Source organism: Armatimonadota bacterium (genome assembly GCA_013359125.1).
In the GTDB taxonomy this organism is placed as follows: Bacteria; Armatimonadota; Fimbriimonadia; order Fimbriimonadales; family GBS-DC; genus JABWCR01.
The window spans coordinates 113,816-170,484 of record JABWCR010000001.1; the positions used below are offsets into that span (position 1 = coordinate 113,816).

Genomic DNA, 56,669 nt, shown 5'->3' on the forward strand with positions numbered 1-56,669 from the left:
GTGAGGCTTGTTCCATAGGCATAGAACCCGTGCGCCCCGTTGCGAGAGGCTTCTTCTCGCTTAACGTCCAGGCGTTCGGAACCCATGCTCCTCTTGACTCGGTCTATCGCGCCATCCATGGCTTTGGAAGCGTTCAATCGGCTGCCCGCCCGATACTTGGCGTAGGAGCAGAAGACCACAAGGCCGTCCATCGTACTGGAGAAGCTGACCGACTTGTCCAGCGCTTCTTGGGTCGATTCCTTAAGGTTCAGCTTCGCGTCTTTTGGCGGCGAGGGCAGGTTGACAGACATTTTTGCGTCGTCAACGACATATTGCTTCAACGGGATGGCGTTTTGGATCGCAGAGTGCAGATCGCAAGAGAACGAGATTGCGACCAAGAGCGAAATTGTGAGCCAGCGCATGACAGCCTCTCCTTTTGCCGTACTTGCTTTTATGGTCGGAGGCTTTTGAAATCGTAATAACTGATGGAATTGCAGGAATTAGGCGGGGGACAATCCCTTGGCGCGCTGCACGAATGTGCGAATCGCGCTTTCCAGCGCGTCGGCGCTTGTGCTGGGGGTAAATGCCTGGTCGTCGATGACCAGCGGCGCGCCAATGACGACCAAGGGCGCGCCAAGGCTAGGCAGCAGCGCGGCTTGGTCCAGCGTTAAACCGCCCACCGCCTGGACTGGGATCGAGACGGCGCCGACCACGGATGCCAGTTCGTCCAGAGGCGATTTGCCGACTTTGGCGTGTCGCTCGTCATATCCGATGTGATGGATGATGTAATCGGCGCCCAGCGCCTCCATTCTCTTGGCGGCAGCCGGCAGGTCCGGCTCTAGCATGATGTCGGCCATCACTTGCGTGCCATAGTCCCTCGCCGCGCGCACCGCGCCTCGCACGGTTTCATCGTGGGCCCGGGACATCACAACGGTCAGATCGGCGCCCGCCTTCGCCATCATTTCCGTTTCCAGGTAGCCGGCATCCATCGTTTTCAAATCGGCGACCACCTTGCGATCCGGAAAGGTCGCCTTGAGTTCTCTGACGCATCTTAATCCCTCCGCCAATATCAAAGGCGTTCCGGCCTCCAGCCAGTCAACCCCTGCCATGACGGCGATTTCTGCGGTTTTGATCGCTTCGTATAGGTCGGTCAGGTCGAGCGAGATTTGAACGATTACGCTCATTGTCCGATCGATTTGAGGAAGGCGTCGATCGGTTGGCCTTCGCGCGCTTGACCGATGCCGAATCGCTTGACCTTCTCGGCGACGATCTTGGCGTATTTCTCTTTGTCGTCCGAGAGCCTTAGTTGCGCGTAGTCGATCGACAGGCGGAGCTTCTGAACTCTACTCAGCACGGCGGGCTTATCCTTGACGGCTTCTTCGGCTTGATCGAATAGCCTTTCGGCCTTGGCCAGCGAATCTTCGTTCAGATAGCCTAGCGTCTTGGGGTCGTCGAAAATTTTGAAGTGAATGTTATTCTGCTTCACGGTTTCGTGCATCGATTTGTAGTAAGCGAGAATGGGGGGCGCGGCATCTTCGTACACGGCGTTGACGAACTCCTCGACCAATGGCCAAACATCCAGTTTGGCGTTCCACAGAATCTTGGCTTGAAACCAGGCTTTCAACTCGGACGATTCGCCGCCTCCGCCCGGTCCGTAGGCGCCCTGATAGAAGAGTCCCTTCACCCCGTTCGCTTTGTAAGCGCGGTTGGAGCCTTGGAGCTCGTCGAAGTCGGGGAACGGGATGAAGTAGTGGGCGAAGTTGGTGTTATAGTGCCAGATGTAGAGGTTGTCGGTAATTTTGGCCCATGCTTGAAGATTGGCAAACGGCTCTTTGTTGACGGGGCACTGGTCGATTGGGTGGCCGAAGCAGTTGCCGATGGGCGCCATGCGCACACGGACGTTCGGGTGCGGCCGAGCGAGTTTGGGCGTCTTCTCCGTCCATTGATAGGCCAACGTTTCGATGAGCTTGTCGGGGTGGTCTTGCGCTATGGCCGCGGCCACCTCGTTCACAAATCGCAAGACGAGCCCGCTCGGGGCGCCTTCTTCTTCGTAGACTAGGCGGCACTGTTCGCACTGGCATTGGCCGTACCAGTCGTTTTGAGAGACGCTGAAGATGCGCGCTTCGGGCTTTTCGGCGATCCATTGTCGCACCTTGTCGACCGTCAGCTTCATCACGTCGGTGTTGGTGAGACAAAGTTGGGCGCCTTCGTGCTTTCGCTTGCCGTCGATTTCGGAATAGTATTCGGGATGCTCCTCGAAGTATTGCGCCGGCGGAAGGATCTCGTAGAAGCTATGGACAAAGGGCTGGAATCCGATCTTGCCGCCCTCGCGCTCGCCCAATCGCATAAAGTTGCCGTTGCATCGGTTGCGCGCCGCCCAGTCGGTGTCCCAGGCTTCGGTCCAAAACGGCTCGCGGTATTCGAACGAGGGAATGACGGTTTCGTTGAGCTCGCCGATCTCGATGCGGTCGCGCTTGGGGATTTTGCCGACTTCGGACGTGTACCAGCGGCAGCCTAGGTGGTCTTCCAACAGGCCGTAAACGCCGTAGAGCACGCCTCGCGGACGGCCGCCATAGACGATGAGCGACTGGCCATGAGTGAAGAGCGCGTAGCCTTCCATGCCTAGAGCGGCCTCGGGCCGGAGGGGAGATTGGGCGATGACCGGGTTGGTTTGCGCGTTGCCCAGTAGGATGGCTTTGCTCGGTGTTTGGCCGGGCGGCGCGATGGGGAGTTCGGCTCCGGAGATTTCTTTGACGTAACGCTGCAGTTCTTCGGCGGCTCGCCGTTCTGCGGGCGTTGGGTCTGTAGGCAGGACGATCGAGTAGTCGCTCTTGCCGTTATCGGCCAGCACGAGGCGTTGCTGGTCGGCCAAGGTTGACAGCGTCAAAATCGATAGGAGCATTGCCGCGATCACAGTTTTTGCGATTCGGCGGACGGGGTTAGATTCCTGTCAATCGTACGCCGCAAGGGCCAGGCGGGAGCCTGGCGTTCCAAGCGGTTCTCTCTTAAGACGCTTCGTCCAGGTCTTGGTCGGTCTGCATGGTCGGCGCGGAGCGGCCTTTGACCACGTCCTCGTCGATCAACACCCGCTTGATCTCTGGATTGCTCGGCGCCTCGTACATCACGTTCATCATCGTCTCTTCCAAGATCGCTCGCAATGCCCGAGCGCCGGTGCCTCGCTTCAGCGCCTCTTGAGCGACCGCGCGCAGGGCCTCGTCGGTTACGACCAGCTCCACATTGTCCAGTTCGAAGAACTTCTGATACTGCTTGACCAGCGCGTTCTTCGGCTCGACCAGAATGCGAGAGAGCGCCTCTTCGTCGAGGGCGCTGAGGGTCGCCAACACGGGCAGACGGCCGATAAACTCGGGGATCAGGCCGAATTTGAGCAGATCCTCGGGCATGAGGCCGGTCAGCGCGCCCTGTTCGCCCTTCTTCTGCCGGTCGCTCTGTTTGGCGCGAAAGCCCATTGCCTGATCGGTCTGCCGCCGCTCGATGATGCGGTCCAAGCCTTCGAACGCTCCGCCGCAGATAAACAGGATGTTGCCGGTGTCGATCTGGATGAATTCTTGATGGGGATGCTTTCGCCCGCCTTGCGGGGGCACATTAGCCAGTGTGCCTTCCAGAATCTTCAGCAAGGCTTGCTGCACGCCCTCGCCCGACACGTCTCGGGTGATGGACGGGTTTTCCGACTTGCGCGAGATTTTGTCGATCTCGTCGATGTAGATGATGCCTCGTTCGGCAGTTTTCACGTCCATATCGGCCGCTTGCATCAGCTTCAGCAAGATATTCTCCACATCCTCGCCCACATATCCAGCTTCGGTCAGCGCGGTCGCGTCGGCGATGGCGAACGGCACGTTCAGAATCTTCGCCAAAGTTTGCGCCAAGAGCGTCTTGCCGCTGCCGGTCGGGCCGATCAGCATGATGTTGCTCTTTTGAAGCTCGACCTCGGCGCCTTTGCCGGCGCGAAGCCGCTTAAAGTGGTTATAGACGGCGACGGAAAGCACCCGCTTGGCATACTCCTGGCCGACGACATACTGACTAAGAATGCGATAAATCTCTTTCGGCTTCGGCACGGTCTCGACAAAGTTCGATCCGCCGTTGCCGTTCTTGGGGTCGGCGCGCAAGTAGTCGTTGCAAAAGTCGACGCAATCGACGCAGACGCCCCCGTAGAGGCCTACGATCAGCTTCTTGACTTGGTCGCGGGGTTTCCCGCACAATACGCATCGGTCGCCGTTCTTTTCCATCTTGGCCACTGGATGTTCCTCCTTTGTGGTCGCCGGGTATGTTTCGGCATCGGCGCGTTGCGAAGGGCAAGGAGCGCGGCTCCGACGCTGACGGCTTGCAAAGGTCCTATTTTATATTACGGGCGTTTGGGCGAAAAGATCACCGTTCGCCCGGAATCAGCACCTTGTCGATTATTCCATACTCCAGCGACTCGTTCGAGGACATGAAGTAGTCGCGCGCCGTATCCTGTTCGATCTTGCTCAAGGTGGCGCCGGTATGGTGGACGAGGATTCCGTTGAGCACGTCCTTGTAGCGCAAAACTTCCTTGGCCTGAATCTCGATATCGAGCGCGGTGCCTTGGAATCCGGCGTGCACTTGGTGGATCATGATTCGAGCGTTGGGCAGGGCGTAGCGCTTGCCTTTTGCGCCGCCCGTTAGCAGGATCGCGCCCATGCTGGCGGCCTGGCCGACGCAAATAGTCGCCACGTCCGGGGCGATCATCTGCATGGTGTCATAAATCGCCAGCCCGGCCGAGACGACGCCGCCCGGCGAGTTGATGTACATGTCGATGTCTTTGTCCTTGTCCTCTTTCTCTAAAAAGAGCAGCATGGCGATGACCAGATTGGCGATATGGTCGTCGATCGGTTCGCCAATGAAGATGATACGGTCCTTAAGAAGGCGGGAATAGATGTCGTAAGAGCGCTCGCCCCTCGACGTTTGCTCGACCACGATCGGAACGAGCGTGTTGCGTTCGTTAAGCCCCATCGCTTTGCGTACCTCCCTCAGTTTCGGCGATCTCGGCAGAATCGAGCAGGAATCGAGCGACCTTGCGCATCAAGATGTCGGACCGCACTCGCTTTCTGACCTCTGGTTCTCGCTTCAACTTCTTGATTTCGGCGTCTGCCAGCCCTTCGCGCTGTGCCAATATTTGAATTTCGGCATCTAATTCGGCCTCCGTTACCCCGATTTTCTCCTGACGGGCGATTTCGACCATCACGAAGGTGTTCTCCAATCGCCTTTGGGCATCGGTGCGGATTTCGGCTTCTAGTTGCGCCTGCTCCAGTCCGTTGGCGGCCAGATAGTCGGCGATCGTAAAACCGCGCTCTTGGAGGTCGCGCTCGAAGTTCTCCAACTGGGCTTTGGCTTCGTCGGCGATCAGCGTGCTGGGCAAGCTGACGGAAGCGTTGTTCCGCGCTTGCTGAATCAGTTCGTTTTCAACTCTTCGGGCTTCCATCCGCTCCTTCTCTCCCACGATGGCGGCGGCGACCTTGTCCTTAAGGGCCTCGACGCTTTCGGCGTTCAGCTTCTTGGCCATTTCTTCGTCGATCTCGGGCACGACGGGGGCGTAAAGTTCCTGGATTTCGATCTCGACCTCGGCCATCTTGCCGGCCAGCCCTTCGTGCTGAAACTCCTCGGGAAAATTGAGGGTGGCGGTCTTGGGCTCATTGGGCTTCAATCCAGAGATCGCCTGATCCATCTCGCCAAACGTGCTGCCGACGACGATCATGAAGCGCGCGGGTTTGGCATCTTCGCCTTCCTTGGGCGTTATCTGCACAACGGCCTGGTCGCCCGCCTGTGCGCCCCGATCGGAGACCGGATCGTGGGTGGTGAACTGGCGTTGAATGTCCTGAAGGCCGTGCTCAACCTCTTCGGCGCTGGCCGCTACCAGATTGCGCTGGGCTTTGAGCCCTTTGTACTCGCCCAATTCGACCCGCGGAGGCAAGGGTATGGTGGCGGTGAACTTGAAAGGCTCGTTCGCCTCGATCTTCTCGCCCACATCGAATCGGGGCATCTCGTACTCATCGATCCCGTGCTCTTTGATGGCTTGAGTGGTGGCGTCGATGATCAGCATTTGGGCGGCTTCTTGCTTCACCTCGGAGTCGCTGACGAACGGCTTGACCAAGTGGTCGGGCGCGGCGCCGGGCCGAAAACCGGGAATGCGGATGCGCTTGGCGACCTTTCGGAAGGAACGCTTGAAGGCTTCCGAGACGGTTTCCGGCTCGACTTCGATGTCGAATTTTATGGTGCAGGGATCGAGTTCTTCTTTGGTAACTTGCATCGATGCCTCTTGGGTTGGGATGTTTGCCGCGCTCTTGTCGGGCGGGCAGGGATTATACCTTCTGGTCGTTTGCCGGGCATCGATTCGTACTCAAAATTGTGCTACATTTCGAAAAAATCCCGTTCGGCAAACGAGCCGGTCAAAGTCCCAGGACAAAAAAACGCCCTTAGGGCTTTTGGGCTAGGAACTCGGGGCGGAGCTTTGGCGGCCTCTTTCAACATCTCGGCGACCGCCTCCACATTGATACAGCCGGATGCGGAGGTATAGGAAAAACGGCGGGTGTGGCGGCTTTGCCGTCGCGCGCCTCGCGGGGACGCTCGGCCTCCCGGAGTTCGGCGGCATTGCGACGCTCGCCGTCATAGTACCGCCGGCGTCCCCGCCGGCCCCTTCGAGCGCCAAGGATGCCAATAGCCCAAAGCCCCCCCAACAATCCCAGGAAGATTAACAGCATTCGTGGTATAACCCTCTATGATGAACTCGCTGACCGAGCGCGAGCGAGGAAACGTCTTCTTGGCCGCCCTCCAGGCGCTTCGCCCCCATCAATGGATCAAGAACGGCCTGCTCTTTGCAGGCGTGCTCTTTGCCGGCAAGTTCCGCGATCCCGAGGCGCTGCTGCAGGCGTCGCTCGCTTTTCTCGCCTTTTGCGCGGTCTCGGGCGGCGTCTATGTGTTCAACGACATCCTCGATTGGAAGCGCGACCGCGAGCATCCCGTCAAGCGCAATCGCCCAATCGCCTCGGGCCGTTTGCCTCTGCCCGGCGCCTGGGTCTTGCTATTGGTCGCATGGATCGGCGGCTTTCTTGGCCTGACCGCGCTCGATCCGTCGCTCCGACTTCTGGGCATTGGGGCGGCCTATGCGACCCTCACCGTCTCCTATTCGCTGGGGCTTAAGAACATTGCCGCTTTGGACGTTATCTTGATCGCGTTAGGGTTTGTGCTAAGGGCGGCGGCGGGCGCGGTCGCGGTCGATACGGCCATTTCGCCCTGGTTGATCGTCTGCACCTTCCTGCTCGCTCTCTTCTTGGGTTTTGGCAAGCGGCGGCACGAGCTGCTTCTGTTAGGCGAGGACGGCGCCAAGCATCGTCAATCGCTGGACGAGTACAACAAAGAGATGTTGGACCATCTGCTGACCATCACGGTGGCGGCAACTATCCAGTCGTATGCCATCTACACCATCCTATCGGATACGGCCAAGCATCACGACGGCCTCTGGTATACTTTGCCGTTCGTGGTGTATGGGCTTTTCCGCTATTTGCAGCTCATCCACCGGCAGGACGAAGGGGGCAGTCCCGAGCGGATCATCTTGGGGGATCGCAGGCTCGTTGTCTGTATCCTGCTGTGGACTCTGTCGGTCGTTGTGGTGATGTTCCGACAATAGAAATCGAATGGAAACGGAGCGATTGGCGGATCGAGCCCCCGGGCGAAGGCCGATGAATCTGTTGCGCAACCGGGCCGAGAGTCTCCCTCTTTCTGCGCGGCAGTTTGTCAAGTTCTGCATCGTCGGCGGTATGAACACGGCGCTGGACTGGACGCTGACCTACCTGCTCTTTTATCATTCCGGCTTCCCCCAGCTGGTCGTTCAACAGGTCGCGCATCTGCTGGGCAGCGTCAACCCGTCCGATGCGGCCCTCTTTGTCAGCAAGTGCATCGCCACCTCTGTCGCTGTCTGTAATTCGTTCTTCTGGAACCGTCGTTGGACTTTTCGCGTAACGGGAAGGGACGGCAGGCGCCGACAATTTATTAGGTTCGCCGCTGTCAACCTCACGGGTCTGGCGCTCAACTCGATTATCGCGACCACCGTCGTAGCCGTGCTGCGAGGCGCCTTAGGCTTTGAAGGGGATCCGCCGAAACTGGTCTTTATGTATGGGCTGGCCACGGCGACCGGCATCGTGCTGTTTTGGAACTTTTTGGCGAACCGCTACTGGACTTTTCGTGTTAAAGATAACGGAGGATAGCCCTTGGTCGCTCCCTTTATAGACGAAGTTAAAAGACTGCCCAAGCCGCAAATATGGATGGTCGGCGCCATCGCGCTCGCCATCGGCATGCTCATCTACTCGTACTACGTCATCATCGATCTCTACTACATCCCACGATGGGGGCATGAGGACGGTTACTACTCTCACGCCTATCTGGTGCCAATCTTGGCTGTCGCCATTCTGTGGATGCGTAGAGACCGGCTGAAAGAACTCGGCGCCGATATGACGATTTACAGCCTTTTTGCGGGCATCGTTGCGTTTGTGATCGCCTTTGCGCTGATCCACGCAAGGGAATACCAGTCTCTCGGCTCGCCCAACTACAAGCCGGAATTCTACGAGACCTATGGCGTGCCTTTGTTGCTGGCGGTCTGTACGGCGATGCTGACGCTGCTCTACGTGGAGAAGCCCAAACCGAACTACTGGGGTCTGGGCATACTGGCGCTGGCTGTGGCGGCCCGAGCGGTCGGGCATTGGGGCAACTCCTTCTGGACGCCCAGCATGGCTTTGCCTCTCTTCATCATTGGAGCCATGATGCTGCTTTATGGGTGGCAGATCACCAAGGTGCTGATGTTTCCGATCCTGTTCCTCTACTTCATGGTTCCGTTGCCGTCTTGGATTTTTGACGAGGTAACGCATCCGATCCAAGTCTGGTCGACAGACGCCTCGGTTACCATTCTCAAGTTCTTCTATTCGGTAACTCGCACGGGCGAGATCAAATTTCTAATGCCCAGCATGTACGAACTGGGCGTCGGGGTGGAGTGCAGCGGCTTTAAGATGACTATCTCGCTGCTCACCTTCATCTTCTTCTTTATGGTCTTTGTCGATCTGCCCGCATGGAAGAAGGCGATCATGGTAGCAGTCGTTTTGCCCATCGCGGTGCTGACCAATGCGCTTCGTATTTGTAGCGTGGCGGTCGCCGGGCATCACTTTGGCGCCGATGTCGGCAATACCGTGCACGACTGGAGCGGCTATCCGTTGCTGTTCGTCGCGTTCATGTTCATTTTTGCTTTGGCAAGGTGGTTAGGATGGAAAAGATAGAACGACCGGACGAGATCGAGGCCGAAGCCCCTGTAAACGGCGCTTTGGGCGAAGCAAAGGCCGAATGGGAGCAGGAGGGCGGCGCTCCTGAGGCTGAACCTATCGCAGAGCCAGTAACCTTGACAGGATCGACCGCGATGCAGAATCGCATGAAGCTGCCTATGGCGGTTCTCTTGGTTTTTGCCATCGGTATGGCGGTGGCAGTCAACGTGATCAAGCAGCCCGAGGGCGCCAAGGGCGAGCCGACCTTGCACAAACTCTCGCTCAACTTGGGCGACTGGGGCGGTCAGAAGTACGAGATGGACAAGGCTTCTTTGGACGAGTTGAAGCCGGACGAGTACGCGGCGATTCAGTATCGCGACAACGACGGCAACTCGGGCGATCTGACCATCATCGCCGGGTCGCACACGGGCGCCTTTCACAATCCCGAGGTCTGCTTTAGGGCGCAGCAGTGGGAGTTTACGGAGAACGCCGCCTCGTCTCTGGCCGTGCCGGGCATGGATCGCGAGATACCGATCAAGCGGGTCGGTCTCAATCACAGGATTACTGGACAGAAGGCGGTCGGCCTTTACTTCTACAAGACGCCTTATGGTCTTTTTGCCGATACGACGCCGGCCAGAATCTGGCTTTTCTTTGCGAGGGTATTAGGGGTTCAGCAAAAGTCCTACTTTGTCCGAGTGTTGGTGCTCTCCTCAGGCGGAAACAAGGAGAAGGACTTTGAAACGCTGGAGCAGTTTGCGATCGAGGTATTGGAATCAACCCGAGAAACCAATCCAGAACTGCTGAACTAAGCCGAGGCGCGTCGATCCAGCCGATTCCAGGCAAGGCGCTGGGCCTTTTCGGCCCTTCTGGGTCTGGCAAGACGGCCCTGCTTGCCCAAATGTACGCCAAGCACAAAGATGCCGGGGCGAGTCCGTCGTTGCTCTCACGGCAACCCAGAGCGTCCACCGTTCGCGCCTATCTTAAGCCCAAGGCCGATCCGCCTGCCAGGGCAATCTATTTGCTCGAACTGTTCGGGCTCTACAGCAAGGCCGACCGATCGATCGGCGAACTGAGCGAGGGCGAACTAGCTGCCCTGAAAGCCGCGTTTGCCTTGGCGCCCCGCTCCAAGCTCTATCTGCTCGATTGCTCGTTTGAACCGCTGGATTTTGAGCGTCGAAAGCGGCTCTGGTCGGAGATCGACGACTTGGCGCGCAAGGGCGCCGCGATCGTGGTTTCGTCTCGCGATCCATCGATAGCGGGACGCTGCGACGAGGTCGCGATCATTGCCGGCGGACGCTCCATCGCACAAAACGATCCGCGTCGGCTGTGCGAAGATGTCTCACCGACCGAGATCTTGATAGAAGCAGAGGATCCCGACGGCCTTGGCGACCTGCTGCCCAATTCCGAGATCGAGCTCGTCTGGGACGAGTCGGGCTATCGCGCGCGCGTTCGCCAGGGCGATGCGGAGGCCATGAGTCTGCTCAGGGACGGTTACGGAAACGTCCGAACCGTTGTCGTTCGCCAGCCGAACCTCGCCGAGGCGTGGCAAACCCTTGCGATTAAGGCAGGGGTCTATGGCGAGGAGCGGCGTCCTCGCCCGAAAAAGTAAGCGGGCTACTCGCCAGCGTCTAGATCGCCGCGAGTGAGGCGCCGAGCAAGCGTCTCCTGCGATATGGCCGAAAGGATGACGTGGCCGCTGTCTGCAAAGATCACGCACTTTGTTCGCCGCCCTTGCGTGGCGTCGATCAAGTTGCTGCCTTCCTTGCGAAACTGACGAATCAGCCGGCGCATAGGAGCCGATTCGCTACTGATCATAGCTACGATTTTTGATGTCTGAACGTAATTATAGAACCCGACGTTCAGGACGGGCGGCGGTTGACTTTGCATAGATCCAATCCCTCCTGTACGCCCTGATTATGGCAGATATCGGCCAGATTTGGCAACTTTTCTTGAGCAATGAGAGCGCCGTTATCTCGCGTATTCGAATCTGGGCTGCCACTCGCCTGCGCCATCCTTCAGCAGGTCGAACATGTGCCAGACGGAACAGTAAAAGTCTCCCGGGCCAAAGTAGTCTCTCGCGATGCGCCTTATCTGGCCTTCCTCCAGCCTGAAGGTCGAGAAGCCCGGCCAGTAATCGCCGTTTACTTCGAAGCCCATGTCCTTAGTGAAGCTTGATCCGGCGGCAGAGACCATCTTGAATCGCCATCCTCGGCTAAGGGCAAACTCCTTCTGTGCGTGCGGTTCGTCGGGCGAGACGACGACAAATCCGGCGCGGTTTTGAAAGTGGTCGGTGAGACCGTTTAACCCATCGGCCCAGAGCGTGCAGTAGGGGCAGTTGCGGCCCATATTGTGGACCACGATCAGGTCTTGCTTGTCTCCAAAGAGTTGGGAGAGTTTGACGCTGTTGCCGTCTTGGTCTTTCAAGTCGTAATCGAACGCCTCTTCAGGCCCTTGGCTTTTGAGGAGATCGACCATTTGCTTGCGGAGTTCGCGGATCTGCTCTTCGATTCTTTGGTACTCTTCCATGCTCTAAGTTTAGCGCATGGGGCGGGTTTTGAACTCAAAATTGTGCTACATTTGCAAAAAATCCCGTTCGGGCGGCGCGGCGCGTTTGCGGATTGGTTTCCACCATTGGTCGTCGGCAATCCGGCTGGGATCGTCGTATTAGTTTCCTTCGCGCCCGGCGCTTTAAGCCTCCATACCGAAGGGCGGGTGCGGAAGGTTAAGGGCGCTTCGGCTCGCGGGGACGCTCGCCCTCCCGGGCGGCACCGTTGTCTTCTGCCAGGCGGGAGCCTGGCGTTCCACGGGGTCAGGGCATGCTGCGCCGTTGGAAGGCCGCCCTCCCGGGCGGCACCGTTGTCTTCTGCCAGGCGGGAGCCTGGCGTTCCGGGGCGTCTCGCGCAAAGGGCGGGAAGATCGCCAAGAAGCGTTGCGTTCCGTTCGGCGCAGAATTCGTATTCTGAATTCGGGAATCTGTGTTATACTATCTGTCAGAAGCATACCGACCCAAAGGAGGGAAGCGCATCATGAAGCAGATTTTGATTCTCGCAGCGGCCGCTATGGTGGTTGCTGCCGGCGCGCAGCCGTCCAACGACGGCGTAGCCATCACGTCCAAGTATCCCGGCGCCCTGATTGCGGCGCAGTCCAACTACACCGGTTTTGGCGATAACTTTTCCGAACTCAACACGCTCTGGGGCTTCCGCACTCTCAGCACGCTCTACCTGGGCGTTGCGGGCAATTTGGAGGGCAACTTCAACAATCTCCATATCTATATCGACTCGATCCCCGGCGGCGGAAACCCGTTCTTTCTGAACCAGGGCTGTCTGAACTGTAGCGTGGTGGGCATGAGCGGCGTGGTGTGGGACAGCGGCTTTACGCCCGACTACGTGCTCTCGATCAGCCACGGCGGCGGCGTCTACTATGTGGACCTGATCGACATTACGACCGATACCTCTTGCTATCAGGGCGAAGGGTATACCGATAGTTTCAGCGGTCTGTTGTTCGGCGGCTCCGACTGCGCGACCAGCGGTCTGTTGGTGGCCTTTAACAACACCAACAGTATGGGTATTACCAGCGATTCGAACAATTTGGGCGATCCGTTCACGTGCAGCACAGGTTTCGACATCCAGATCCCCATCAGCGCGATTGCGGCGACCGGTCCGATCAAGGCGGCCGCGCTCATTACGGGCGGCGCCAATTTGGGCGATCTGTGCGGCAGCAACAGTCTGCCCCTTGGCACCTATGTGTCGAACCAGATGCTGCCAGCCATGAACTCGGGCAATCCGGGCTCGCATTACAACAATCTGGCGTGGTCGCACTGTCCCGACGCTTTGGGCGGCGCGAACGGCATCGAGTTCACTCAGGCTACGGGCGATCAGTGCGCCGACGTGGTTTGGCTGGGCGATGTGAACGGCGACTGGTGCGTGGACGATGCGGATCTGGCGATTGTTTTGGAGAACTTTGGCACGGACGATGAACAAGCAGACGTGAACGGCGACGGGATTGTGGACGATACCGATCTGGCGATCGTTCTCTCTTCGTTCGGCGTCGGTTGCTAATCGCGACTCGTAAACGCCGGGCGGATCGATCTCCATCCGCCCGGCCTAAGTTCACTATTAATCTCCGCAGGTTTCGCCGTACATCCACAGCACGAGGGCGAGATCGGCATCGTCCACAAAGCCGTCCTTGACCGCGTCGCCGTTGCTGCCCGGCGGCACGATCGCTCCGAAGTTCTCTAAGACGGTCTCTAAGTCCGTTCCGTCTACCCTGCCGTCGTTGTTCGCGTCGCCCCATCGCTGGCAGAGTTTGATGGTGATGGCGTCTGCGCCTGAAGTCCAATCCCAGACGGTCGTGCCGACGATGTAGACCCCGCCCCAGTCGTCTAAGAACAGATCTTCCAACGTGTCGACGTTGTCGGCCGGAGCATGCCAGCGATACTGCCATGTCAGCTGGTCCCCGGCGTTGAACTTGGCGACATAAACATCCTGGTTAAGCGACGAGCTGCGCTGGCTCCCGCCGTAGCCCACGTAGAGCGAGCCAAAGGCATCGACGCGCCCTCTTTGCGCGTTGCCCTCAAAATCGGGCATCGGGCGGTAGAAGAGAGGCTCGAGGGGCGCGCCGTCCAGCCGATAGCGCAACACATAGCAATCGTATAGATCGATGTCTGTCCAATGATCGGCGCCGCTAAAAGAGTAGACGATGCCGTTTGCGATCGTCAGCCCGATCGCCGAACCAAAGAATTGGGACTGGGGATAGAGTTCGTAGACGCGAACCCAGGCTAGTTCGCCATTTGGACGAATGCGCCCGGTCGCGGCCGCGAAGGAGACCTGGCCCCGGTCGTTGGCCCATGTGATGGTGCCGCCGGTGAAGATGAGGTCGCCGTCGATTGCGACGATTCCTAGCGCGTGATAATGTCGGCTGTACTCCGTCTGGGACGCCAATCGATTGAAGCCGACCAATGCGCCGTCTTCCGCGCGATAGGCCGCTACCCACATGTCGGACCAATAGCGCGTCCAATCGTTGGGGCGCGGCGCGTCGACGGCCACTGTACCCGTGGCATAGATCAGGTCGTTCTGCGGACTATAGGCGACGCGGCTGGCTCTGCTTCTCGTCCGATCGTGCGGCGGAGGCGGGCGGCGCATCCATTGCAGTTGGCCGTCTGAGTTCAACTTGTAGACCACGTAGTGGATGGCGGCGTCCCACGCCTCGGACATTCCGGCAACATAGGCGTTGCCGCTGTCATCGACCGCCAAGTCGTACGACTCGTCCAAATTGAAGCCGGGCGTCTCGAAACGATGCCTCCAGAGAAGGCGGCCGTCCCGATCCATCTTCACCGTGTCGATCGCTTGTCGCTCTGGCTGAGGATGAGCGGCGCCCGTAACAAAGACATTGCCCGACGAGTCGACGGCGAGGGCGCTTGGGCCGCCCAACGCTTCCCCCGAATTGCGAGCGATCGATCGAAGCCAGACCCGCCGACCGTCTGGCGCGTATTTGATAATGGTCCACCGCAGGCGATTCTCAGAGTCCGGGTCGCCGCCCATGACGATCAGATGGCCCGACGGGTCCCATTTCGATTCTTTGACCGTATTATTCCGCACGCCCTGGTACACGTCCATCCACTGGACCCAGGGTTGGGCGACAGCCAAGGTTGCGGTACAGATAAAGGCGCTCAGAACGAATTTCGCTCTCATGTTCATTGTAATAACTCCCGCACTTGCGGGTCGGGCTTTTAAGCCCGACCCGTGTCTGCCATTAAGGACATTGGTGCCCAAACGCTGCCAAAACGATCGCTAAGTCGGTATCGTCGACCGTTCCATCGTTGTTCAAGTCGGTCTCGGGGCATCCGCCTTGCTGGCCGAAGCAGCCCAAGACATAGGCCAGATCCGCGTCGTCCACAATGCCGTCGTGGTTGATGTCGGCCCGTGGCCAGCACCAACGCATCGCCAGAAAGTGGTTTTGCGAGCCAATCTGCAATCTTCCCGCCGTCCAGACGTAGGAAGGGTCGGAAGAGTCGTAGACCATGGCAAATGGCCTTTCAGCATCGCCAGGCGCGTCTCGTTCGAAGTTCCTTTCGAATCGGACGTCGAGGCAGGGACTGAACTTAGCCAGTTTGAAGTCCGAGTCAGAGCCGCTCGGCCTTTTGGCGGGCGCGACCACAAAGACATTGCCGTGCACGTCCAAGATCGCTCGCGCGACCGTCTCATTGACCACGTTTATCGAAAGCAGGTCCACATCTGCGTTGTCGGCAATGGGCGAGACGGTGCGGTCGTCGCACGCCGAATAGGTCGCGGTATACTTTGCCGCCACCATTCGCTGGGTCTCTCCGGTGGAGCCGACCATGCCGATGCCGGCGGCATAAACGACCGAATGTTGGGCGTCAAGCAGGATAGCCGTCGGATAGGCCGCGGTGGTCTCACTTGGGTGGAAAATCGACTTCCAGCACCGATTGCCCTCGGGGTCGTACTTGATCACCCCAAAGTCGCCGGGAAGCGATTGTGTTTCGCTCGCGGCGCCGGCCACATAGGCGTTGCCCGCTTGATCCATGACGATGGCGTTCGCCACGTCGTCGGACGAGGTCACATGGCTCCAAACAGCCTGGTAGGCTACGGCACCGTCGAGTTTGTCTATTCTAACGGTCAAGAAGTCCTTGTGATTCGGGGAACCGCCGCCTGATTGAAGGACATAGCCTGCGGCGCCGACGTGATCGGCGCCATCCAGGGCGATCGCGTGGAGCTGGTCTTCGCCATTGGCGCTGCCGGAGAAGAAGCGAATGCCTTCGAGATGGTTTCCACCAGGCTCCCACTGGTCAGAGGGCTCTCCGTCAGAGTTATTCAATCTGGCAACAGCGGCGTCGAGATTCCCGTCCTTGACGAGCTTTCCAGCAACGAACACTCGCCTGTCTGGGTCTAGAATGATGGCTCTCGCCTGTTCCTGTCCGTTGCCGTTGTGAATCAGGGTTGTCCACGCCGCGGTGTAGCTTTCTTGCGTGGCGTGCTTGGCATACTTTCTGACGGCAAAGTCCCAATCGCCGGAACCCGTCTGCACCGTTCCGCAGACGTAGACGTTCTGGGAACTGTCGACCGCGACTCCAAAGCCCTCGTCGTCGCCGTCGAACGAGCCGTTCCACTGGTCGGACCAGAGCAAGACGCCGCTTCGGTCGTACTTGACGACATGGATGTCCAGCCCGTTTGGGCCGGAAACGACTCCCGCAAGATAGGCGTTTCCGAGCGGGTCTTTTGCCATTGACCGCACGAAAGCTGTGGATGCGCCCGACGTATTCCGCTTGTCGATCTTCTCCAGACTGAAATTCAAAGGCAGGCAGTTCTCTTGGCCCGGCGCGGTGGGCGGTTGGGAAAGGAAGGCGATCAATAACAGCAAGGTCAAGGTCAGTCTCCCGTTACGGTAGAGAGAGAGAGGGGGAGAGAGAGCCGAATCGATGGCGCTGCATAGTCTGAACATACTATTCCTCCTAGTGCCTCTCTGAAAGTACGGCGCGATGTCCGTCTGATTAAGAATATATCACAACTTCTGACGACACGGATAGAAATGCGGGACGGCGCTGGGGATCCCGGCGTCCGTTTTGCCGTCCGGTGTATAATCTCGGCTCGGAGGGTTTATCCAACATGAAGAGCGTCGTCAGCACCGACCAAGCCCCTGCCGCCATCGGCCCCTATTCTCAAGCCATTCGGACGGGCGATCTGTTGTTCGTTTCGGGGCAGATTCCGATCGATCCGGCGACTGGCAGCATTGTCGACGGCGGCATCGAGGAGCAGACCCATCGGGTAATGCAGAACTTGAAGGCGATCTTGGGGGCGGCGGGCGCATCGCTGAATCAGGTGGTCAAGACGACGATCTATTTGACCGATCTGGGCGATTTTGCGACGGTGAACGGGATTTATGCCGACTACTTTCAGCAGCCTTTTCCCGCTCGCGCTACGGTGCAGGTTTCGGCGCTGCCCAAGAGCGTGGGCGTAGAGATCGACGCGATCGCTGCTTTATGACGGATCTGCCCATTTATATTGCGGGAAAGAAGGTCGTCGATGGCGAGCGCTTTTCGATCCTAAACCCGTATACGGGCGAAGCGATCGCGTCCGCCATCAAAGGGGATAAGTCTCACATCGACAGGGCGGCTGAAGACGCGAAGCTGAACGCGCCCGCCTTCAAACGAGCGGATTGGTTGCGCGCGGCCTCCGCGCTCATCGGCTATCACAGCGAAGAGTTAGCGCGGATTCTGTCGTCAGAGGTCGGAAAGACCATTCGCGAAGCGCGAATAGAGGTCGATCGCGCCGCACGCATTTTTGCCCTTGCAATCGGCGAGACCGAGCGGCTATCGGGCGAACAGGCGCCCTTTGGCGCACAGCCCAACGGCCAGCATCGATTTGGTTTTTTTGTTCGTCGTCCGGTCGGCATTGTTGGAGCCATCACGCCCTTTAATGTGCCCTTGGCCTTGGCGGCGCACAAGATCGCGCCGGCATTGGGGGCGGGTAACGCGGTTATCTTGAAGCCTGCCGAGCAGGCGCCGGTCGCCGCTGTGCGGCTGATCGAGATTCTTTACGAAGCGGGCTTCCCTCCCGAATCGTTGAGCGTGATAACGGGCTTCGGGCCTGATGCGGGCTTGCCCTTGATTCAACACGAGCGGGTCGGCTTCATTTCATTCACAGGAAGCCGCGAGGTCGGACGTCAGATACCCGGCTGGGCAGGGCCTAAGAAGGTAACGCTGGAATTAGGGGGCAACTGTCCTCTCATCGTGGCGCCCTCGGCTGATGTCAATGCGGCGGCAGAGGCTGCGTGCCGAGGCGGGTTTGCTCAAGCAGGCCAACTCTGCATCTCGGTGCAACGAGCCATCGTCCACGAATCGCACTATCAGAAGTTCGTCGTCTCGCTCTCCCATAAGGCCGAATCGCTCAAGTTGGGCGATCCGTTAGACGAATCGACCGATATGGGCCCGATGATCGACTCTGAGGCGTTAGACCGAGTTGGCGCCTGGATAGCAGATCAGGTCGGAGCCAAAATCATGACGGGCGGCGAAGCGGCGCCCCCGTTCTATCGCCCAACAGTGCTGACCGACGTGCCGCGAGACGCCAAAATGAGCTGTAGCGAACTGTTCGGACCTGCGGTGATCGTCTACCCTTACCAGACGGCGGACGAGGCGATTGAACTGGCCAACGGCACGCCTTACGGCCTTCAGGCGGGCGTCTTTACGCAGGACCTGAACGAGGCCTTTGACTTTGCCAACCGGCTTGAGTTTGGCGGGGTGATGATCAACGAAGCGCCGACATTCCGAAGCGACTTGATGCCATACGGCGGCACCAAGGAAAGCGGTTTGGGTCGAGAGGGCGTGCGATTTGCGATGCAGGAGATGACGGAGACGAAGGTGGTCGGATTTAAGAACGTTGAGCTTTAGGAGAGACTGAATGGCGGCTATTTTTGGCGCGACATGGTGGTTCGGGGAACAGGCTGTCAAGGCGTGCTGGGAGGCGTGGGCAAGAGGTTCGAACGACAAGGCGGGATTGATGGACGCTGTGGAGGCGGGCGCGGTCGTTACCGAGATGGATCCCGAGGTTCGATCGGTAGGCGCGGGCGGCTATCCTAATCGTTCGGGCGAGATCGAGTTAGACGCTGCCATTATGGAGGGGGAGACGATGCGTTGCGGGGCAGTGTGCAGCGTGCGTCGGTTTGCGCCTGTCATCACGCTGGCGCGGCGCGTGATGGAGCAGACGCCGCACTTGATGCTGTCGGCGGAGGGCGCGGAGCGCTTTGCTCTGCAACAGGGCTTTGAGCCTCGGCAGTTGCACAGCGCGGCATCGTTGCAAGCCTGGTACGAGTGGCGGGAGAGGCAGACCGAAATGAAGGAAGCGTCGTTGGAGGGGCACGACACGATCGGTGTCTTGGGCTGGAGCGAGGGTCGGTCGGTGGCGGCCTGCACCACTAGCGGGATGGCGTGGAAGATGGCCGGTCGCGTGGGCGATTCTCCCATTGTCGGCGCGGGTCTCTATGCGGACGATGAAGTGGGCTGCGCGGTGGGTACTGGCGTGGGCGAGGAGATTTGGCGGTATTTGCTCTCTTTTCGGGCGATGGAGGCGATGCGAGCGGGCTCGAGCGCGAAGGAAGCGTGCGAAGAGGCGATCCGGTTTATACAGAGCAAGGGGCTGCCCGGGCACGAGCGGCAGGTGGCCTTGATCGCGATTCGGAAGGACGGCGATTATGGCGGGGCGACCAATCACGAGAAGTTCACGGCTTGGTTTTGCAAGGACGGCCAGACCAGCGAGACGACTTTTGAGCCTGTGAAGCCTTAGGGAGTGTATAATTTGGGCAGTCTAAGCGAGAGGTGACAACGATGTCAGACTTCATGCCGCTCCGCCGTATCGATCACATTCGTTTCATCGTGGGCAACGCCAAGCAGGCCGCCTACTTTTACCATAGTTTGTTCGGTTTCGACATGGACGCCTATTCGGGTCTAGAGACGGGCAATCGAGAAGAGGCGGGCTATGTTTTGAGGCAGCAGAACGTGCGTTTTGTGATGACCTCGCCCTACATGAGCGATCATCCTCATGGGAAGTTTTTGAACAAGCACGGGGACGCTGTCAAGGATGTTGCGTTCGAGGTGGACGACGTGGAGAAGGCCTATCGGGAAGCCACCAAACGGGGCGCGGTGAGCATCGCAGAACCTCATGAGATGCGGGACGACGAGGGCGTCGTAAGGCTGGCGACCATTGGTACGTATGGCGATTGCGTGCACACTTTTATCAATCGCGACGAGTATCGCGGCGTTTTCTTGCCTGGTTTTCGGAAGGAGCATGTGCCTGGCGAACCGGTGGGCATCAGCGACGTGGATCATGTGGTGGGGAACGTCGAATTGGGCAAGATGGACGTTTGGGTGCGGTTTTACAACGAGGTTTTGGGCTTTGAAAACTTGCTTCACTTTACGGACAAGGACATCAGCACGGAGTATTCGGCTTTGATGTCGAAGGTGGTGCAGGGCGGCGGCGGCAAGATCAAGCTGCCTATCAACGAGCCGGCCGAGGGGCGGCGCAAGTCGCAGATCGAGGAGTATTTGGTTTACAACACCGGGCCTGGCGTTCAGCACATTGCGCTAGAGACGAGCGACGTGATCCATACGGTGCGCTGCCTGCGGCAGAAGGGTTTGATGTTTACCTACGTCCCTGAGGCGTATTATGAGGCGCTGCCCGACCGCGTGGGGCAGATCGACGAGGATTTGCGCACGGTTGGCGAGCTGGGGATCTTGGTGGATCGGGACGAAGAGGGCTATCTGCTCCAGATTTTTACCAAGACCGTTCAGGACAAGCCGACGCTGTTTTACGAGGTGATTCAGCGCAAGGGCTCTCGCGGTTTTGGCAAGGGCAATTTTAAGGCGCTGTTCGAGGCGATCGAGCGCGAGCAGGCGGCGCGCGGGAATCTGTAGATTAAGATCGAGCGCGGCGTAACCGCGTTCTTTCTCATCTGGTTTGGCCAGCTGATATCCGGCCTTGGGTCGGGGCTGACCTCTTTTGCCCTATCTTTCTGGGTGTTCGATCAGACCCTTCGCGCTACGGAGATGGGGCTGATCGCGATGTCGGCTTCGATTCCCAGCGTGGTGTTGGCGCCGGTGATGGGGGCGCTGGCCGACCGGATCGACCGGCGGCGGGCTTTGATCTTCGTCGATTCGCTGGCTGCTTTGGCCATTGCGGTCATGGTTTGGCTGGCGGTTACGGACCAGATGAAGATTTGGCACATTTATCCATTGGTCGCGCTGGTGGGCGCGTGCGGCAACTTCCATTGGCCGGCCATGAGCGCGCTGACGACCGAACTGCTGCCCAAATCGATGCTGAGTCGCGCGGCCGCACTGACCAGCATTAACGAAGCGACGAGCGTCATTCTGAGCCCGATCTTGGCGGCGCTGCTCTATACCCGGTCGCACATTAGCGTAATTCTGTGGATCGATGCGCTGACATTTGCGCTCGCTGCGGTTTGCGCTCTACTGGCTTGGACGCCCAAGCGGGAACCGATAGCTGGGCCTAAAGAGGGGTTTTTGCAGAACATGAGCCACGGTTTTCGGTTCATTTGGGAGCGGCCGGCGATGATGCGGGTGCTGCTGTTCTTTATGCTGACCAACTTTGCGGCGGCGGTGCTGATGGTGGTCTATCCGGCCATGGTGATGACGTATCACAGCAAGGAGGCGGTCGGGACGATCCATGCGGTCGGCGGATTGGGGATGTTGGCAGGCGGCATGGCCGTGGCGGCTCGGGGCGTTCGGGCAAACCGGGCGTGGGGCATGAGGGCGGGCGGCATCGTCGCGGGAGCGGCTCTGCTATTTGCGTTGTTGCCGCCTCATTTTGCCATTCATGCGATGGTACTGTTAGGGGTGATGCTGCCGATGCCGTACATGTATGCGTGCAGCCAGTCGCTGTGGCAGACCAAGACGCCGGTGGAACTTCAGGGGCGTGTGTTTTCGGTTCGTCGGATGGCCGGTCAGGCGTTGGCGCCATTGGCCTACTTTTTGAGCGGGGGGTTGAACGACCGCGTGTTCGAGCCTGCAATGCGCAAGGGCGGGGCGTTGGTTCCGTACTTTGGCGGATGGATGGGGGTTGGGCCTGGGTCGGGCGCTCGGTTGCTGATCGCGCTGATCGGGGTTGCGATGGCTGGGATTGCGGTGTTGATTCTAGGCCGGGCTTTGAATGTGGAGAGCGAGGTTGCGGATGCGAGTTAGGGGGACTCTTTGTGAGCCGTTATCCAGACTTCTCGCGCCGCGCCGGCATTGAGCGCGGCGATGCCCATGCCGACGAAGAGGTCGGGCCACATGGAGAGCCAGAAGGTCGTAGCGATGCCTGCCGCGATGATGGCGATGTTGGCGATGGCGTCGTTGCGAGCGGAAAGGAAGGCGACCTTGGCCAAGCTGCCGCCTTTGCGGAATCGGGCGAGCAGGATCGCGCAATAGGCGTTGACGGTCAGCGCGGCGGCGCCGGTTATTGTGAGCGTTGAGGCGTGGGGCGGGGTTTTTGTGAGCAACTTGAGCACGATAGAGATCAGCGCCCAGACGCTGGGGACGAGCAGGACGCCAGCCAGAACTTTGCCAAGTTTAGCCCGGGCTGTTAGGGACCATCCGAGGCCGACGACGACTAAGGCGTTGACGCTGGCGTCCTCTAGGAAGTCGATGCTATCGGCCAGGAGGGAGACGGAATCGATGGCGCAGGCGATGCCGAACTCGACGACGAAGAAGGCGAGGTTGAGCATAGCGACGGTCGCGGCGACTCGCTTGAGGGACATGTTTGGGGATACTATGGCATAGGGGGAGAATCGGATTGGCAGGCTCCAACGCCGTTTTTGGGCGAGCGGGAACCCCCCGCCGGTTGGCGGCGTCGGGGCCAGGCGAGAGCCTGGCGTTCCGTTCCTCAGCCTGGAGATGGGGCGTTTCGGGGTCGAGGATTTGCTGGACGAGGGCCTCGATCGCGCCGCGGTCGGCGTCCGAGGCGCGGGATTTCTTGGGCTGGTACAATCAACGTATGCCTCGCTCAAATGCCGTTTCCGTCGCCAAACATACTGGCGAGTTGACCCCAACGTCCCATAAGGTCATCATAGCCGACTCCCGATGGATGACCGAGGTGCCGGACGAGTCGGTCCATCTCGTCGTCACGTCTCCGCCCTATTGGCAACTCAAGGATTACGGCCATGAAGACCAGATCGGGTTCGACGACACCTACGAGGACTATGTCAATAATCTAAACCTTGTCTGGGACGAGTGTCGGCGCGTCCTTCATCCGGGGTGTCGGCTTTGCGTGAACATCGGCGACCAGTTTGCCCGATCCGTGTATTACGGCCGGTACAAGGTCATACCCATTCGAACAGAGATCATCAAGTTCTGCGAGTCAATAGGGTTCGATTTCATGGGCTCGATCGTTTGGCGCAAAGTGACCACCACAAATACGACTGGGGGCGCGGTCATCATGGGTTCTTATCCCTATCCGCGCAATGGGATTCTGAAAATTGACTATGAGCATATCCTGCTGTTCAAAAAACTCGGCGAAGCTCCCAAGCCGACATTAGACCAAAAGCACGCATCAAAGCTCGCCGATGAAGAGTGGAACATCTACTTCTCAGGGCATTGGAACTTCCCAGGCGAACGCCAGGACAGGCACCTCGCAATGTTTCCCGAAGAACTTCCTCGCCGTTTGATCAAGATGTTCACGTTTATCGGAGAGACAGTTCTCGATCCATTCTTGGGTAGCGGGACGACCTCGCGCGCGGCCTACAATTTAGGGCGAAACTCGATTGGGTACGAAGTCAACCCAGAGTTCCTTCCGGTCATTCGTAGCAAGATATGTGGAAGAGACAACAACCTCTTCGAGGCCGCCTCCGAAATTGAGGTTTGCGAGCGTCGGGCTCATCCGGACAACCGGAAGGAGCGGCTCGCCGCGTTCCCGTACGTCTTTCAGGATTTTGTCAGGGTCGAAAAGCAGGTAGATCCTAGGACCCTCGACTTTGGGTCGAAAATCAGCGCCGATAGCAGGGGCGCCCGCGTCCGGTGAAGAAGCTCACGATCAGCAACCAGGAGATCGCGCGCCTGGTTGCCGGAGTGCCTGCTGACTTTCCAAAATACACAACGCAGTTGATCAATTTGGCGAATCAGAACGCTGGCGGCACGCGCCCAAAGGTGGTCGGCCAACTCTCCGACATGATCCAAGAATTCACCGGCAAGAGCCTTGCAGAGTGGCGAGACTTTTACCTTGAAAAGAAGCCTGTCGCGATGAAAGCGGCTGCCGACAAAATCTGGGCGATGATCCAGAATCTGAAGGTGGCGATAGAAAGGATCGACCGGAAGATGGTAGATGATTGGGTGTATGACCTAGTGATCGTCAAAACGTTTGTGGGGCTTCGTTTCCAGGAATCGATTTTGGCAAAGATCGCCAGCGAGGAGAATACGACCTATCGATTGGCGATGCCCGAAGAAGAGGCGCAGGGAATAGACGGATTCATCGGCGAGACGCCCGTTTCAATCAAGCCAGCGACGTATCGAACCAAAAACATGTTGCCCGAAGCGATCGATGTCCAGATGATTTTCTATGACAAGCAGAAGGATGGGCTTCGGATCGAATGGGAACCGTGGCAATGACTCCAATCCTTGTATAGATCGGGCTGTCTTGGCGTCCGTGGGCAGACCCATCGCTCGCGCCCTCTCCTTCCAGGCGACCGGCAGGCGCGGAGTCCCCAACCTACGGCACAGTCGTCACGCTCGCCACAGGCGACCAGTTGCCCGCCGGGTCGTCGCCGTCCAGGTACCGCATCCGGTACCGACGCACCTCCGGCTGGCCCGCGACCAGCGGCGCCCGCCCGTCCAAATAGGGAGAGAACCGATCCGTCCCCAGCGGCGTCCACTCCGTTTCCGAGCCCCGCTGACCCTCCATCAAAACCCCGTCCGAGCTCGACTTCACCCAGTTCTGCCGCACCTCGCTGTTCGGCTGCGCCACCGCCTCGAAGGTCGGATCGCCCAGCGGCGGCGGCCCGATCGGGCTCCCGATGGGCCCCTCGCTCAACAGCCGCTTCCACTCGGTCAAATCCTGCGAGTGCGTGCGGATCTGGTCCGTCCGATTGATGATTCAGAAAGTGGTCGCGATAGCCGTTCACGGCGGTCAAATCCCCCGCGACGATGCCCGCCTGCCCCACGCACACGTTCAACTTCAGCGCGAAGTTCTGCAGCCAAGTCAGCCGTTCGGTTTCGCGCACAGGCAACAAGATGGTATTCGTTCCTCCCCCGCGCGGTCTCGCCGCGGTGCGATGCCCAGGGAGCCTCGCGCGGGTCGACAGGATTCTACCTGTTCGCAATTTGGCGCGAACCGGCGGCCGCGCCCCCCTTCGGAACGCCCGGCTCCCGCCTAGCCCGATCTTTCGGCTCGCGGGGACGCTCGCCCTCCCGAAGCGATTCGCAAGCCTGCAAGCGGCCTCTCGCGATAATGTAGCACAATTTTGAGTACGAATCAGCCCCTGTGCGGGCAATAGACGGCCTGTGCAGGAGGCATAAGTACTCCTCAGCCTGGAGATGCGGCGTTTCGGCCCGCTTTTGGAGCGCCGCCCTTCCTTTGCCAGGCGGAAGCCTGGCGTTCCGTTTGCTGATTCCTCCACGCTTGCGGGCGCGGAGGGATCGTGGGATCGTGAGAGGCGGCGTTTAAGCCTGGAGGTACGGCGGATGCTCGGGCTGGGTTCATTGCTATTCTAGCCGATCAGTTTTCGGTGTTGCGATTAGTTTCTCCTGCCGCCCTCGGTTCTGCATTCCATAGCGATCGCACGAAGAAGTCCATCAGGCGGCGGCGGCCGTAGGGGGTGCCGTAGGTGCCGTGGCCGATGCCGGGCATGACCAGGAGTTCGAAGTCCTTATCGGCACGGATCAGGGCGTTGACGACCTGCATGGTGGAGGCCGGATCGACGTTGTTGTCCAGCTCGCCGACCATGAGGAGCAGTTTGCCTTGGAGTTTGGGCGCCAGGGTTACGTTGGATTGCTGGTCGTAGTGCTCGCCCAATGGGTAGCCCATCCATTGTTCGTTCCACCAGACTTTGTCCATGCGGTTGTCGTGGCAGCCGCAATCGGCGACGGCCGCTTTGTAGAAGTCGCCGTGCAGCAGCATTCCGCCCAGCGCGTTTTGTCCTCCGGCCGATCCGCCGTAGATGCCGACGCGGTTCAGGTCGATGCTGGGGTACTGCTGGGCGGCGGCGCGGAGCCATGCGATGCGGTCGGGAAATCCGGCGTCGGCCAGGTTTTTGAAGCAGACGTCGTGGAAGGCTTTGGAGCGGTTGGAGGTGCCCATGCCGTCGGCCTGCACGACGATGAAGCCGAGCTCGGCCAACGATTGGCGCATGTCGTTAATGGCAAAGTTTTTGCGCACGTGCGAACCTTGCGGTCCGGCGTAGACGTTCTCTATGACGGGATATTTTTTGGTAGGGTCGTGGTTCATGGGGAAGAAGAGGATGCCGTAGATGTCGGTTTGGCCGTCGCGGCCTTTGGCGACGAATCGGACGGGCGGCTTCCAGCCTTCGGCGATGAGTTCGGAGGCGTCTGCGCGTTCGATCTCCATGACGAGCGAGCCGTCGCTGGCGCGGCGCAGTTCGGTTACAGGGGGCAGATCGACTCGGGAGTAGACATCGAGCATCCATTGGCCGTTTGGAGAGTAGCTGACCGTGTGCGTGCCGTCGCCTTGGGTTAGGATGGTCAGGTTGGAGCCGTCAAAGTCGACCCGGCAGTAGTGAACGTGGTAGGGGTCTTGTGCGGGGTGGATGCCGCCCGCTCGAAACCAGATTTGGCGCTTTTCGGCATCGACGCGATCGACGCCGCGCACAACCCATTGGCCTTGGGTGATGGGGTTTTTCAGTTCGCCGGTCTTCATGTCGAACAGGTAGAGGTGGTTCCATCCGCTGCGCTCGCTCATCCAGACGATCTCTTCGGTGTCCCAAAGAAAGTGGCGGACGATCTTGTTGGTGTAGTCGATAAAGGTGTCGGTCTTTTCTTCGATGATCAGTTTGGATTGGCCGGTCTGCGCGTCTACGCGGACTACGCGCATCAGTTGGTGTCCGCGCTGGTTGTAGACGAGGATGAAGGATCGGGAGTCGGGCGCCCATTCCACTCTTCGGCTGGGCCAAGGGTTAGGGAAGAGCGAATCGTCGATTTCGATCAGTTCGCCGTCGCGCCATAGGACGGGTTTGGGATGGTCGAGGCGGTCGCCGGGTTTTTCATAGTCGAAAGTGCGGAGTTTGGGTTGGACTTGGTCGCGGGGGGAGGATTCGACGATGTGGATTTTGCGCTTTTCGCCCGGGGCGGTGCGAAAGAATACGGCGGATGCGGAGTTTGGAGACCAGAAGACGCCGCCTTCGTAGTAGCTGCTTTCGGAGCCATTGGTGGTAATGGGCGTTTCGTTGTCGCCGCGATTTAGGATGGCGTTGTGGTCGCGGAATGCGATTCGTTTGGAGCCGTCGGGGGATCGTCCTGCCCCGCCGCCCCCGCCCCCGCCTCTTGGGGCAGCTCTTGCAGGCGTTGAGCCATCGATGAGGGCGATTCTCGGTTCTGTGTCGGCTTGGAAGATGGCGAGGTAGTCGCCGTTGGGCTTTGCGATGGCCCATACATGGCCGGCATAGGTGTGCTGTCTGAAGGAATCGCCCGGGGCGATCTTGCTATAGGCGATGGCGGCTCCGGACTGTTCTAGCCAGAAAAGTTGGATTTCGAACGAGGCGGCGTTGACGAAGGTGACGAAGGTTTCTTCGCCGGTGCTGGCCGATGCTCTGGGCGCGGCGTCGGGATGCATAGGGGTCAGGCGGTCGCCGCCGCCTTCGACTTTGGTCAGCGAGTAGTCGGCGAGGTCGCAGCGCAGAGTTTCGGCTCCGACAGTCAGATCAACGGTCTTTAGGTCAGGCGCAAAGTCGATCTTCTCGATTGGGAGGCGTTTGGGATCGATCTCTTTTTGGAGGCGATCGGAAAGCGCTTTTGCGACGCGCTCGTGGTCAAACGCGGGCGCTTTGGTCGCCTTGGCGGCATCGACGAGGATGAACTGCTTTTCGCCGCCGGGCAGATTGAGCAGGTACCAAAAGCGGTCGCCGATCCAGTTGGCGCGCACGTCCGATCGGTAGACTTTGTTGGCAAACCGTCGCTGGAGGCTGTTGGCGCGGTCGTAGTCTTCTTTTGTGCCTTGAGCAAAGGCGGAGGCGCACAGAACGAGGCAAGATAGGGCTGCAGCTTTCATCATGCCGCTCTATTTCGGCGCGCGAGGCAGGAGTCCGCCTTAGTTTTGCCAAAGATATAGGGTGATGAAAGCGCTCTCGACTTTGACATTGGCATTGGGATTGATGATGGCGCAGGGTCAGAGCCTGCGAGCGGATCGGTCGGCGACCGTGGATTTGGCCAATGGGGCTGAGCGCGTAATCGCGCTGAACGTCTCTCCAGGCCATGTCTACTCGGTTACGGCGGCTGCGGTCGATCCGATGACGCTTGGCGGCGGGCACAAGTTGGGGTTTATCGCCTCGCCCAGCGTGTTCAACGTCGATCCGGCCGGGTTTGTGGCGCCCAGCGCGGCGGTGGTGGCTCAGTTGCTGGATTCCAAGGGCAACGAGGTCGTCAAGAAAGCGCTTTGGTGGGGCGATCCGTCGATCAGCGCGCCTTTTGCGCCGACGGGGGCGACTTATGCATTGCGATTGTTGGGGGTCGAGACGAAGGGGGCTCGGTTCAATGTTCGGCTCTCGCGATTGACGGCGACGCCCGAGGATTTGTATCGATTTGAGCATGAGCCGAACGACGATTGGCGGTCTGCAAATCCGATGCGCTTAGGATTAACGGTGTACGGTTCGAGCGACGATATCGAGTATCTGTACAACGTCGAAGAGGGCAAGACGGGTTGGGATTGGTTCAAGTTTGATTTTGACGGACCGGAGAAATTGGCCTACTTTGAGGTCGATCTGTTAGATCGGGATGTCATTTGCACGCTGAAGCTGTATCGGGCGAACGGGCAGGGCGAGATCGAGGAGTATCGTGAGGGCGCCGATCCGACCGAGATCAGGCACGACGACCAAGGGGACAACCTGCTGGCGTTCAAGTTTATTACTCGGGTCTTGAAGCCGGGCAGTTATCGGTTGGCGGTCCGGTCGAACCATCCCTCTTATGAGCTTCGCACCGCGTTGTACGATCCGCCGCCCTACACGGGCCAGGACCTGCCGGAGGCAGGGCGAAAGTCGGTGCGGCTGGCGGTGCGCTATCTGATGGACGGCGGGGACAGTTTTTTTCACAACACGCCTCGAAAGGGCGGGATACGGGTTCGTGCCGAGAATCAGACGGACGAGACGGAGCGATGTTTGACGTGCCATCCGGGGCATTTTACGACTTTCGCGACGCTCAGCGCCATTCAGCAGGGTTATCGCCCGGAGAATCGCCCGCAGTTTAAGTGGATGATGGACAAGGTGTACAACTCGATGGCGCCGTTCTACGGCCATCCGGACGCCTATTGGACGCGATTCGACTTAGCGCCGACGAACGGGGTCAGTCGCGTGGGGCACATGATTGCGCTGTACGAGCGTTATCTGAGCGGCCGCAGAACGGATGCGCCGACCAAAGCGGCCGGTTTTCCTGCGCTTGTGTACGACGCTCGGGATCGGTTGCCTCAGGATGGGCACGACGGCAACAAGAACAAGAACTTCGAGTTTGACGGCAATCGGCCCATATCGGACTTTCGGGTGGCGATGGACAGCTGGGTATCGATGACCGAGGCTTATCGACGCACGGGCGATCGAAAGTGGCAGGAGCGCGCTCAACATTTGGCGAGTTTGATCCGAACCGGGCGGCTGAAGGACACCGAAGATTATGTCGAGCAAGCCAAGTGGGCGATCTATCTTTCCGATCCTTCGCACGGATATGTAGATCATAAGAGCGGCATCTGGGACGACTTGATTCGAGAGAATCTGAAAGTCATTTTATCGAGGCGTCAAAGCGACGGCGGCTGGTTGACTGCGGAGTATCTGTCGAACGAACATTACACGGACGCGCCGAGGCAGGCCGCCAAGGTAAAGCCGGACGATCCGTCGCTGACTTTTATGACGGCTGAGGCGATCTATGTAATCGCCGCAGCGAAGAAGCATTTGGGCGAGATCAAACAGCCGGGCGATGTGTTGGACGATGCGAGCATTCGAGCGGCGGTCGAGCGGATTATCCAGCAGATGAATCGGTATGGGGCCTGGTTGGACCAGAAGGGCGAATTGTTCTTTACGCCCTATTTGGAGACGAAATGGGCGGTTGTGATGCTCAGTTATCTTTTTCCCGAGACTTTGGCGCGGGTTGAGACGCCCCGCGCTCCGAAAGAGACGATGGCGCTGATCGATTGGTTGGACGGGTTATGGGGGCCTCAAGCGGATCCTGTTTTGGGCAGCGTGAGTCGGTCGATCGGGCATTTGAATCCTTACGTCCGGCGGAAGGCGATCGAGGCGGTTGGCAAGATGTTTTGCGATGCGCCGGACGCAGAGCCTGCCAAGCGATTCGTGAGGCCGTTGGTTCAGGCGCTTTCGGACAACGACAAGGCGACCTCATTGGCGGCTGCATGGTCGCTTAGGCAGTTAGCGAACATAGGCGTCGGATTGCCGGAGATTGAGGCCGCGCTGAGTTCGAAGAGCGCCGTGGAAAGGCGAGGGGCGGCCAGGGTCTTTCAGCGGTTTTTCTATCGCCTGACGGATCAGAAAGAGATTGCGGAGCAGTTTTGTAAACTGGCGGACGATCCCGATCCGATGGTGCAGATTGCGGCGCTGCAAACGTTGTGGCGATGGTGGTATCGAACGAGCGATGTTGCGCTGAAGCGAAACATGCAGCAGGCGATCGTCCGGGCATCCAGTCGATCTGAGCCGTTGGTGAGGCTGAACGTTGCGCAGGCCGTGCACAACATTCTGGACGAGAATACGGTGCAGTTTCACGACAACTGGCTGCGCGTAATAGCCCGGCAAGAGGACAAGGAGATCGCTCGACAAGCGCGATTGACGAATGTGGAGCGGACGTTAGCATTGGATTTGGCTTCGGGGCTTGGCGCGAACGATGCTTCGGCGCACGAGACCTTGACTATGGCTTTTACTTATCACTTTTTGCGCGGCGGTGTGGGCAACGATTACGACTTTTTGACATTTTACGATCCGGAGGCGGCCAGGACGCTGGCGGAGGCGCTGTTGCCGTTGCTCGATTCTCCCAGCGCGACGGCTCGGTATGGAGCGACCCGCGCAGCCATGGCGGTGCGAACGGCTAAAAGCGACCGATTGGTAGCGAAGCTATTAGAGCGGTTGAGGGATAGCGATGCGAATGTGAGAAGTTCGGCGCTGGCGTCGCTGCAACACGGGGCTTTTCCGACCGACTACACCAACGACCGAGCGGCCACTGGAGCGCAGAATTGACGATCGAGGGCGTCAGCCTTCATCCGTTGAAGCCTTATGCGGACGAGCGGGGCTTTTTGATGGAACTTTTGCGAAGCGACGATCCGCATTTTCAAAAGTTTGGCCAGGCCTATATATCGCTCAACTATCCGGGCGTGATTCGGGCGTGGCACTGGCACGATCGGCAGACGGACTATTGGGTGGTTGCAAGCGGCATGGTGAAGGCGGCGATGTACGATCGTCGAGAGGGATCGCCCACGTTTGGAAAGGTTCAAGAGGCGTTTTTGGGAGAGAACAACCGGTCGCTGTTGGTCATCCCGCCCGGAGTGGCGCATGGGTACAAGACTATTGGGGATAAGCCGTCTCTGCTCATCAATTTTCCGACCGAAGTTTACAATCGCGATCAGCCGGACGAACTGCGGCTGCCGTACGATTCGCCGGAGATACCGTACGATTGGTCGATCAGGATGGGATAAAGGAGGCAGAGATGCGGTTAGTCGCGTTTATGTTGGTTTTGGGCGTTTGGGTCGGCTTTGCGGACGACATCTCGCTTTTTGGAAGCGGGAACAGGGGTATGGGCGGCGCTGGGTTGGCGATCATTCGCGATCCCTCCTCGCAACAGTTTGTCAATCCGGCGGCGGCGGCTTACAATCGGTCGTTTCGGTTGGGCGCCGGCAATTTTGATCTGCAGGCGGAAGGGGCGGGATTTAGGCGCCTTTTGGACGAGATCACGATCAAGCGGGGATCGCCGGTCGATTTATCGCAAATGGGACGGGTCTCGAGGCTTTTTGCGTCAGAGGATTCGCGAATCTTCTTGACGGGCGATTTGGGCCTAACGGTGAGCGGCGTAACGGTGAGCGCGGGAGTCGTCGGCGAGGTGAGGTTTTTGCCCAATGCCGACCTTAGGGCTTGGGCGGCACAAAGCGGCAATCCGGCGGACTTGGGCAATGCGACCTTCCCCAATCCGCGAGGCGATTCGATCGCGCTGACGGCTGTCAGCCTGCCCGACGTAACCGCCGGTATCGCCATGCCAGCAGGATCAGGAAACATGGCGCTGGGCGCTCGAGTGCGGGCGATGCGGGTCTTCTATGCGCATTACATTGCAACAACGGCTGATCTGCAGGCGGGTAGCGGCGGAACGCTTGCGCCGGAGATGGGCGGCAATCGGTTTTTGGAGAAAAGCACGACCTCGGTCGATTTTGGCGCGCTGTTCCATCCCAATGGGGACGATAGCATCGCCTATGCGATCGTTGTGGAAAATCTCATCGAGCCGGATGCGAACTTTGCGGCGACGGATACTCAGGGTCAAGCGATCAATGTGTTTCCGTTCAAGCGCTCGGTGCATTTGGGATCGGCGATGCGATTGCCGACCGGCGCATGGTTGGCCGCCGATCTGATCGATGTCGGCAACGAGACCCAGCGACAAGAGCTGAGGCTGGGCGTGGAGCAGCCGTTCGGGTTTGGGCTTTATGGGCGCGCGGGCTACGCTTCCAAGACGGGATGGACGGTGGGCTTGGGCGCATTCGGGTTTAACCTTGCCTTTGCCAAGAAGCTTCCTTTTCAGGTATCGCGCTCGTTGAGGTTTTAGTCGCCTGCCGCTTCGAGCGCCTGTATGACGGCCAGGCCGTTGTTGCCGTCTGCGATGGGCGATCGGCCTTCTCGGATGCTACCGATGAAGTCTTGAATCTCTAACTTGAGCGGTTCGCCCGAGCCTTTGAAAAGCATTTCGGCGCCTTGATCGTTCTGCGTCAGGCTTCGCTCGAAGAACTTCTTGTGGAGCGTTACGGTCTGCTCGAGTTCGTCGTAGACGATGATGCCCTTGTCGCCGATCAGCGTGCTGCGTCGGCGGCGCTCGGGCCAGAGCCAAGAACAGTGCAAGTGGGACTGAGCGCCGTTTTCGAACGCCATGTGGAGATAGCAGTCATCCTCGATTTCAGGCTGGACGATCTTGTCGCCGACAAAGGTCGTTTCGGTTACTTTGGACCCGATTAGATGCAGGGCGACCGCCACGTCGTGCACGCCGATGCTCCAAAGCACGTTTTCGACGTCTCGGATTCGGCCTAGGTTCAGCCGTTCTTGGTGGAGCGCCCAGAGTTTTCCAATGCGGCCTTCGCGGACGTATTGGGCGATTTTTTGGACGGCGGGCTGATAGAGCAGCAGATGGCCGACGGCCAGGACGCGATTTGCGGCTTGAGCGGCCTCGACGATCGCTCCGGCCTCCTTGCTGGAGAGCGCCATCGGCTTTTCGACCAGGACGTGTTTGCCTGCCGAGATTGCGTCGATGGCGATAGCGGCATGGCTTTCGGGCGGGGTGGCGATCACGACGCCGTCGATTCCGTCGTTCAGCATGGCTCTATAATCTTCGTGGACGGGGGCGTCGAACAGCGATTGGATCGCGATGCGCCGTTCCATGGAGGCATCGGCCACGCCGCCTAAGGCGTCCAACTCGTGCAAAGTGCGAACGATGTTCTGTCCCCACTGGCCGGCGCCTATCACTCCAATCTTCATAGTAGCGCGATCCTTTCTCGATTTTCTGTAACTTGACGGGTCGCGTTGCGGGTGTCCAGCACGGCGCGGGATTGCCGAACTAAATCTGTCCAATTAATGTAACTGTGGTCGGTGGCGATGATCGCGAGGTCGTAGGTTTCCAGCGCTTCCAGCGGTCGGGAGCGATGCTCGACGCCATCGACCTCGATGCAGGGCACGTAGTCGTCGTGATAATCGACACGGGCGCCGTCTTTCAGCATCAGGCGAAAGACCTCATAGGCGGGCGATTCGCGCCAATCGCCCAAGTCGCGCTTGTAGGCCATGCCGACGACTAGAACTCTAGCTTTGGACGGGGCGACTCCGAGCCGATTGAGGACTCTTTGAGCTTTGTCTCTTACGAACTCTGGCATCTTGCGATTGATCTCTCCGGCCAGGGCGATAAAGTGGGTGTTGAAATTGAACTCTTTGGCCTTCCATTCTAAGTAGTGCGGATCGATAGGAATGCAATGGCCGCCAACGCCCGGACCGGGGTAGAAGGGCATGATGCCGAACGGTTTGGTGAAGGCGGCGTCCAGCACTTCCCAGACATTGAGGTTCATGCGGTCGCAGAGCAGGGCCAGTTCGTTGACCAGCGCAATGTTGACCGCACGGAAGGTGTTTTCGAAGACCTTGACCATTTCTGCGGCGCGGGCGCTGGAGACGGGGGCAATCTTTTCAATCGTCTGGCGATAGAATGAGACGGCGACTTCCAAAGAGTTCGGTCCGGCGCCGCCGACCACTTTGCTGGTGTTTTTGGTGCTGTAGCGCTTGTTGCCCGGGTCGACGCGCTCGGGGGAGTGGGCCAGGTAGAAATCAGCGTCGGTCTTTAGTCCGCCGCGCTCTAAGATGGGCTTCATCACCTCTTCGGTGGTGCCCGGATAGGTGGTCGATTCGAGGCTGATCAGTTGATGGGGCTGAAGGCGTTTGGCTATCTCTTGAGTTACGTTTCGCACGTATTGCAGGTCGGGCGCCAGGTTGTGGGTGAGCGGCGTTGGCACAGCGATTACGATCACATCCAACTCTTCCGCATCATCGAAAGTGGTCTGCGCGCGAATGCGGCCCTCGGAGGTCAGGGCTCGCAGCTCGCGATCGTCCACATCGGGGATATAGTTGTCGCCACGGTTTACCGCGTCGCATCGTTCTTGGCTCATCTCGATGCCCAATACGCTGTAGCCGACTTTGGCTTTTTCGACGGCGAAGGGCAGGCCGACATAGCCCAATCCAACCACGCCCACTTTGGCGGATTTGTCTTCTATTTTTTGCAGCAGTGTTTCTTTGGTTCTCATAAAAACTATCGAAAGGCGTTGAACAGGCCGGACGCCCATACGATGCCGACGCCTTGAAGCGTGGCCATCACGGTACCAAAATCGATCGCGTTGGTCTCTCTGATGACGATCACATCGCCGTCGCGAACGGGCATGTTGTGCTCGAGATGGCCTTGTAGAGCTAGGTCGAGCCGTACTTTTTCGGTTTCCAGGGTGTCGTTTCTCAATCGCATGACGCGCACGTCGGAGAGTTTGGCGCGTCGCTCGGGGCCTCCTGCCAGGCCCAGCGCGTCAGTTATGCGGAACGGCCTTCCGTCTGGGATGAGAAAACTGCCAGGGCTTTTGACATGGCCCAAAACGGCGATGCGCGATCGGTTCATGGGTATGACGAGCACGTCGTTGTTCTGAAGCGTCATGTTGGCGCCCGGCTGGCCCTCGATGAGGGCGCGATAGGCGTCGGTGGGGATCGTATCGCCCGAACGATAGATGACGGTTCGAGTGAGCGCGGCGTCGTTGGTGTATCCGCCGGCCGTAGTGATCGCCTCGACAATGCCCGAGCCAACGTCCAAGTCATAATCTTTGGGAGCGTTGACCTGGCCGGTAACGTAGACGCGGATGGTCTCTTTGAGCTGTACGCTGACGTTGTCGCCGGGTTCTAGGGAGAGGTTGGCCGAGTTTTCGCCGCGAAGGAGAATGGCGACCAGATCGACCTTCTGAGGCGCTTGGTTTTTACGGATTAAGAGCGTTTCTGCACGGGCCGCGGGGATTTTGAGCCCGCCTGCTTGTGCGATGGCTTCGGAGATGCGCCAGCCCGGCTGGAACTTGTAGTTGCCGGGCGTGTTCACCTCGCCGTTAACGAAGACGGGCAATGGGCGTCCTTCGAGTATAGAAACGTAGACATCGGGGTTGCGGAGTCGCTTTGAGAGCGCTTCGCGGAGTTGTTCGGTCAGTTCGGCGATGGTCAGGCCTTTGGCCATTAACTCGCCTGCGCCAGGGAACACGACCTTGCCGTCGGCCGGTATCTGGAATTCGCCGCTGAACTGCTCGTGGCGAAGAACCGTAACGCGAATCTTGTCTTCGACATCCAGACGATAGGGGGTCAGTTGCGTCCAGCCGACCGTCCAGAGGAGGCCGATTGCCAGTGCGATCGATCTCATGTTCTTGCCTCGTTTCGCGATGGATGTACGAGCGCAACTCCCAAGAGCCTTGGATGGAGCCAGCGCGCCAGATCGAGCGCCGGGTCGGAGACTTCGCGTCCGACCGTTGCCAGCAAGATGATTCGGTCAGCCGCCATCAATCGCTCGGTGCTGTCTGGGTCGGTCAGCGAGATGGAGGAACGAACGACCAGACCATTGATCGGCGCTATCTCGGTCGATGTGGAGAGGCTTCCGTTCAGGCCGTTGGCGCCTTCTTGCACGGCGCGGGCGATCTCTTCGGTGGCGGAGGTCGGTTCCAGGGGAGCAACCAGCGCATAATGCCAGGATTGGCCGCCGCCTAAGGCTGCAAAGGCATGGAAAATGGGTTGGACTGCGGTCTGGTCTCGCGAGCCGTTGATCTCCATAATCACTGGAACTCCTAAGAGACGCTCTGCAGACCAACGATCGACGATTCGTCGGTCGTTCGATTCCATCAAATAGGCGGCCATTATTCCGAGCATGAGGCCGACGAGCAGCGCAAGGGCGAGAGATAGCACAGGCCGCGGGTAGATCTGAGTGTCGGGGATTGCCGCTTGCTCGACGGGCACCAGATTCACGCGCCCGGTCATCTTTTGCACTCGGGTTTGCTCGAACAGGGCGACCTTTTGAGCCCAGACTTGCTGCGCGGCCTCTTGCTGTCTCAGCAGCGCTCGATAGTCGCGCAGGGCGGTCGGCGCCGCTCCTAACTGCGCCGTAACTTGGCTGAGCGATTCGTTGAGTCGGCTCAACAGGCCTTGGTGCGTATCGACTTCGACTTTGGCTTGTAGGTACCGCTCTAGCTGGGCTTTGCGAATGGCGTTCGGCGCGACCGATTCCGCGGTAACGGCAAACCTGCCATCGACCGTGCGTTTGATAAAGTCGTCAATCTGCCGTTGGGCGCCTGCGATTTCGGCGTCAATGGCTTTGATCTCTGGCGCATCGGGTTGAAAGTCCTCCAGCATTCCGGCTCGCTTGGCCATGAGAGCGGCCATATTGGTGGAGAGCCCCTGAATCTCTGGAGGGATGCCCATCGACATGCCGGTAACTTCGTTTTCGGGCTGTTTGGCGATTTGGGCTTCTAGCGCGGCTTGCTCTCGAAGAAAGCCTCGAAGTTTGGCGTTGATGTCGATGGACTGATTGACGATGTTGGCGTGGCGATCGATGAGGGATTGGATCCATTCCTCCGGCGCCGCGGCGCCCGGTTGGGTCGAGTTCACTTTGGCCAAGAAGTCAGCCAGGTCTCGGTCGACAGCTTCGAGTTCGCGCTGCTTGTCGTCCATCTCTTTTTTGTATCGATTGATAAAGAGGTCGGGGTTTGCTTCTTGCAGTTCGCGAGTGCGCTTTAGGTAAGAATCGGTAACGGCGTTGGCCAGATCGGCAGCGATCTTGGGGTCGTTGTCCTGTGCTCGAAAGTCGACGATGTCGGAGCCTTTGACGCGCACGGGGCTAAAGCGCTTTGAGAACTTCTTGAGGGGCTCATCGGGCGCGAACTGCTTGCGAACCGGCTCCAATACGCTGGGCGTAACCATCACGACCAGCTCGGTATCGACCGACGTATCGACGCCGACGCCCAAGATGGAGCCGACGTTCGTTTGCGGCGTTCCAGCGGGCTTTTCGACCAGTAGGCGAGTAAACGATTCGTAAACGGGCGGAATTCGGGAGAGCGCCAGCAGAGTCAGCCCCATGCAAAGCAGAGCCGCGCCCAGAATCAACGGCCAGCGACGGCGCAAGAGACGTCCAAGGAGCGGTAGACCGATCTGCATTGTCAAGTTAGTCCTGTTCGGAACATCGAATTATACCTATACGCCCGGCTGGAGGGGACTTTCGTCCTGATTTGCTTTTCGCCAGGAACCCCATGTGCGTAACGGCGTATCTATTGGTGTAGAGTCTCGGTCAGACATGGCCGAAAATGGTTTAGTCGATGCCCGCTTGCGCGTTACGGTTTCGAATCGTCATATTACGATTGAGTTATGGACGAAAGAAGAAGAACGGTCTCGCTTGCCGAGCCTATCGCTGGGGAAGACGTCTCGATGAACGGCCATGATGCCGAGCATCCGGTCGACGATTCGGCTCTTACCTACGAGCAGACGATTCAAAACTCCAGACGGGCCGCGTATCAGATGGCCAAGCTTCCCGCTGCCGTTCGACAGACTGCGCTATTGCACATGGCCGAAGTGCTGCTGGAGAACGAAGAACTGATCCTTGAGGCTAATCGCGACGACGCGCAGGCAGCCGTTCAATCGGGCTATACCGAGACCGAGCTTTCCGCGACCGAACTCGATTCGACCCTGTTGCGCCAGATCGCAAGAGGGGTTAGAGAGATAGCCGCTTCATCGGATCCTCTGGGCGAAGTGATCGGCGGCTGGACGGCTCCGAACGGCGCTAAGATTGTGAAGACAAGGGCGCCGATTGGCACAATCGGCGTGTTGTTTCAGGAGCGGCCTCACGTGGCAGTTACGGCGGCGGCGCTTTGTCTTAAGTCCGGCAACTCTGTTGTGATGGCGGGTTGTGGCCATTCGTTCACTACCAGTCTTGCGTTGAGCCGGATCATGCGGCAGGCCGCCGAGACGTGCGGCATCCCCTCCCACGCCATTCAGTTTATCGAAGATTCGTCGCCGGAGACCGCGCGCGCGCTCACTCGGGCGTTTGGCCTGATCGACGCGATCATTCCTCAAGGCGACGAGGCTTGGGTGCTCGACATTATCGAAAACAGCTTGGTGCCGGTGATTGCCACCGTCGGGTCGCGCTGCCACCTCTATGTGCACGAGGATGCGAATCTGGACGTAGCCTCTCGATTGCTGGCTATGTCGGCGTTCAGTGAGCCGGGCGCCTCGAACGGCGTTTGCAGACTGCTCTTGCATCGCAAGATCGCAAAGACGTTTGCCGAAGAGTACTTAACCGCGATGGCCGAACAGGGGCTGACCTTTCGGGCGTGCCCTGAGAGCGCTAAACTGCTTCCTATGGCAGAGGAACTGACCATTGTTTCCGAGCTGAGCGGCGATCCGATGGGTCTGGACGTGGTTATTGTCAAGGACATCGACCAGGCTATTCAAATGATTAATCAGAGCGGCGGTCGGAGCGCAGAGGCGATCGTTGCCGAGAGCGCAAAGGCGATCGACCGGTTTTCTAACGAAGTAGACGCCGCCTGCATTTGCGTCAACGCCTCTACTCGGCTTTCGAACGGTTACGACTTTGGTTTCGGCGTGGATGCGGGCGTCAGCACGCAGAAGCTTCATGCGCGCGGCCCGTTGTCGCCTTTGGACCTCACCACGCACAAGTACATCGTCTATGGCGATGGCTGTATGCTGGAATGAGACTTGGCATACTCGGAGGCAGCTTCGACCCGCCCCATTTTGGCCATTTGCGCATGGCTCAAGAAGCCGCCGATCAGTTCGAATTGAATAGGGTTCTCTTTATTCCGTGCCTGCAGTCTCCGTTCAAAGGCGAAGAAGCAAAACATACGGCCCAACATCGACTGGCCATGATCCGATTGGCGACGGAGGACAATCCCTGTTTTCAGGTTGACGAACGCGAGCTGAATCGTCCGGCTCCTTCGTACACGATCGATACGCTCGAATCGCTACGCGAGGAACATCCAGAGGCGAAACTCTATCTAATCGTTGGAGCCGACTCCTACTTGGGATTGGACAAATGGCATCGGGCAGAGGAGATTCGAACGCTAGCATCGGTGGTCGTTGCGCCGCGGGCAGGTCCGGCGCTCGAGTTAAGCTCGGGGGATTTGCTTTTAGACGCTCCTGCGCTTGCCATATCCTCATCGCAGATCCGCCTGAAGTTGGGCCAATATCTGAGCGTTCGCTACTTGATGCCCGATCGAGTGATAGAATATATCGAACAGGAGGGACTATATCGCACTTAGCGCAAAAATGCATGGAAACCGAAACAAAGCTTAAGCTGGCGCTGGAGGCCGCAGACGAGGCCAAGGCGATCGATGTCGCGTCGATCGATCTGAAGGGGAAAACGACGATTACCGACCACTTTGTAATCTGTACCGGGACGTCCGATGTGCACGTTCGTTCGGTCGCCGAGAAGATTCAAGAGAAATTGAAGGCCAGCGGCGAGCGGGCGTTGCGCGTCGAAGGCTTCGAATCGGCGGTCTGGGTGCTGTTAGATTTTGGCGATGTGGTGGTGCACGTGATGCGCGAGGAGCCGCGCAAGCGATACGACATTGAGACGTTTTGGGCCAACGCGCCCAGCATCGAAAACGCGCGATCGAGATGAACGACGAGTTGACCGTGGCGCGGGCTGAAGCCGACAAGCTGATTTCTCAGGCGAACGTGCTGCGTCTGCGCGGCCAGATCGCTGCGGCGTTGGACCTCTGCGAGCAGGCGGTTAAGGTCGATCCTGAGTGCGCGGCGGCTTGGGAGATGTTGGGGGATATGCGCCAAGAGGCGGGTCGGATGGAAGAAGCGAAGAGCGCCTATGAGAAGGCGACCGCGATCGAGCCGGGCCGGGTGTCTGCGGAACGGAAGTTCGCGGAATGCACGCTCGCTCTGGCAAACCTAAAGATGCAGCAAGACGAATGGAAGCGCATGGTCGAGGGCGGCGAGAAGATCTACATGCCCAAGCGCAACCAAGGGATTGCCCTATTGCTGAGCGCGCTGATGCCGGGATTGGGGCAGATTTATAACGGAGAGTTTGTCAAAGCGGGCGCGCTGATGGGGCTTACGATGATCGGCTGGATCGTGATTTTTGCTTCGCCGGATGGCGGGCACGTGGTGCAGAACATGCTGAAGCTCTTTTTTGCGCCTCCGGGCAGCGTTTCTGGTGTGGGCATGAGCCCCTTGATCGTCTCGACGCTCTTGTCGGTGATCGCGCTCTATTTTTATGGGTTGTTGGACGCGGTCTATCGCGCGGGCGCTCACAATCGGGCTTTAGAGAAGGGCGTGTAAAAAAAAAGGGGTCCGTCTTGGACCCCTTCTTAGAGGGAGGTTGGGTTAAACAAGGCTGTGCGGTCTGTCGCTGCGACCGTCGGCGTGCTTTTGGCCTCGCCGCACGAGCGCAGTCTTGGCTAAAGTATACGACTGCCTTGAGCGAATCCCTGCCTGTTACTTCTACCGGTTTCCGTCGTCGCGGTCGCCGTGCCATAATTTAGCCAGGCTAAACAATGAAGACGATGCCCTTTAGTCCGACGCAGATTAGGCGGCAGTTCCCCTTCTTTCGCGAGGGCGGGCGCGACTTAGCCTATCTGGACAGCGCGGCGACCGCTCAGAAGCCGGACGCCGTGTTAGACGCGATGCGGGACTTCTATGCCAACGACTATGCCAACGTGCATCGGGGGGCGTATGGCTTGGCAGCACGGGCGACAGAGCGGTTCGAGAGTGCTCGCACGAAGGTCGCACAATTCTTAGGAGCCCAGCCGAACGAGATCGTCTTTACCAAGGGCACGACCGAAGCGGTCAATCTTGTTGCGAACTCTTGGGGGGAGCAGAACATAAAGTCGGGCGACGAGATCGTCGTCTCAGAGATGGAGCACCATGCGAACATCTTGCCCTGGCAAAGGCTGGCCGAACGAAAGGGAGCCAGGCTGACCGTATGGCCGATCGAGGACGACGGCGCGCTCAATCCGAAACGATTGAAAGATTTGTTAACGGACAGAACGCGGCTCATTGCCGTTACCCATGTCTCTAATGTATTGGGCACGATCAACCCGATTCGGGAGATTTGCTCGATCGGGCATGGCGCACATGCTGCGGTATTTGTGGACGGGGCGCAGGCCGTGCCGAAAATGGCGGTCGACGTTGGGGAATTGGGTTGCGATTTTTATGCTTTCTCAGGGCACAAGTTGTACGGTCCGACGGGCGTTGGAGCGCTCTTTGTAAAGAGACCCATACTTGAATCGATGTCTCCGTGGCAAGTGGGCGGGGGCACCATCTTCGACGTATCTTGGGACAAGACGATCTATTGCGATCCGCCGTATTTGTTCGAGGCTGGAACGCCGCCCATAGCAGAGGCGGTCGGATTGGGCGCGGCTATCGATTATTTGAACGAGATCGGCATGGCGGCGATCGAAGAGACGGAGCGCGAAACGACGGAGTACGCGCTGGGCGCATTGCGGCAGATTGCCGGTTTGACGCTTTTTGGCCCGGATCGGCGGGCAGGCGTTTTCGCGTTCACGCTTGGCGATGTGCATCCGCACGACATCGCGACGATTTTGGACGGTTGCGGCGTTGCCATTCGCGCCGGGCATCATTGCGCGCATCCGCTGGCCAAACGGTTGGGCGCTCCTTCGACAGCGCGCGCTTCCATCGGCGTTTATACGGATCGCGATCACATCGATGCGCTGATCAAAGGGCTGCAGCGCGTTCGCGAGGTTTTCAAGCTTGCCTGACGAGCTCTTTCAAGACGTTATTCTAAGACATTATCGACAGCCGAGCGGTCGAGGAAGACTGAGAGAGCCGACGCACACCGCCTCGCAATTCAATCCTCTTTGCGGCGACGAGATCACGATCGATTTGCGGCTGATGGACGGTTCGATCGAGGACATTCGGTTCGAATCGGAAGGATGTTCGATCTGTCAGGCATCGGCTTCGATCATGGTCGAACGGGTCAAGGGTCAAACGGTCGAAGTCGCTGAAGGCTTGATCGCTTTGACGAAGAAGTTGGTGATCGGCGATGCGGAAGCCGAGGGGGATCTGAGCGCGCTAGGGGCTTTGCGAAAGCATCCCGGACGTCAAAAGTGCGGCTTAATGGCGTGGGAGGCTTTGGAGGCAGCGCTTCAGGGCGCCCCAAACGTCGAGGCGCCCTAATTGAGAGTTAGTCGATTTCGCCGCGCGGAGGCATCGGCCGGTCGTCCGGCAGGGTCTCCGTCGCTTCGGTCTTCAAGGTCGTCGCGTTCAATCGATGGATCTTGTTGCCGCGCAGGATGTACAGGTTGTTGCCGCTGACGGCCATTTGGGCTGGTCCGCCGCCCATCTGTCCCATCATCGGTTGGGGCGCCATTGGCGCATTGAAGCCGGGTCCGCCGGGGCCGCGACCGGGCAGTCCGGGTTGGCCGGGCTGGGGTCCGGGGCCGCCCGGCTGCAGTCCGCCGGGTCGAGGCTGAAAGCCTCCAGGCGGCTGCTCCAATGTCGGAGCCGAGTCGTTAGGCGTCTCTTGCGCGTTTAGGTAGCCGACAGAGGCAAACGCCGTTAGCGCCAAAAAGGCCACCGCGGTCGCCGCCCATATCGTTGCTCGTTTCATCATCTTGTTTTCTCCCTGGTGCCGAATTTCTGCCCGCTCTTGGCGAACAGATAGTCGATTGACGACAGCGATGCCGAAAAGTTCGCCAGTTTTCCGATCCTGTTAGAATTGAGGGCGAACTTTTCGCTCGAATCGCCGTCTTAAAGGATAGGTGATGATTGGTGGAGGCTGTGCAGAAACTAGAGCTCTTTGGCAGCGGCGCTGAGACGAACGACGTCGAGGCGGCCCTGGTTGCGCGCTGCCGCCGGCAAGATTCTGCCGCGTACGATCTGATCGTGCGGGAATACAGCGACCGCGTTTACAACTATGTGAGGCGGATGGTCAACCATCCGCAGGACGCCGAGGATTTGGCGCAAGAGACCTTTGTGAGGGCCTTGACCAGCATATCCCGGTTTGACGGTCGCAGCCGGATCAGCACTTGGCTCTTTCGGATCGCGACCAATCTTTGCATCGATTATCATCGAGCAAAGAAGCGAAAGCCGGACGCCGCGCCGCTCGTTTGGGAAGAGGATGAGCGCGAGCACGAATATGCGGACGAAAAGCCCGGTCCGGTCGAACAGTTGTTGGAGCGCGAGATGGCCGATCTGGTCGATTGCGCGATCCAATCGTTGTCGCCGAAGTTGAGAACGACCCTGCTGTTGGTGGATGTGGAAGGATTGAGTTATGAAGAGGTCGCAACAGCGACTAGGACGCCCGTCGGCACGGTCAAGAGCCGGCTTTTTATGGCGCGGAACGCGGTGAAGAAGCAATTGGAAGGCTATCGAGGAGTTTGAGATGACGAATTGCAAGCGCGAGAAATGGGTTTGGTCGGTCGTGGACGGTCAGTTGAGCGAGCGCGAGGAGCGCGAGTTCTTGGGCCATGCCGAGGAGTGCGAAGTCTGCCGTTTTGCGCTCGATGCCGCCTACAGGACCCGCGACGCCTTGCGATCTAGCCATCGGTATGCCGCACCGACCGACTTTGGCGCCAAGACGCTGGAGCGCATCTCTCATCAACTGGCTCGCAAACCATCGATTTGGCAACGGACGACGGCGCTTTTTAGAAGGCCGACCATCGCGCTCAGCTCGGTCGCCGCGTTCGCGCTAGTGGCCTACTTAGGCGCGCGACCCTTCTTGTCGATCCCTGAAGACGGCGGCCCCAGCCAGCAGGCCGCTCAGAGCTATGCCGAGCAGTGCCTGACCGCCCACGAGCAGTTAGGCATCGAGACGGCATTCGATCCGACCGTATCCTACATCGTAACATCGGGGTATACCAGCCAGCAATGAAGTCGATCATGGCTTTGCTCAGTCTCTTGTTGACGTTCTCTCTCGCTTTCGGCCAGGACGCCGAGGGGAGGGAGATTCTTCGTCGCGCGATGGAGGCGGACAGGACGCAGTCTTTCGAGGGCGTTCGTTCCACCGAAGTCGGGATGGGCGACCGACGAATGCGTACTGAAGAACGCATCTGGAGAGCGGGCGCCCGAGCAACGCGCATTGAGATCGTGGCGCCTCCGCCGAGGCGGGGCGAGGTCATGCTTTATGCCAATGGCCGATTTCAGCACTACTTTCCTGCACAGAGGCGCGTTGAGGAACGCCCCGCGCCGCCCGAGATCATCGGTCGTCTTCAGAACATTGTGGGCCAGGTGCGTCAGCACGGTTTTAGGCCAGCGATCGTCGGCGAGGAGACGATTGCCGGCCGGCGATGCGTCGTGGTCGCGCTCAACCCGCCTCCAAGAAGGCCCAATCCGCCTGGTCGACCGGCTCCAATGGCCATGGTCGCTCAAAAGTTGTGGATCGACAAGGAAACGGGGTTGATGTTGAAGCACGAAGCCGCTAACGACGGGATGGGACGACGATTCGCGATGGAGTTCTCTAGAGTGAATCTGAAGCCGAACTTCTCGCGCGACATTTTCGAACTGGATGTGCCTCCCGGCACGGAGCGCGTCAAGAGCGGTCCGGGTCGGTTCGATTCGATCGAAGAGGCTCAGTCCGCCGTGCGATTTCGGATCAAGCGATTGCGCATGATTCGTAGCGAGCAGGTCGATGGCGTCTTCATCATGCCTGCGCCGGAAGGGCCGATCGTTGCCACGCGATTTAAGATCGAAGGCAAGCCGATCACCTTCTTCCAAACCTTGAGGGGCGACCGAATGCCTCCGCCACAATTGCCGCCTCACGAGCGAGAGGGCAAGAACGCTCACTTTTGGGAGAGGGACGGCTACTGGTTTGGCCTGGTGGCCGACCGAAGCGTGCCTCAACAGAGGCTCGTGAGAATGGCCGAACAAGTCGACTGACCGCCCGATGCTGTATAATATCGCCGCGGCCAGGAGCGGTGTCCGAGCGGCCGAAGGAACTCGACTGGAAATCGAGTAGCCTCCCAAAAGGAGGCTCGAGGGTTCGAATCCCTCCCGCTCCGCCATTTTTCATTTAACCATCCGATGCGATCGCGATTCAAGAAACTGCTTGGGCTTTCGGCGCTGTGTCTCTGCTCCTATTTTGCCGTTACGACGCTCCTCTTTACGATGCAGGCAAAGCGATCGGCGCTGACCCAAACGATGGACGATTTGCCGATCTTGCCCGCGCCTAAGGCTTCCAGTCGTCCCCTGATCATCGCTCCCCATCCGGACGACGAGACCTTGGGCTGCGGGGGATTGCTGGCTATGGCGACGTCGGTCGGCGCCGACGCGAGAATCCTTTTCTTGACAGATGGGGACGGCTATTCGGCGCCGGCGATGTTTTTGGCCGGCCAGCCGCCCAGCCCTGAGGATTATAGAGAGCTCGGACAGGTGCGCCGACGAGAAGCCCAGGCTGCCGCGCGAGAACTCGGCCTGCAATCGTCGCAGGTCCGTTTTTTGGGCATGCCGGACCGGGGTTTGATGGCGATGGCTCAATCGGGCAAAGAGTACGTATCGCCTTACACTCAGCTGGATCAATACGCCGGAAGGCCGTACCGGCTCGGCGCGATGATCGAAGCGGTGGCGGCCGTCATTGTGGATTATGGGCCGACAGAGGTCTACACGACCCATCCGCTAGACGATCATGCCGATCATGTCGCTGCGGCGTTCGTTGTCGAAGAAGCGATGCGACGGGTCAAGTCGCGCGGTTTGCTGGATCAGGAATGCCGAATGATCTACTACATTGTTCACCGGGGCGATTGGCCGCAACCGATGGGCCATCATCCGGAGCTTTCGCTGTTGCCGCCCAAGGCCATGGTCGATGCGGGATACCAGTGGGCCAAGCTGCCCTTGACGCCAGAGGCTCTGGCCGCAAAGGAGGCCGCGCTCAAGCGGCATCAGTCTCAAAGAACGGTGTCGGGCAAATTTCTAAACAGCTTTGTCCGGCGGAACGAACTGTTCGTGCTGCCAGAAGCGGAACCGCCCAAACTGCCTGCTTTGAACAGCGTCATCGATGGGAATCCGGACGAACCGGTGCGCCTTGTGCACCAGGATCCTTCGGACGACGATGCCGCGAGGCGTTTGCAGCCGGGCGCCGACATTTGCGAGGTGTATGCCGGGCGCGACAAGCGCGGGTTCTACATATCGGTCAAGGCGCGCGGCGACATGGGGCCGCAGTGCCAGATGCGAGTCGATCTGATCGCCTTTGACGCTAGGGGCAACGAAACGCGCACGACGCACACCTTTTCGGCGTTGCAGACGGTGCGACGGAAGAACGGCGTTCGCGCGGCCAGCAGGGGACAGTGGTTCGAAGCGCGCATTCCGATTTCGACCAAGCCTGGGCAGGCTCTCTATCTTCAGTTAAGTTCGCAGATCGTTGGCGTCAAGGTCGATCAGTCGGGGTTTGTCCGTCTGCCCGATTAGGCGCGAGCGTTGGCGATGTTGCCTGCCAGCACGCCGCCGCACCAGACGGTGATGTAGAGGAAGATCGTCAGACGGAGCCAGCGGATCGAATAGGCCGCGTCGCGCTGACGATACCATTCGGCAAAGCCGACGGCTAAGGCGACCGTGAAGCCCTTGATTCCAAAGAACATTGCCCAGCTGTGCTGCAGCGCCATGTTCATCAACGGGTTGGCCTCGGTCGCCATGCCGCCTTCGATCAGCCAATAGGTGCTGATCGCGTCCAGCGCGCAAATAAGAATGAGGCCGATGCTCTCCTTTAGCATACTCATCGATAACGCTCCCTGTGCGCCCGGTCGGCGCCCACGAACGTACAGCCCGTCTTATGCCAGCCAAGCCTGATGCGCAGAAAACCGTCAATGCAACGGGCTAAACTTGCCAGGTATGCTTATCCGGGCGACACTTTATTCCGTCGCGCCCGTCTAAACCAGACAGGCACGGATGCCGCCCGCTAAGCATGGAGGACCGGAGGGTCGAATTTGAAGCCTTGGTCGCTGCCTACGAGCGGCGCATCTATAACGTGCTGTTGAGAATGGTGAGCGACCCAGAGGAGGCGGCGGACCTGACGCAAGAGACGTTTGTGAAGGCCTACAAGAGTTTCGATCGGTTTCGCGCAGAATCTCAGCCCTATACATGGATCTATCGGATTGCGGTCAACTCGGCCAAGGACAGCCTCAACAGTCGAAAGAGGCGACATGCGAAGGAGATCGAGACCTCGCGGTTGGAGGCCTCAATGCCCCTTTCGGCCTGGGAGCCGACGGACCAGAGCGAGTCGCCGGACGAAAGGCTGTTGAGGCAGGAGTTGAGCGCGCAGATCGAGCGAGCGATCGATCAAATGCCGACCGACTATCGAGAGGTCATCATCTTAAGAGAGTATCAAGGCCTGTCGTACGAGCAGGTCGCCGAGGCGCTGGATACGACGCTTGAATCGGTTCGTAGCCGATTGGCGCGCGCCCGAGCATGGCTTAGGCAACGGCTTTCGTCGTATATCGAGCCTTAGCCAAAACGAGGAGGAGAAGCGAAGGTGAAAAGGATATCAATCTGCTTGTTGTTTCTGACTCTGGCCGCATCGGCGATTGCTCAGGGACGAGTGGCCGAGGTCGTCATCCGAGGCAACAAGAATATCAATCAGCAGGCGATCTTGGCGACCATCCGGCTAAAGCCGGGCCAGACTTTCGATCGAGAGACGATGGAGGCAGACCGAGTCGCGATTCAAGCGATGGGCTACTTCTCTCGAGTTGCGGCGACTTCCGAACCGCTGGACGGCGGCGCGCGCGTGATTTTTGACGTTGTCGAGAACCCGCTGATCAAAGAAGTACGGATTATTGGCAATACCGTGATCCCTACGGCGGACATCTTGGCCGTGCTGACCAACAAAGCCGGGCAAGTGCTCAACATCAACGCCATCCGCGGCGACCAGACCCGGATCATGGAGCTTTACGAAAAGCAAAGCAATATCGGGCGAGTCGAAGACTACCGGCCTTCTGCGGACGACCCCGAGATCCTTGAGATTCTGATCGTCGAACTGAAGATCGGTCAGATTCGAGTGCGCGGCAATACCAAGACGCGGGCGGGGACGATCTTGCGGGAGCTAAAGTCGCAGCCAGGCAGTCTGTTTCAGGCCGAACTCTGGTCTCGCGACCTTCAACGGCTCTACAATTTGGACTACTTTGAGAGTCTCGAGCCGGAGATCGACACGCCGGAGCCTGGAGTTGTGGACATTACGCTGAATGTCAAGGAGAAGCCCACGGGTCGCATCAATTTGGGCTTTGCGATCGACTCGCGTCAGAGGCTAGTCGGCCTTCTGGAACTTTTTGAGACGAACTTTCGCGGACGCGGACAGACGATCGGCGTCAACCTGCAGAGCACCGGCGGACCGGCGGGCGCGAGCATCGAAGTGATGTACGGCGAGCCGTGGCTGGACAGCCGTCGAACCAGCATGAACGTCTCGGTTTACGATAAGTTGGTTTATCGGTTTACGTCTAATTTCTTTGGCGGCGGTCAAGTCGATCCGACGCAACAGCAACGGTATGACGAGCGGCGACGAGGCGTAACGCTCAGCTTTGCCCGTCCGATGGGGGAATCGAGAACGATCGGAGTCGGAATTCGCGGCGAAGATGTGCGCACCAATCAGATCGCCACGGACAATCAGACCGGGTTCATCCGCCAGGACGGCAGCATCGTCAGCGCGACTTTCCGCGGCATTCTGAATACTCGTGATTTTGATCTCGATCCGGCGATGGGTCGTTACATTGCGGTGGCGGTCGAGCCGGGCATTGCGGACATTCGAAACGTCGATCCGCAGTTTGTCAACGTTGTAAAGTTGGGACAGAGCACATTTGTCAAGGGCAGCTTCGACTATCGCATTTACTTCAGTCCCCAGGGTCGAAGAGAACGTCCGGACGACACGCGTCGAGTTTGGGCCTTTCGCGTCAACGTCGGAACGCTGACCGGCACGGTGCCGTTTTTCGAGCAGTTTTTTGTCGGCGGCGCCGAAACGCTGAGAGGCTATCCAGAAGATCGATTTTGGGGCAAGAACATGGCCTTGGCCAGCATCGAGTATCGCTGGCCGATACAAAAGGCTTTCACCGGCGTGTTGTTTGCCGACGTGGGCGATGCTTGGGGCGGCTATCCGACCGTCAACAACTTTACGCAGAAGTCGGACTTCTCGCCAAACGGGGCTGTAGGCTTTGGCGTGCGCGTTCGGACGCCGCTGGGTCCTATTCGAATCGACTATGGCATCGGTCGGTTCGGCAGTCGCACCCACATCAGCATCGGTCAAGTTTTCTAACTGACAGGTATTATCTTGCGGCGGAATCTGATACCGCCAAGCAGTCGATAGGAGGAGATGGATGCGAATAACATGGATGGCAATAGCCTTGGCCGCGCTGGTCGGCTCGGCTTCGGCTCAAGGCTTCGGCGTAGTGGATATGGCCAAAGTGGTCAACGAAAGTTCGGTCGCGAAGAAACGGCTTGGCGAATTGCAAGAGTTGGAGCGCAAATACAATTCCGTTCTTCAACAGATGGAACAGAACATCTTGATGACGCCGGACGAGCGAAAGACCTACTATGAAACGGCCATGCTGCCAGCGCCCAACGACGCTCAGAAGAAGGCGATGAGCGACATTATGAACTCGGCCAAGACGCGAGGGGACGCGCTGACGGTGCTACAGAACACGGCCACCCCTTCGCCGGAACAGACGGTGAGGCTGAACGAGCTGACCGCGCTGGCTACTCAGGGTCGAGAGCAGCTGCGAGTGTTGGCCGAACAACTCAATCAACAGCTTCAGGGGGAGTTGCAGAAGGGTCAGGACGAGGTGATGACACAGGTCAAGGCTGCTATCGCCGCGATCGCCAAGGAGCGGAAGCTCTCGGTCGTCTTTAACTCCACCGGCGTGGTCTATGCCGACAACGACATTACGGACTTGGTGATTCAGCGCGTAAGCAAGTGATCCGAATAGTTGGGGCGAGCTTTGCGCTGGTCGTCCTGTTGGTCGGATGCGGCAAGCGCGACAACGCCCAAGAGGCTTATATCGACTTTGACCGCGTTGCGCTCGTGCTCGGCGCGGACAAGGCGATGGCGCCTATCTTCGCCGAGGCCGAAGCCTGGAAGATGGGAGAATCGCTGATACCCGGCGCGCTGCCGGGCGCCTCTCTTGCCCTTCCATCAGTAGAGGCCGAGATCGATCGGGAGGCGTACCTCTCTCGGCTACGGGCCGCGCTGACAACCCTTGGTCGCGAAAGGGAATCGGCGCGAGAACGATGGTTGGCGCACCTTGAGAATCGTGCGGCTTACTTGGCTTTGCAACTGCCCCTGCCCGGCGCGATGGGAGCGGCGACCGGGCAGGCGGCTATCTTGGATGCCGGTTACCGCCGGGCCGTATTGGAAGACGCCGCCGAGCGAGCCTTGCCGCTGATGACCAAGCAGAAACTCTATCCTCCCGATTCTGAGGTCTATCAGACCCTTCAGCAGCAATTGGACGCCATCAATGCCGAGACGGCCATCTTGTTAGGGCTGGAGCAACAGTTGATCGAAGCAGAGGAGTCGATGCCTCTTATCGATCTTTCGAGCCGATCGCCCGAGGTTCGGCGATATGTCGAAGCAGAAAAGAAGTTGATCGACGAGAACCTCTCGACACCGATCAATCTGGACGAAGTCATCCAAAACGAGCGGAGCCGAGTCGCCGCGCCGCAGACGGTCGCGAGCGTCTCTCCGCCCGCATTGCCCAAGCTGCCGACCGAACTCATAAGAGAATCCCTTGCAAAAGTGGAGGCCGATTGGAAGATGGAATTGGACGGCCATGCGAGAAATCTGGCGGAAGAGTGGGCGAAGCGAGCAAACGTGAAGATCGCCTCAAATCGTTCGAAGAAGGACCGTACGGACGAATTCATCGCCTATCTTAAGGCTAATTGGGAGCCACTGCCATGACAAGATACCGCTTGGACGAACTCGCCGAGAAGATTGGCGGTACGGTTCGCGGCGACGAGAGCATCGAGATAGCGAGCGTAGGCGGATTGGACGATGTGAAGCCGGACGGGATCACCTTGGCCGGCGACCTTAGAAGGTTGGAACAGGCGGTCTCGTCTCCAGCGGCGGCCATAATCGCGCCTTCAGATGCGCCGAACGTTACAAAGCCCCTCATTCTTCATCCGTTGCCAAGATTGGGCTTTGCCAAGGCGCTCGAGCTTTTCATCCCGTGGCCGCGACCGTCTACGGGGATTCATCCGACTTGCATCGTTTCTCCCGAAGCCCAGATCGATCCGTCCGCCTCTGTCGGAGCGTTCTGCTATATCGATCCGGGGGCCATAATCGGCGCGAACACCGTGATCCATCCTCATGCTTTCATTGGTCAGGGGGCTAAGATCGGCCGGGATTGCATTCTCTACCCGCATGTAACGCTGATGCCGGACGTTAGCCTTGGCGATCGCGCGATCCTTCATCCGGGCGTTGTGATCGGCGCCGACGGGTACGGATACGTGCAGCACAACGGCGGACATTATAAGATGCCTCAGATCGGTACCGTGATCATTGAAGACGACGTGGAGATCGGCGCCAATTCCACGGTCGATCGTGCTACGACCGGCGCGACGCGGATCGGCGCGGGCACCAAGATCGATAACCTCTGCATGATCGCGCACAACGTGCAGGTCGGCAAGAACTGCCTCATCATCTCTCAGGTGGGTATAGCGGGCAGTTCTTCGATTGGAGACAACGTCGTGCTGGCCGGGCAGGTCGGGGTCAAGGATCATGTTCACATTGGCTCTGGAACGGTGATAGGCGCCAAGTCCGGCATTTTGGCCGATATTCCCGATGGCTCCGTATATTTGGGCAGCCCTGCAATTCCTCACAGAGAGTGGGCCGTCCAAGTTGCCGCATCGAAGAAGCTGCCGCAACTCTTGAAGCGGGTGGAAGAGTTGGAGCGCAAGCTCAATCAGAGGGAGCGAGACTGATTGGGAAGCACCCTACAGAGCGATGTCGCCCTAGAGGGCACGGGGCTTCACACGGGTCAGAACTGTCAGATTAGCCTTGTCCCTCAATCGAGCGGCGGCATTCGCTTGCAAATCGGTTCGGCCCAGTTTCCGGCGCGATGGGATTATGTGCTCGATACCGTGCGCTGCACTCGGTTGGGCGTTGGCGGCTCGAGCGTTGCGACCGTAGAACACCTCATGTCGGCTCTTTGGGCGCGGAGAGTAACCGATCTGCTGATCGAAGTGAAATCTGGCCAAGAGATCCCTGCTTTGGACGGTAGCGCCAAGGAGTTTTTGGCGGCTATCGATTCCGTAGGCTTAGAGCCGTCCGAAACCGAACCGGTTCGCCTTTCGTCTATTGTAGAGGTCGCGGACGGCGACCGAACGATGTCGGCGATGCCAGGGATCGGCATTGCAACGGTGGAGACCCAATTGCCCTGGGGGCCACAGAGAATCGAGTTAAGGATCGATGATTACGATAAGGAGATCGCACCGGCTCGCACTTATGGCCTGCTTCGAGAAGTCGAGGCGCTTCGAGCCCAAGGATTGGGGCTTGGGGGGACGCTTGACAACGCCCTCATATTGGACGAAAACGGGTACTATAATTCACCGCGCTTTCCCGACGAGCCGACCCGACACAAGGCGCTGGATGCGCTGGGCGATTTGTACCTGTGCGGCAGGCGGCTGGATGGATTCGATCTGGTTGCGAAGCAGTCGGGACACGCGCTGGCCGTGCGGTTGGCGCAGGCAGTCGGCGAGCGATTGGCCGAGCAAGGGGACTCATAACTTGACCGAGACGATTACGATAGAAGAGATTCGAGAGATCCTCCCCCATCGCTACCCGTTCCTATTGGTCGATCGCGTCTTAGAGGTCGTCCCGGGCAAGCGGTGCGTCGGCGTCAAAAACGTTACGATCAACGAGAGCTTTTTTCAGGGCCATTTTCCCGGTCAGGCCATCATGCCTGGCGTATTGATTTTGGAGTCGATGGCGCAAGTCGGCCTTGTAATGATGAAGTATCACTTGGACGAAGGCCGCAAGCTTGCAATGTTAGGCGGCGTGGACAATGCGCGATTTAAGAAGCCCGTCGTTCCGGGCGATCAGTTGATCAACGAGATCAACATCATATGGTTTCGCCGAGACATCGGCAAAGTATCTGCCGTTGCGAAGGTCGATGGAGAGATCGTCGCCGAGGCGGAGATTACTTTTGTGCTCGTGCCGCAAAACGAGAAAGAGCCCCATGCCAAGGAGGCCATGGCCAGCTCCGCCTCTGGATAGGAGGAAAGAGCAAGGATGCCACTCATTCACCCCTCAGCAATCGTCCATCAAAGCGCCGAGATTGCCGACGACGTCAAGATCGGCCCTAACGCGATCATCGGGCCCAATGTTTCGATCGGCGGCGGCAGCGTGATCGAGGCCAACGTCTATATCGACGAGAACACGATCTTGGGCGAAGACAATCATGTCTTTATGGGCTCGATCTTGGGCACGCCGCCGCAGGATCGCAAGTACAAGGCCGAGCGGACGTACCTAAAGATCGGCAGCCACAACCTGATCCGCGAGTACGTTACGATCCACCGCGCCAGCGGAGACGGCGAGTCGACCGAAATTGGCGACAACAACTTCCTTATGGCGACCGTGCACGTGGGGCACAACGCCAAATTGGGAAACAACATCGTCATCTCGAACGGCGTGGGCATCAGCGGCCACAGTATCGTCGAGGACAACGTTAACTTTGGCGGCATGACGGGCGTGCATCAGTTCGTCCGCGTGGGCAAGTATGCGATGATCGGGGGCATGAGCCGCATAACGCGCGATGTGCCGCCCTTTATGATCGTGGGCGGCAATCCGGCAGAAGTGCGCGGAATCAATGCGATCGGGCTGCGCCGCGCAGGGCTGAGCCAGGATGCGCGGGTCGCGCTTCAGACGGCATGCCGGCTTCTGTTCAAAGAAGACTTGAACATGCGAATCGCCATCGATCAAATCAGGGCGACCGTAACGATCTATCCCGAGGTCGAGTATCTGATCGAGTTTATGGACAAGACGCACGAAGGCCGCATGGGGCGCCAACTGGATCGTCCGCCCGGAAAGTAGCGCTTTTCAATGCGTTTCGTCATCCTATCGGGCGAGGCGTCCGGCGATCTGTACGGCGCCGACCTGGCCGAAGCCCTTTTTGACCGATACCCCGGCTGTCAAGTGGAAGGCATCGGATCGTCGCGCATGGAAGCGGCCGGCGTAACTCTATGGCACGACAGCCGAGATTGGGGCGCGATCGGCTTCTTGGAAGGTCTGAAGCTTTATCCGCGATTGAAACTCTTGCTCACCCGCGTGTTTCGGCGTTTGCGGGCCAACAAGCCCGATCTTTTCATCCCGATCGATTTTGGCGCGGCGAATGTTCGTTTGGCCAAGTATGCGCGCAAGCATGGGATCAAGACGCTTTACTACATGCCGCCCGGAAGTTGGCGCAAGTGGACTCAAGGGCCCGATCTGCCGCAAGCTGCCGATGCGATCGCGACGCCGTTTTCTTGGTCGGCCGAACTCTTGCAGGCAGCGGGGGCGCGGGCAGAATGGGTCGGCCATCCGTTGCTGCGGCTGAGCCGACCGACCTTAGATCGAAAGACGCTGTGCGAACAATTGGGATTGAGCGCCGACAAGCCGATCGTCGCGCTATTGCCCGGCAGTCGCAAGCACGAAGTATCGGCAATGGGGCCGCTCTTTCTGAAGACTGCGAAACTGATCCGGCAGAAACTTCCCGGCGCACAGTTTGTCGTCTCCCAGACCCGGTTCATCGACGAAGCGATGATAAAAGGGCACGAAGGGACTAGGCTCTACTCCGGGCCGGCGGTTAATATACTGGCTGCGTCGGACGCCGCGCTTTGCTGTTCTGGAACGGTTACGCTGGAAGCCGCGATCCAAAGGGTCCCCATGGTCATCGCCTATACCAGCGCGCTCATTCGATTGGAGGGGTTCATTCGCGAAAAGTTTATAAAACTGGCTCATATCGGCCTGCCCAACATCATTCTCGACCGGCGCGTCTGTCCCGAGTTTGTCATGCGCGAAGTCACAATCGAAAACCTCGCGCCCGCCATGTTAGAGATTCTATCAAATTCTGAGGCCAGACACCTGCAGATCGCTGCATTGTCTGAGGTTCGAAGCGCGCTGGACAACGGAGACAGCCGGGAGAACCTGATGCGCCTGATTGCCGAGCTTTTGTAGCAGGTATTCTTAGCCATCCCATGGAGAACTACGAGCGGCGATTGTGGCGATATGTGCGCGCTCAATGGCGTCCATTGGCCGTTGCGCTCGCTTGCTCTGCGGGCGCGACGCTTGTAACCCTATACATCGGCGACATGATCAAGCGCACGATCGACGCCATGACCGATGGAGACGTTCATCGGCTGAACATGGTTTGTTTGACAGTGGTCGGAGTGTTCGCCGTCAAGTGGTTCTTTAGCTACGGCCAGGTTTATTATATGTCGGTCTCGGCGCAGCGGATGTTGGCTTCGCTGCGGGCAGACATCTTCGCGCATCTTCAACGCTTGCCCCTGTCGTTTTTTAACAAACGGCGCGTGGGGGCCGTGCAGAGCGTGATCATCAACGATGTGCCGGTGCTTCAATCGGGCGTGCAGTTAGTGCGCGATTCGCTCGATTCGCCCTTGCGCATCATTGGCGGATTGGGCGTTGTTTTCTTCATCAACTGGCGATTGGCGCTACTGGCTTGCCTCTGCCTTCCGATGATCGCCTTTGTGATTTCGCGCATTGGCAAGCAGATACGCAGCATCACCCATTTGACGCAAGGCTCGTTGGCCAATATCACCGCCGTCGTGGAAGAGGTGCTGGCCGGAATTCGCACGATCAAGTCGTTCGCTATGGAGGATCGAGAGATCGAGCGGTTTGCGCAGCACAATCGCAACGTGCTGGAGACGACGCTGAAGGGCGAACGTCGCCGCGCCCGGCTGCGCCCCACGGTCGAGATGATCGGGGCGATGGGGATTGCGGCCGTGCTTTGGTTCGGCGGGCAAGAGGTCGCCGCTCGCAAGATGACCACGGGCCAACTCTTTCAGTTCCTTTTTGTGCTGCAGATG

55 protein-coding genes, 1 tRNA gene and 1 pseudogene (2 of these 57 running past the window's edge) are annotated in these 56,669 nt (G+C 58.8%); 37 read left to right on the top strand and 20 right to left on the bottom strand.

What is annotated here, in order from left to right; all coding sequences use genetic code 11:
- The 6 genes from HUU60_00570 to tig all read right to left on the bottom strand — a co-directional run.
- On the bottom strand, positions 1-401 hold the 5' portion of the coding sequence (locus tag HUU60_00570) for a hypothetical protein (GenBank protein ID NUL81201.1). Its footprint begins 166 nt before the window's first position; the window shows 401 of its 567 coding nt (coding positions 1-401); it begins with the start codon at positions 399-401; its stop codon lies off the left edge, out of view.
- A gap of 78 nt (positions 402-479) precedes the next feature.
- Positions 480-1,163: an orotidine 5'-phosphate decarboxylase gene (locus HUU60_00575; GenBank protein ID NUL81202.1), complete on the bottom strand. Its 684-nt coding sequence runs from the start codon at positions 1,161-1,163 to the stop codon at positions 480-482.
- Entirely contained in the window at positions 1,160-2,881 is a 1,722-nt protein-coding gene (locus HUU60_00580) for a DUF4838 domain-containing protein (protein ID NUL81203.1), read from the bottom strand. The genes HUU60_00575 and HUU60_00580 overlap by 4 nt, the downstream gene beginning before the upstream one ends.
- Before the next feature lie 103 nt (positions 2,882-2,984).
- A complete protein-coding gene (clpX, locus tag HUU60_00585; GenBank protein ID NUL81204.1) occupies positions 2,985-4,223 on the bottom strand; it encodes an ATP-dependent Clp protease ATP-binding subunit ClpX in 1,239 nt (412 codons plus the stop codon).
- 139 nt (positions 4,224-4,362) lie between these two features.
- Complete coding sequence (gene clpP / locus HUU60_00590; protein NUL81205.1) at positions 4,363-4,968, bottom strand: ATP-dependent Clp endopeptidase proteolytic subunit ClpP; 606 nt, start codon at positions 4,966-4,968, stop codon at positions 4,363-4,365.
- Positions 4,958-6,262: a trigger factor gene (tig, locus tag HUU60_00595; GenBank protein NUL81206.1), complete on the bottom strand. Its 1,305-nt coding sequence runs from the start codon at positions 6,260-6,262 to the stop codon at positions 4,958-4,960. Before tig ends, clpP begins: the two co-directional genes overlap by 11 nt.
- Positions 6,263-6,730: 468 nt before the next feature.
- Here tig and HUU60_00600 point away from each other — a divergent pair, with 468 nt between their 5' ends.
- From HUU60_00600 to HUU60_00620, 5 genes are all read left to right on the top strand, one after another.
- The gene (locus HUU60_00600) at positions 6,731-7,639 is read left to right on the top strand and encodes a decaprenyl-phosphate phosphoribosyltransferase (protein ID NUL81207.1); all 909 of its coding nucleotides are present in this window, start codon (positions 6,731-6,733) and stop codon (positions 7,637-7,639) included.
- Between the two features lie 52 nt (positions 7,640-7,691).
- Positions 7,692-8,216: a GtrA family protein gene (locus tag HUU60_00605; protein ID NUL81208.1), complete on the top strand. Its 525-nt coding sequence runs from the start codon at positions 7,692-7,694 to the stop codon at positions 8,214-8,216.
- 3 nt (positions 8,217-8,219) lie between these two features.
- Positions 8,220-9,275 (top strand): exosortase/archaeosortase family protein, encoded by a 1,056-nt coding sequence (locus HUU60_00610; protein ID NUL81209.1) that lies wholly within the window; start codon positions 8,220-8,222, stop codon positions 9,273-9,275.
- The gene (gene epsI, locus HUU60_00615; GenBank protein NUL81210.1) at positions 9,263-10,066 is read left to right on the top strand and encodes an EpsI family protein; all 804 of its coding nucleotides are present in this window, start codon (positions 9,263-9,265) and stop codon (positions 10,064-10,066) included. Before HUU60_00610 ends, epsI begins: the two co-directional genes overlap by 13 nt.
- Before the next feature lie 128 nt (positions 10,067-10,194).
- Positions 10,195-10,866: a hypothetical protein gene (locus tag HUU60_00620; protein NUL81211.1), complete on the top strand. Its 672-nt coding sequence runs from the start codon at positions 10,195-10,197 to the stop codon at positions 10,864-10,866.
- Between the two features lie 5 nt (positions 10,867-10,871).
- On the opposite strand, the gene HUU60_00625 is transcribed toward HUU60_00620, so the two are convergent.
- Both HUU60_00625 and HUU60_00630 read right to left on the bottom strand, forming a co-directional pair.
- Positions 10,872-11,144, bottom strand: coding sequence for a DUF370 domain-containing protein (locus HUU60_00625; GenBank protein ID NUL81212.1), 273 nt, complete (start codon positions 11,142-11,144; stop codon positions 10,872-10,874).
- A gap of 81 nt (positions 11,145-11,225) precedes the next feature.
- Positions 11,226-11,783: a DUF899 family protein gene (locus HUU60_00630; protein ID NUL81213.1), complete on the bottom strand. Its 558-nt coding sequence runs from the start codon at positions 11,781-11,783 to the stop codon at positions 11,226-11,228.
- 500 nt (positions 11,784-12,283) lie between these two features.
- Here HUU60_00630 and HUU60_00635 point away from each other — a divergent pair, with 500 nt between their 5' ends.
- Positions 12,284-13,315, top strand: coding sequence for a hypothetical protein (locus tag HUU60_00635; protein ID NUL81214.1), 1,032 nt, complete (start codon positions 12,284-12,286; stop codon positions 13,313-13,315).
- A gap of 57 nt (positions 13,316-13,372) precedes the next feature.
- Here HUU60_00635 and HUU60_00640 read toward each other — a convergent pair whose 3' ends face one another.
- Positions 13,373-14,947 (bottom strand): hypothetical protein, encoded by a 1,575-nt coding sequence (locus HUU60_00640; GenBank protein ID NUL81215.1) that lies wholly within the window; start codon positions 14,945-14,947, stop codon positions 13,373-13,375.
- Between the two features lie 61 nt (positions 14,948-15,008).
- The gene (locus HUU60_00645) at positions 15,009-16,640 is read right to left on the bottom strand and encodes a hypothetical protein (protein NUL81216.1); all 1,632 of its coding nucleotides are present in this window, start codon (positions 16,638-16,640) and stop codon (positions 15,009-15,011) included.
- A 239-nt stretch (positions 16,641-16,879) separates the two neighbouring features.
- Between HUU60_00645 and HUU60_00650 the strand changes: the two genes are divergently transcribed.
- The 5 genes from HUU60_00650 to HUU60_00670 are packed head-to-tail and all read left to right on the top strand — an operon-like array spanning position 16,880 to position 21,963.
- On the top strand, positions 16,880-17,257 hold the full coding sequence (locus HUU60_00650) for a RidA family protein (protein ID NUL81217.1): 378 nt from the start codon (positions 16,880-16,882) through the stop codon (positions 17,255-17,257).
- On the top strand, positions 17,254-18,660 hold the full coding sequence (locus HUU60_00655; GenBank protein ID NUL81218.1) for an aldehyde dehydrogenase family protein: 1,407 nt from the start codon (positions 17,254-17,256) through the stop codon (positions 18,658-18,660). The genes HUU60_00650 and HUU60_00655 overlap by 4 nt, the downstream gene beginning before the upstream one ends.
- Before the next feature lie 10 nt (positions 18,661-18,670).
- Positions 18,671-19,552: a N(4)-(beta-N-acetylglucosaminyl)-L-asparaginase gene (locus tag HUU60_00660; protein ID NUL81219.1), complete on the top strand. Its 882-nt coding sequence runs from the start codon at positions 18,671-18,673 to the stop codon at positions 19,550-19,552.
- A gap of 41 nt (positions 19,553-19,593) precedes the next feature.
- Positions 19,594-20,679 (top strand): 4-hydroxyphenylpyruvate dioxygenase, encoded by a 1,086-nt coding sequence (hppD, locus tag HUU60_00665; protein ID NUL81220.1) that lies wholly within the window; start codon positions 19,594-19,596, stop codon positions 20,677-20,679.
- Positions 20,680-21,963 carry an MFS transporter gene (locus tag HUU60_00670; GenBank protein NUL81221.1) on the top strand — a complete coding sequence of 428 codons (1,284 nt, stop codon included), beginning with the start codon at positions 20,680-20,682 and terminating at the stop codon, positions 21,961-21,963.
- Here HUU60_00670 and HUU60_00675 read toward each other — a convergent pair.
- On the bottom strand, positions 21,960-22,520 hold the full coding sequence (locus tag HUU60_00675) for a cation transporter (GenBank protein NUL81222.1): 561 nt from the start codon (positions 22,518-22,520) through the stop codon (positions 21,960-21,962). The two genes, HUU60_00670 and HUU60_00675, sit on opposite strands and share 4 nt — an antisense overlap.
- 326 nt (positions 22,521-22,846) lie before the next feature.
- On the opposite strand from HUU60_00675, the gene HUU60_00680 reads away from it, so the two are divergent.
- Positions 22,847-23,779 (top strand): site-specific DNA-methyltransferase, encoded by a 933-nt coding sequence (locus tag HUU60_00680; GenBank protein ID NUL81223.1) that lies wholly within the window; start codon positions 22,847-22,849, stop codon positions 23,777-23,779.
- Positions 23,776-24,363: an MjaI family restriction endonuclease gene (locus HUU60_00685; protein ID NUL81224.1), complete on the top strand. Its 588-nt coding sequence runs from the start codon at positions 23,776-23,778 to the stop codon at positions 24,361-24,363. Before HUU60_00680 ends, HUU60_00685 begins: the two co-directional genes overlap by 4 nt.
- Positions 24,364-24,463: 100 nt before the next feature.
- Here the strand turns inward: HUU60_00685 and HUU60_00690 are convergent, their stop codons facing one another.
- The 3 genes and pseudogenes from HUU60_00690 to HUU60_00700 all read right to left on the bottom strand — a co-directional run bounded on the left by HUU60_00690 (position 24,464) and on the right by HUU60_00700 (position 27,976).
- A complete protein-coding gene (locus HUU60_00690; protein NUL81225.1) occupies positions 24,464-24,682 on the bottom strand; it encodes a hypothetical protein in 219 nt (72 codons plus the stop codon).
- 786 nt (positions 24,683-25,468) lie between these two features.
- Positions 25,469-27,454: a prolyl oligopeptidase family serine peptidase gene (locus HUU60_00695; protein ID NUL81226.1), complete on the bottom strand. Its 1,986-nt coding sequence runs from the start codon at positions 27,452-27,454 to the stop codon at positions 25,469-25,471.
- Positions 27,350-27,976, bottom strand: a pseudogene (locus tag HUU60_00700) (hypothetical protein). The gene HUU60_00695 and the pseudogene HUU60_00700 overlap by 105 nt, the downstream one beginning before the upstream one ends.
- 61 nt (positions 27,977-28,037) lie before the next feature.
- Here HUU60_00700 and HUU60_00705 point away from each other — a divergent pair.
- The 3 genes from HUU60_00705 to HUU60_00715 are packed head-to-tail and all read left to right on the top strand — an operon-like array spanning position 28,038 to position 32,712.
- Positions 28,038-31,145, top strand: a complete 3,108-nt coding sequence (locus HUU60_00705) for a hypothetical protein (GenBank protein ID NUL81227.1) — start codon at positions 28,038-28,040, stop codon at positions 31,143-31,145.
- A 2-nt stretch (positions 31,146-31,147) separates the two neighbouring features.
- Positions 31,148-31,600: a dTDP-4-dehydrorhamnose 3,5-epimerase family protein gene (locus HUU60_00710; GenBank protein ID NUL81228.1), complete on the top strand. Its 453-nt coding sequence runs from the start codon at positions 31,148-31,150 to the stop codon at positions 31,598-31,600.
- 11 nt (positions 31,601-31,611) lie between these two features.
- Positions 31,612-32,712: a hypothetical protein gene (locus HUU60_00715; GenBank protein NUL81229.1), complete on the top strand. Its 1,101-nt coding sequence runs from the start codon at positions 31,612-31,614 to the stop codon at positions 32,710-32,712.
- On the opposite strand, the gene HUU60_00720 is transcribed toward HUU60_00715, so the two are convergent.
- From HUU60_00720 to HUU60_00735, 4 genes are read right to left on the bottom strand one after another with little or no spacing between them, the layout of a single operon-like run.
- Entirely contained in the window at positions 32,709-33,632 is a 924-nt protein-coding gene (locus HUU60_00720) for a Gfo/Idh/MocA family oxidoreductase (GenBank protein NUL81230.1), read from the bottom strand. The two genes, HUU60_00715 and HUU60_00720, sit on opposite strands and share 4 nt — an antisense overlap.
- Complete coding sequence (locus HUU60_00725; protein ID NUL81231.1) at positions 33,629-34,936, bottom strand: nucleotide sugar dehydrogenase; 1,308 nt, start codon at positions 34,934-34,936, stop codon at positions 33,629-33,631. Before HUU60_00725 ends, HUU60_00720 begins: the two co-directional genes overlap by 4 nt.
- Positions 34,937-34,941: 5 nt before the next feature.
- Positions 34,942-36,072, bottom strand: coding sequence for an SLBB domain-containing protein (locus HUU60_00730; GenBank protein ID NUL81232.1), 1,131 nt, complete (start codon positions 36,070-36,072; stop codon positions 34,942-34,944).
- Positions 36,069-37,853 carry a hypothetical protein gene (locus HUU60_00735; protein NUL81233.1) on the bottom strand — a complete coding sequence of 595 codons (1,785 nt, stop codon included), beginning with the start codon at positions 37,851-37,853 and terminating at the stop codon, positions 36,069-36,071. Before HUU60_00735 ends, HUU60_00730 begins: the two co-directional genes overlap by 4 nt.
- 207 nt (positions 37,854-38,060) lie before the next feature.
- Between HUU60_00735 and HUU60_00740 the strand changes: the two genes are divergently transcribed.
- The 6 genes from HUU60_00740 to HUU60_00765 all read left to right on the top strand — a co-directional run bounded on the left by HUU60_00740 (position 38,061) and on the right by HUU60_00765 (position 42,857).
- Complete coding sequence (locus HUU60_00740; GenBank protein NUL81234.1) at positions 38,061-39,404, top strand: glutamate-5-semialdehyde dehydrogenase; 1,344 nt, start codon at positions 38,061-38,063, stop codon at positions 39,402-39,404.
- Positions 39,401-39,967: a nicotinate (nicotinamide) nucleotide adenylyltransferase gene (gene nadD / locus HUU60_00745; GenBank protein ID NUL81235.1), complete on the top strand. Its 567-nt coding sequence runs from the start codon at positions 39,401-39,403 to the stop codon at positions 39,965-39,967. The genes HUU60_00740 and nadD overlap by 4 nt, the downstream gene beginning before the upstream one ends.
- A gap of 11 nt (positions 39,968-39,978) precedes the next feature.
- Positions 39,979-40,329 (top strand): ribosome silencing factor, encoded by a 351-nt coding sequence (gene rsfS / locus HUU60_00750; GenBank protein ID NUL81236.1) that lies wholly within the window; start codon positions 39,979-39,981, stop codon positions 40,327-40,329.
- On the top strand, positions 40,326-41,000 hold the full coding sequence (locus HUU60_00755; protein NUL81237.1) for a hypothetical protein: 675 nt from the start codon (positions 40,326-40,328) through the stop codon (positions 40,998-41,000). Before rsfS ends, HUU60_00755 begins: the two co-directional genes overlap by 4 nt.
- 215 nt (positions 41,001-41,215) lie before the next feature.
- Positions 41,216-42,439: a cysteine desulfurase gene (locus HUU60_00760; protein NUL81238.1), complete on the top strand. Its 1,224-nt coding sequence runs from the start codon at positions 41,216-41,218 to the stop codon at positions 42,437-42,439.
- Positions 42,432-42,857: an SUF system NifU family Fe-S cluster assembly protein gene (locus HUU60_00765; protein NUL81239.1), complete on the top strand. Its 426-nt coding sequence runs from the start codon at positions 42,432-42,434 to the stop codon at positions 42,855-42,857. Before HUU60_00760 ends, HUU60_00765 begins: the two co-directional genes overlap by 8 nt.
- A 7-nt stretch (positions 42,858-42,864) precedes the next feature.
- Here the strand turns inward: HUU60_00765 and HUU60_00770 are convergent, their stop codons facing one another.
- Complete coding sequence (locus HUU60_00770; GenBank protein ID NUL81240.1) at positions 42,865-43,293, bottom strand: hypothetical protein; 429 nt, start codon at positions 43,291-43,293, stop codon at positions 42,865-42,867.
- A 155-nt stretch (positions 43,294-43,448) separates the two neighbouring features.
- On the opposite strand from HUU60_00770, the gene HUU60_00775 reads away from it, so the two are divergent.
- The 5 genes from HUU60_00775 (at position 43,449) to HUU60_00795 (ending at position 47,081) form a co-directional block, all read left to right on the top strand.
- Positions 43,449-44,063, top strand: a complete 615-nt coding sequence (locus HUU60_00775; protein NUL81241.1) for a sigma-70 family RNA polymerase sigma factor — start codon at positions 43,449-43,451, stop codon at positions 44,061-44,063.
- Between the two features lies 1 nt (position 44,064).
- Positions 44,065-44,553, top strand: a complete 489-nt coding sequence (locus HUU60_00780; GenBank protein ID NUL81242.1) for a zf-HC2 domain-containing protein — start codon at positions 44,065-44,067, stop codon at positions 44,551-44,553.
- Positions 44,550-45,557, top strand: a complete 1,008-nt coding sequence (locus HUU60_00785; protein NUL81243.1) for a hypothetical protein — start codon at positions 44,550-44,552, stop codon at positions 45,555-45,557. The genes HUU60_00780 and HUU60_00785 overlap by 4 nt, the downstream gene beginning before the upstream one ends.
- 32 nt (positions 45,558-45,589) lie before the next feature.
- Positions 45,590-45,682: transfer RNA gene (locus tag HUU60_00790), tRNA-Ser, on the top strand.
- A gap of 19 nt (positions 45,683-45,701) precedes the next feature.
- Positions 45,702-47,081: a PIG-L family deacetylase gene (locus tag HUU60_00795; protein NUL81244.1), complete on the top strand. Its 1,380-nt coding sequence runs from the start codon at positions 45,702-45,704 to the stop codon at positions 47,079-47,081.
- On the opposite strand, the gene HUU60_00800 is transcribed toward HUU60_00795, so the two are convergent.
- A complete protein-coding gene (locus tag HUU60_00800; protein NUL81245.1) occupies positions 47,078-47,389 on the bottom strand; it encodes a hypothetical protein in 312 nt (103 codons plus the stop codon). The two genes, HUU60_00795 and HUU60_00800, sit on opposite strands and share 4 nt — an antisense overlap.
- Before the next feature lie 185 nt (positions 47,390-47,574).
- On the opposite strand from HUU60_00800, the gene HUU60_00805 reads away from it, so the two are divergent.
- The 10 genes from HUU60_00805 to HUU60_00850 all read left to right on the top strand — a co-directional run.
- Positions 47,575-48,117, top strand: a complete 543-nt coding sequence (locus tag HUU60_00805) for a sigma-70 family RNA polymerase sigma factor (GenBank protein ID NUL81246.1) — start codon at positions 47,575-47,577, stop codon at positions 48,115-48,117.
- Between the two features lie 24 nt (positions 48,118-48,141).
- A complete protein-coding gene (locus HUU60_00810; protein ID NUL81247.1) occupies positions 48,142-49,908 on the top strand; it encodes a BamA/TamA family outer membrane protein in 1,767 nt (588 codons plus the stop codon).
- A gap of 61 nt (positions 49,909-49,969) precedes the next feature.
- The gene (locus HUU60_00815) at positions 49,970-50,569 is read left to right on the top strand and encodes an OmpH family outer membrane protein (protein NUL81248.1); all 600 of its coding nucleotides are present in this window, start codon (positions 49,970-49,972) and stop codon (positions 50,567-50,569) included.
- Positions 50,566-51,546, top strand: a complete 981-nt coding sequence (locus HUU60_00820; protein NUL81249.1) for a hypothetical protein — start codon at positions 50,566-50,568, stop codon at positions 51,544-51,546. Before HUU60_00815 ends, HUU60_00820 begins: the two co-directional genes overlap by 4 nt.
- Positions 51,543-52,568, top strand: coding sequence for a UDP-3-O-(3-hydroxymyristoyl)glucosamine N-acyltransferase (gene lpxD / locus HUU60_00825; protein ID NUL81250.1), 1,026 nt, complete (start codon positions 51,543-51,545; stop codon positions 52,566-52,568). Before HUU60_00820 ends, lpxD begins: the two co-directional genes overlap by 4 nt.
- On the top strand, positions 52,569-53,372 hold the full coding sequence (locus HUU60_00830; protein ID NUL81251.1) for a UDP-3-O-acyl-N-acetylglucosamine deacetylase: 804 nt from the start codon (positions 52,569-52,571) through the stop codon (positions 53,370-53,372). It abuts the gene before it with no gap.
- On the top strand, positions 53,275-53,862 hold the full coding sequence (gene fabZ / locus HUU60_00835; protein NUL81252.1) for a 3-hydroxyacyl-ACP dehydratase FabZ: 588 nt from the start codon (positions 53,275-53,277) through the stop codon (positions 53,860-53,862). The genes HUU60_00830 and fabZ overlap by 98 nt, the downstream gene beginning before the upstream one ends.
- 15 nt (positions 53,863-53,877) lie before the next feature.
- Positions 53,878-54,678 carry an acyl-ACP--UDP-N-acetylglucosamine O-acyltransferase gene (gene lpxA / locus HUU60_00840; GenBank protein ID NUL81253.1) on the top strand — a complete coding sequence of 267 codons (801 nt, stop codon included), beginning with the start codon at positions 53,878-53,880 and terminating at the stop codon, positions 54,676-54,678.
- 9 nt (positions 54,679-54,687) lie between these two features.
- Positions 54,688-55,800 (top strand): lipid-A-disaccharide synthase, encoded by a 1,113-nt coding sequence (gene lpxB / locus HUU60_00845; protein ID NUL81254.1) that lies wholly within the window; start codon positions 54,688-54,690, stop codon positions 55,798-55,800.
- 20 nt (positions 55,801-55,820) lie between these two features.
- On the top strand, positions 55,821-56,669 hold the 5' end (the start) of the coding sequence (locus HUU60_00850; GenBank protein NUL81255.1) for an ABC transporter ATP-binding protein. The gene runs 879 nt beyond the window's last position; 849 of the gene's 1,728 nt are visible here — the first part of the coding sequence; its start codon is at positions 55,821-55,823; its stop codon lies beyond the right edge, outside the window.

What these genes read in the sequence shown, in the direction of transcription:
- HUU60_00600 (NUL81207.1), top strand. Translation starts at nt 6,731, where the DNA reads ATGATGAACTCGCTGACCGAGCGCGAGCGAGGAAACGTCTTCTTGGCC.
- HUU60_00770 (NUL81240.1), bottom strand. Translation starts at nt 43,293, where the DNA reads ATGATGAAACGAGCAACGATATGGGCGGCGACCGCGGTGGCCTTTTTG.
- lpxD (NUL81250.1), top strand. Translation starts at nt 51,543, where the DNA reads ATGACAAGATACCGCTTGGACGAACTCGCCGAGAAGATTGGCGGTACG.
- HUU60_00735 (NUL81233.1), bottom strand. Translation starts at nt 37,853, where the DNA reads ATGCAGATCGGTCTACCGCTCCTTGGACGTCTCTTGCGCCGTCGCTGG.
- HUU60_00640 (NUL81215.1), bottom strand. Translation starts at nt 14,947, where the DNA reads ATGAGAGCGAAATTCGTTCTGAGCGCCTTTATCTGTACCGCAACCTTG.
- HUU60_00680 (NUL81223.1), top strand. Translation starts at nt 22,847, where the DNA reads ATGACCGAGGTGCCGGACGAGTCGGTCCATCTCGTCGTCACGTCTCCG.
- HUU60_00780 (NUL81242.1), top strand. Translation starts at nt 44,065, where the DNA reads ATGACGAATTGCAAGCGCGAGAAATGGGTTTGGTCGGTCGTGGACGGT.
- nadD (NUL81235.1), top strand. Translation starts at nt 39,401, where the DNA reads ATGAGACTTGGCATACTCGGAGGCAGCTTCGACCCGCCCCATTTTGGC.
- lpxB (NUL81254.1), top strand. Translation starts at nt 54,688, where the DNA reads ATGCGTTTCGTCATCCTATCGGGCGAGGCGTCCGGCGATCTGTACGGC.
- rsfS (NUL81236.1), top strand. Translation starts at nt 39,979, where the DNA reads ATGGAAACCGAAACAAAGCTTAAGCTGGCGCTGGAGGCCGCAGACGAG.
- HUU60_00655 (NUL81218.1), top strand. Translation starts at nt 17,254, where the DNA reads ATGACGGATCTGCCCATTTATATTGCGGGAAAGAAGGTCGTCGATGGC.
- HUU60_00760 (NUL81238.1), top strand. Translation starts at nt 41,216, where the DNA reads ATGAAGACGATGCCCTTTAGTCCGACGCAGATTAGGCGGCAGTTCCCC.
- HUU60_00720 (NUL81230.1), bottom strand. Translation starts at nt 33,632, where the DNA reads ATGAAGATTGGAGTGATAGGCGCCGGCCAGTGGGGACAGAACATCGTT.
- HUU60_00800 (NUL81245.1), bottom strand. Translation starts at nt 47,389, where the DNA reads ATGAGTATGCTAAAGGAGAGCATCGGCCTCATTCTTATTTGCGCGCTG.
- HUU60_00725 (NUL81231.1), bottom strand. Translation starts at nt 34,936, where the DNA reads ATGAGAACCAAAGAAACACTGCTGCAAAAAATAGAAGACAAATCCGCC.
- HUU60_00580 (NUL81203.1), bottom strand. Translation starts at nt 2,881, where the DNA reads ATGCTCCTATCGATTTTGACGCTGTCAACCTTGGCCGACCAGCAACGC.
- HUU60_00785 (NUL81243.1), top strand. Translation starts at nt 44,550, where the DNA reads ATGAAGTCGATCATGGCTTTGCTCAGTCTCTTGTTGACGTTCTCTCTC.
- tig (NUL81206.1), bottom strand. Translation starts at nt 6,262, where the DNA reads ATGCAAGTTACCAAAGAAGAACTCGATCCCTGCACCATAAAATTCGAC.
- HUU60_00625 (NUL81212.1), bottom strand. Translation starts at nt 11,144, where the DNA reads ATGCAAAGTCAACCGCCGCCCGTCCTGAACGTCGGGTTCTATAATTAC.
- HUU60_00805 (NUL81246.1), top strand. Translation starts at nt 47,575, where the DNA reads ATGGAGGACCGGAGGGTCGAATTTGAAGCCTTGGTCGCTGCCTACGAG.
- HUU60_00635 (NUL81214.1), top strand. Translation starts at nt 12,284, where the DNA reads ATGAAGCAGATTTTGATTCTCGCAGCGGCCGCTATGGTGGTTGCTGCC.
- fabZ (NUL81252.1), top strand. Translation starts at nt 53,275, where the DNA reads ATGGATTCGATCTGGTTGCGAAGCAGTCGGGACACGCGCTGGCCGTGC.
- HUU60_00815 (NUL81248.1), top strand. Translation starts at nt 49,970, where the DNA reads ATGCGAATAACATGGATGGCAATAGCCTTGGCCGCGCTGGTCGGCTCG.
- HUU60_00675 (NUL81222.1), bottom strand. Translation starts at nt 22,520, where the DNA reads ATGTCCCTCAAGCGAGTCGCCGCGACCGTCGCTATGCTCAACCTCGCC.
- lpxA (NUL81253.1), top strand. Translation starts at nt 53,878, where the DNA reads ATGCCACTCATTCACCCCTCAGCAATCGTCCATCAAAGCGCCGAGATT.
- HUU60_00660 (NUL81219.1), top strand. Translation starts at nt 18,671, where the DNA reads ATGGCGGCTATTTTTGGCGCGACATGGTGGTTCGGGGAACAGGCTGTC.
- HUU60_00715 (NUL81229.1), top strand. Translation starts at nt 31,612, where the DNA reads ATGCGGTTAGTCGCGTTTATGTTGGTTTTGGGCGTTTGGGTCGGCTTT.
- HUU60_00630 (NUL81213.1), bottom strand. Translation starts at nt 11,783, where the DNA reads ATGGAAGAGTACCAAAGAATCGAAGAGCAGATCCGCGAACTCCGCAAG.
- HUU60_00755 (NUL81237.1), top strand. Translation starts at nt 40,326, where the DNA reads ATGAACGACGAGTTGACCGTGGCGCGGGCTGAAGCCGACAAGCTGATT.
- HUU60_00650 (NUL81217.1), top strand. Translation starts at nt 16,880, where the DNA reads ATGAAGAGCGTCGTCAGCACCGACCAAGCCCCTGCCGCCATCGGCCCC.
- HUU60_00740 (NUL81234.1), top strand. Translation starts at nt 38,061, where the DNA reads ATGGACGAAAGAAGAAGAACGGTCTCGCTTGCCGAGCCTATCGCTGGG.
- HUU60_00575 (NUL81202.1), bottom strand. Translation starts at nt 1,163, where the DNA reads ATGAGCGTAATCGTTCAAATCTCGCTCGACCTGACCGACCTATACGAA.
- epsI (NUL81210.1), top strand. Translation starts at nt 9,263, where the DNA reads ATGGAAAAGATAGAACGACCGGACGAGATCGAGGCCGAAGCCCCTGTA.
- HUU60_00730 (NUL81232.1), bottom strand. Translation starts at nt 36,072, where the DNA reads ATGAGATCGATCGCACTGGCAATCGGCCTCCTCTGGACGGTCGGCTGG.
- HUU60_00705 (NUL81227.1), top strand. Translation starts at nt 28,038, where the DNA reads ATGAAAGCGCTCTCGACTTTGACATTGGCATTGGGATTGATGATGGCG.
- HUU60_00605 (NUL81208.1), top strand. Translation starts at nt 7,692, where the DNA reads ATGAATCTGTTGCGCAACCGGGCCGAGAGTCTCCCTCTTTCTGCGCGG.
- hppD (NUL81220.1), top strand. Translation starts at nt 19,594, where the DNA reads ATGTCAGACTTCATGCCGCTCCGCCGTATCGATCACATTCGTTTCATC.
- HUU60_00795 (NUL81244.1), top strand. Translation starts at nt 45,702, where the DNA reads ATGCGATCGCGATTCAAGAAACTGCTTGGGCTTTCGGCGCTGTGTCTC.
- clpP (NUL81205.1), bottom strand. Translation starts at nt 4,968, where the DNA reads ATGGGGCTTAACGAACGCAACACGCTCGTTCCGATCGTGGTCGAGCAA.
- clpX (NUL81204.1), bottom strand. Translation starts at nt 4,223, where the DNA reads ATGGAAAAGAACGGCGACCGATGCGTATTGTGCGGGAAACCCCGCGAC.